The organism is Massilia alkalitolerans DSM 17462, assembly GCF_000427785.1.
Classification (GTDB): domain Bacteria; phylum Pseudomonadota; class Gammaproteobacteria; order Burkholderiales; family Burkholderiaceae_D; genus Telluria; species Telluria alkalitolerans.
The window spans coordinates 113,589-171,259 of the sequence record NZ_ATYR01000002.1 but is presented as its reverse complement, the minus strand read 5'-3'; the positions used below and the strand labels follow the sequence as shown (position 1 = coordinate 171,259).

The following is a 57,671-nucleotide window of genomic DNA, read 5'->3' as shown; positions in this document are numbered from 1 at the left end:
TAGCGGTCCAGCGCGCCGGTCAGCACTTCCAGGGCCTGGGCACAGCCGTGGTCGACCTGCATCCGGTAGGACAAGGCACAATCGAGGTCGGCGGCCAGCACGCTCTCGGCCAGTTCCCTGGCCAGCGAGCGCGGCACGTCAAGCGGTCCGGCCAGGCTCCGGTAGTCGCCGATCGAATCGGCCGCCGCGCCGATGCAGAACGGCGGCATCATGTCGTAGAAGAAGCCGTTGTAGTGGTCGGGGGAAAACACGACCACCAGTTCCGGGTCGTAGGCCAGCACGCGCTCGCGCGCCGCCGCCTGCACGCGCTCGACCTCGGCCAGCACCTCCGGCGCCGGATCGAAGTAGCCGCGCAGCGGCGTATGGGACAGACATTCAAGATGGATGGGCATGTCAAACTCCAGCCGTCAGGAGACGGATCAGTCAATATGTCGGCGGCGGTGATCCGCTTGGGAGCATCGCCGTTCAGGGGTGCTCAGGCCGGCTGGGCTTCGCCTGCCGCCTTGGCCAGCGCGCGCAGCGCCTGGTCGGGGTCCTGCAGCACTTCCGGCGCCAGCCGGGCGCGCCGGTCCACCAGTTCGCGCGCGCTGCGCATCTCGCGACCCAGGTTGACGGTGATGGCGCCGACCAGCGCGCCCTCGGCATCCAGCCCGAACAGCACGCAGGGCGGCGCGCCCAGGTCGCCACGCACGATCCAGCGCGGCGCCGCCATGTCGCCCACGCACTGGACGTTGTAGCCGCACTGGTCGGTCCAGAACCAGGGCGCGCATTCCGCTTCCAGCGGCAGGCCGAGCATGGCGCGCGCCGCCGCGATGCCCTGCTTCTGGGCGTTTTCCCAGGTCTCGCGGCGCGGCTGGCCGCGCCGCACGGCGACGTCGCCGGCCGCGTAGATGTGCGGGCTCGATGTCCGGCAGCCGGCGTCGACCACGATGCCGCCGTCGATCTCCAGTCCGGCCCCGAGCGCGAGCGCGATGTCGGGCTCAACGCCAATGCCGTAGATGACGGCGTCGGCGAGGATGCGGGTGCCGTCCTGCAGTTCCAGCACGATGTCGCCGTTCTCGCGGCGCGCACTGTCGACCCCGGCGCCGAAGCGCAGGCTCACGCCGCGGCGGCGGTGCGCATCGCACAGGAATCCGCTCAGGAGCGGCGGCGCGCAACGGCCCATGGCCGCGCGGGCCGGCTCGACCACGGTCACGCGTGCGCCCAGGTCGACCGCGCTCGAGGCCAGTTCCAGCCCGATCACGCCGGCGCCGACCAGCACGATGCGGCGCCCCGGGCGCAGCTCGGCGCCGAGCCGGCGCGCGTCGTCGAGCGTGCGCAGGGTATGCACGTTCGCGCCGAGCGCATCGAGCACCGGCAGGCGGCGCGCGCGGGCGCCGGTCGCCAGCAGCAGCTTGTCGTAGGCGATGTCCTGGCCGCCGGCCAGGCGCAGGACGCGCGCCAGGGGCTCGAGCGCGAGCGCGGACACGCCCAGTTTCAGCTCGATGCCCTGCTCCTCGTAGAAGCCCTCCGGGTGCACTGCGCAGCGGGTGTCCTGCGGACGCAGCAGCACGTCCTTCGACAGCGGCGGGCGCTCGTAGGGCGGATGGGGCTCGTCGCCCACCAGCAGCACGCGGCCGGTGAAACCCTGGCGGCGCAGTTCCGCCGCGGCATTGGCGCCGGCCTGGCCGGCACCGACGATGACATGGACGGGACGATTCATGGTGTCGTCCTCACAGATGCAGGCCGCCCGCCACGTGGCGGATGCCGCGGATGCCCAGGCCGGCATCGGCATTGATCATCACGCCGCTCAGCACGCGGTTGTTGGCGGTCGAGGCCAGCATGACGTAGGGACCGGTGAAATCGGCGGCATCGGGGAAGAACTGCAGCGGCAGGATGCCGGCGATCGCCTCGGGCGAGCGCGAATCCATGATGCGCTTGCCTTCCTGGCCGAGCGCGGCCGGGCCGCGCAGGTCGCTCGCCATGCCGCATGGCGCGACGCCGTTCACGCGTACCTTGGGCGCCAGCTCATATGCCAGCTGGCGCACCAGGCCCACGGCGGCGTGCTTGCTGGCGGTGTACAACGGACCGCCCCCGCCCGGGTAGAATGCGGCGTTGGAGAGCGTGAAGATCATGCTGCCCTCGCTCTCGACCAGGGCCGCGGCGGCGGCCTTGGCGCCGAGCAGGTAGCCCTTGACGTTGACCGGGAACAGCTCGTCGAAACCCTGGTCCAGCTGCTCCGGGGGCAGGTCCATCAGGCCCGCGCCATGATCCCAGATCGCGGCGTTGCCGACAAAGGTGTCGAGCTTGCCGAAGCGCGCGAGCGTGGCGGCCACGGCGCGCGCATTGTCGGCGAACAAGCGCACGTCGCCCTGCACGGCGACCACGTCGGCGCCGAAGCGCGCTTCCAGCGCGGCCACCTTGTCGGCGCAGCGCTCCAGTACGCCCACCCGGCAGCCCTCCACCAGGAATCGCTCGACCAGCGCCAGCCCGAGCCCGGAGCCGCCGCCGGTAATCAATGCCACCTGGCCGCGCAGCCAGCCGCCCTCCTGCGGCGCGCGCATCACGCGGCCTCCGGGAGTTCGATGTAGATGTTGCCGTTGACCACGGCGACCGGGAAGGTGCGCAGCGGCTCGGTGGCCGGCTGGCACAGGGCCGCGCCGGTCTTCAGGCAGAAGCGCGCCGCATGCAGCGGGCACTCGACCGTGCCGTCGTCCTCGACATAGCCTTCCGACATCGAGGCATTGCCGTGGCTGCAGCGGTCGGCCAGGGCGAATACTTCGCCGTTCGAACGGAACACGGCGAGCGCTTCGTTCGGGCCGTCGATCTTGATCGCCCCGCCGTCCGGCAAGGCCTTGTCTTCGCAAACGAGAATACGTGTCATGGCTGTCAGAAAAGTACGCTGAGGTTGTGGGTGGTCAGGGTGGCCTGGTCGAGCACGATCTCGCGGCGGCAGATCTGCCAGCCCGCGGCGGTCTCGGCGCGGCGTACCCGGTCCATGCGCTTGCCGGCATAGAGCGCCTGGTCGCGCTCCTTCTGGGTGCGGTACAGCAGGTAGTTCAGGCGGATCTCGAATTCGTCGGGGTTCTCCGTGGCGCGCACCACCAGGTTGGTGACCAGGTGCCGGGTCCGCGACGGCGGCTCCTCGGCCCAGGCCATGCCGGTCTCGAGGCGCGCGATGCGCCGTTCGAGTTGCGCATGGGTGTCGTTGAAGATCCAGGTGGTGGGCGGCTGCACGCCGCGCCGGCGGTCGCGCGTCTGGGCGTTGGACGTGGTGCGCATGGTGTACTCGATGTCCTGGGCCAGCAGGTCCAGCCAGTCGCGGAAGCGCCAGTCGTCCAGCAGCTCGGCCTCGTGGTACAGGAACTGCGCGATTTCGTGGTGCAGTTCCATCGGCACGCGGGGCATGCGATCGGTGTCAGCCATGCTTGAGCACCTCCTCGTCGTAGGCGCGGGTGCGCTCGTGCACCTGCTCCCAGCTGTCGCAGGCCAGCAGGTCGGCCCAGCGGCGGTACATCGCGCGCGCGGCCGTCTCCGAAAAGATGTAGTTGGTCACGCCGGGGATGCCGTCCTCGCGTTTCTTTTCATTGCCGATGCCCATCTCGACCACCAGCTTGGTGGCGCGCGCACGTTTGCCGCGCAACACCTTCTGGATCTCGACCCAGTTCTCGGAATCGTCCTGCTCGAGGAAGCCCGCGGGACCGAAGGCGCGCGTGGCGCTGCGTTCGAAGGCCTGCTTCACCTCTTCCGGGGCGTCCTTGTCGGCGATGCAGAATGCCCAGACTTCCACCTGGTTCGGGCCGCGCGGGTGCCAGACCCGCAGCGTGGCGGTGCCGTTCAGCCACGACATGGTGGGGAACATGTTGTTGTGGCCGGCCAGGCGCAGGGCCCGCACCTTGCCCAGGCGCTGTTCGGCCTCGGCATAGGTGTCGCGGTAGTATTGCGACACCATGCCGTCCACCCAGACGTTGGCGTCCGGTTTTTCGGTGAAGAAGAAGCCGCTGCCGTGTCCGGCCTGGCCGTACTGCAGCGCGTCCTTGGCGGTCTCCCAGACGGGACGCGCGGTCTGGCCGGCGCCGAGCGCCTTCTCGGCGGCATCGGGCTTGGCGCCCAGCACCTGCACCGCCGAAGCGTGCGAAAACAGCGCGTGATACTGGTCGCTGGCGAACTGTTCCGCCGGCAGCTTCCAGTTGCAGTCGATGACCCATTTCTGCACGCCGCCGACGATCTCGGTGCCGCCCGAGCGGCGGTCCAGCACGCCGTCCAGATACCAGGCGATGTCGCCCATGTATTCCCCGAGGTCCGGGGCCTCCGGATCCCAGTTGCCGAAGATCAGGCCCTTGTACTCGACCACCCGCGTCACTTCCTGCAGGCCGAGCTTTTCCTTGCACAGGCCGTGCGGATAGGCGCGCTGTTCCAGCGGCACGTCGACCAGGCTGCCGTCGGTGCCGTAGGACCAGCCGTGGTAGGGACAGGTGAAGGCACGGGTATTGCCGCAGTCGGCGTGGCTGACCCGCATCGAGCGGTGACGGCACTGGTTCAGGAAGGCCTTGACCGAACCATCCTTCTGGCGCACCACGATGATCGGGTCTTCGCCCATATAGGTATTGAAGAAGTCGCCAGCCTTGGGGATTTGGCTGACATGGGCCAGGAACAGCCAGCAGCGGCCGAAGATGCGCTCCAGTTCCAGTTCATACAGTTCGGGGTCGGTATAGATCGACGATGCAACCCGGCCAGTCCGTGCGTCGACCAGCGCATCGAAGTCGATGACTTTTTCAGACATTTTGCGTCTCCTCTACGAGGCTTCATGGTTGAAGAACTTCGCCATATCATCGTAGGAAGACCCCCATCTGTATAATATTTTGTTTGTCGCTTTTAAGACGTTTTAGCGATAACACAGCAATCGCCCCGGAGGAACCCATGGAATTGCGCCACCTGCGCTATTTCGTCGCCGTCGCCGAAGAACTCAGCTTTACGCGTGCGGCCGAACGCCTGTGCACGGCCCAGCCCTCGCTGAGCCAGCAGATCCGCGATCTCGAAGAACAAGTGGGAACACTGCTGTTGTCGCGCACCCGCCGCAAGGTGGAACTGACCGACGCCGGCCAGGTGTTCCTGACCGAGGCGCGCCTGACGCTGGAGCAGGCCGAGCGGGCCGTGATGCGGGCGCGCCATGTCGGACGCAAGGGCAATTCGACGATCAAGATCGGTTTCGTGCCGGCCGCCGAGGTCCGGATCTTCCCGGCGATCCTGCCGCGCCTGCGCATGCGCCTGCCCGAGCTGAGCGTCGAGCTGCGCAGCAACCCCACCATCGAACAGGAGAAGATGCTGCTCGATCACGAGGTCGACATCGCTTTCCTGCGCAAACCGGTCCTGTCGGCCGGCATCGCCAGCCAGGTGGTCCTGCGCGAAGCGCTGGTCGTGGTCCTGCCGGCCGCGCACCCGCTCGCACAGTTCCAGGAGATCGCCCCCGAACAACTCGACGGCGAAGCCTTCGTCCACACCGATCCGCTGTATTCAGGCGAGCTGTACCCGATCGTTGAAGCCTATTTCGCCCAGCATGGGGTGCGGCCGAAAGTGGCGCAGGTCGCCACCAATGCCCTCCTCAACCTGAACCTGATCGGCATGGGCCTGGGCATCGGCCTGCTGCCGGACTACGTCACGGCGCTGACCAACCCCTCGATCTGCATCCGGCCGCTGGCGGGAACGGCGCCGGAAATCGATCTCCTGATGGCTTGGCGCGCCGGCGACGACACGCCGGCTCTCGCGGTGCTGCGCGAACTGGTGGCGCGCCACGCCGACGTGCGTGGCGGGCCGGCACCCTAGCCGGCCACCCGCGCCGCCAGCTCCTCCGCCTCTTCCATCCGGCGCAGGACCTCGGCGAAGGACATCGGCTGCCCGAACAGCCAGCCCTGCGCGTACTGCACCCCGTGCCGGAGCAGGAAGTCCGCCTGGGCCTGGCTCTCCACCCCTTCCGCGATCATGCGCAGTCCAAGGTCGCGCGCCATGGCGATGATGTGCCCGACCACCTGGCTGGTCGGGGCGCCGGTGCCGATCGCCTCGATGAAGCTGCGGTCGATCTTCAGGTAATCGAGCTCCAGCGTTTCCAGGTAGGACAGGCTCGAATAGCCGGTGCCGAAATCGTCGATCGCGATCGCGAAGCCGTGCCCGCGCAAGGCGCCCGAGGTCTCGCGCGCGACCACCGGGTCGAGCATGCCGCGCTCGGTCACCTCGAGGATGATGCTGGACGGATGCGCGCCCATCTGCTCGAGCGTCGCCTGCAGCTTGTCGAGGAAGTCGGGCGAATGGAAGTCGGCCGGCGCGACGTTGATACCGATATGAAAGTCCGGATGGCTCTCCAGGTAGAAGCCGGTGTCGCGGCAAACAGCTCCAGCACCTGGTGGGTCAGCCTGACGATGGTCTCGTCCTGCTCGGCGATGGGAATGAACAGCTCGGGCATGACGATCTCGCCGGTGGGCCGGCGCCAGCGCACCAGCGCTTCGACGCCGATCATGCGGCCGCTGCGCAGCTCGACCACCGGCTGGTATTCCAGGAAAAATTCCTTGCGCCGCAGCGCGCTGCGCACGGCATAGGGCAAGGCCATCTGCTGGCGCGCCAGGTACAGGATCGCGCCGGCCAGCGCGATGCCGGCGAGCATGCCTACCGGCACCAGCCGGGCTGCGAAATCCTGGGAACGGTCTTCCAGGTAGTGCAGCGGCACGGCGGCGATGCCGACCGTCCCGAAGGCCGAGGAACGCACTACAGCGACGACGTGGCCATCTTCCTCGAACACCACCTCGCGCGCGCTGCCGAGGCGTTTCGACCAGCCGGGATCGATATGGCCGCGGGCGCTGATCGGCGCGTAGAAATCGAGCGGCACCACCGCCAGCGACACGTCGGGCTCGCTCTTGGCGGTGTCGATCGGCAATTGTGCGTGAAGGATGGCGGCGTAGCTGCCGTACTGCAAGACCAGGAAGGCATACTGGGGCGCGAAGGGGAAGCGGACGTCGGTGCGCACCACGGCGCCGGTGGCGCTGCGATAGGCGGGTACGCCCAGGTCGAGCACGCGCGCGCTGCCGACGATGGACGAACAGGGCATCTGGTTGCCCTCGACGTAGCCGACCGCCTGGATATAGGTCGAGCCCAGGTCGATCTCGCGCATGAGGTCGATGTTCGCCGGCGCACAGGGTGCGTCCGTGTACGGGGCCAGCCGCTTGACGGCCGCGGCCACCTGCGCGGCGGTCTCGTCGCCGCGCATCACGACGTCGCGCGCGTAGCCGAGCGCATGCGTGCTTTCCGCCTTGAAGGCTTGCCGCTGCGACTCCTCGATGGCGAGCAGGATCGGCCCGCCGATCCCGGCAATCGCCAGCAGGAGCGTCAGCAGAACGACGGCGGTCTTTTTCATGTTTCCCTGCGCACGGGCATGAAGGGGATGCTGCGGCAGTCCCATACTACAGACGCCGCGCGCGGCCCGCAATCCGCACCGGGCGCCTGACACGCCCTTGTACCGCCGCCGATACGGCATGCAGTAGCGTGAGCCCACCCTACTGCCGGGCACGCTATGCTGCATAGCAATATGAAAAGGACTTCGTGTGCGCGGCCGTTCGCCTTATCATGCTTGCCGCAAGTCACCTTACAAAGGGGAAGCGTTTATGAGTCAGAGTAAGCCTCTGTCGCTGCATGTACCGGAGCCTACCGGCCGCCCGGGCTGCAAGACCGATTTTTCGTACCTGCAATTGAGTCCCGCCGGCGCCATCCGGCGTCCGCCCGTCGATGTGGCGCCGCTCGATACGAGCGACATTGCCACCGGCCTGATTCGCGTCCTGGACGAGAACGGCGACGCCGTCGGTCCCTGGGCGCCCGAGGTCGATCCCGAACTGCTGCGTTTCGGGCTGCGCACCATGATGAAAACCCGCATCTTCGACGCCCGCATGGTCATCGCCCAGCGCCAGAAGAAGATGTCCTTCTATATGCTCTCGCTCGGCGAGGAAGCCCTCGGCACGGCCCAGGCGCTGGCCCTCGAGGACGGCGACATGCATTTTCCGACCTACCGCCAGCAAAGCCTCCTGATCGCCAAGCAGGTGCCGCTGGTGGAGATGATCTGCCAGCTGCTGTCCAACGAGCGCGACCCGCTCAAGGGCCGCCAGCTGCCGGTGATGTACTCGGTGCGCCGCGCCGGCTTCTTCTCGATTTCCGGCAACCTGGCCACCCAGTACCCGCAAGCGGTGGGCTGGGCGATGGCATCAAGCATCAAGGGCGATACCAAGATCGCCTCGGCCTGGATCGGAGACGGCGCCACCGCCGAATCCGATTTTTCCACGGCCCTGACCTTTGCCCACGTGTACCGCGCGCCGGTCATCCTCAACGTGGTCAACAACCAGTGGGCGATCTCGACCTTCCAGGCGATTGCCGGCGGCGAGAGCGTCACCTTCGCCACCCGCGGCATCGGCAGCGGCATCGCCTCGCTGCGCGTGGACGGCAACGATTTCCTGGCCGTGCTCTCCGCTTCGCGCTGGGCGGCCGAACGCGCCCGCTCGAACCTGGGCCCGACCCTGATCGAATGGGTCACCTACCGCGCCGGCCCGCACTCGACCTCGGACGATCCTTCGCGCTACCGCCCGGCCGACGACTTCCAGCACTTCCCGCTGGGCGACCCGGTCGCCCGCCTGCGCCAGTACCTGACCAAGCAGGGGTGGTGGTCGGACGAAGAGCACGAGCAGGTCCAGGCCGAGCTCGAAGCGGAAGTCCTCGCGGCCCAGAAAGAGGCCGAGTCCTACGGCATCCTGGGCGACGAGCGCGCCCCGAGCGCCGCGACGATGTTCGAGGACGTGTACAAGGAGATGCCGGAGCACCTGCGCCGGCAACGCCAGGAACTGGGAGTATGAAGATGGCGCGAGACGACATACCGAAAGAAACGGCAACCATGCCGATGACCATGATCCAGGCGCTGCGCTCGGCCATGGACGTGATGATGGAACGCGACGACAACGTCGTGGTGTACGGCCAGGACGTCGGCTTCTTCGGCGGCGTGTTCCGCGTCACCGACGGCCTGCAAGCCAAGTACGGCAAGTCGCGCGTGTTCGACGCGCCGATCTCGGAAGGCGGCATCGTCGGCACCGCGGTAGGCATGGCGGCGTATGGCCTGCGCCCCGTCATCGAGATCCAGTTCGCCGACTATTTTTATCCGGCGACCGACCAGATCGTGTCGGAAGCGGCGCGCCTGCGCTACCGCTCGGCCGGCGAGTTCACCTCGCAGATGGTGATCCGCATGCCCTGCGGCGGCGGCATCTACGGCGGCCAGACCCACAGCCAGAGCCCGGAAGCCTTCTTCACCCATGTGTGCGGCCTGCGCACCGTGATGCCGTCCAACCCCTACGACGCGAAGGGCTTGCTCATCGCCTCGATCGAGAACGACGATCCGGTGATCTTCCTGGAGCCCAAGCGCCTGTACAACGGCCCCTTCGACGGCCACCACGACCGTCCGGTGGTGCCCTGGTCCGGCCATGCGCTGGGCAACGTGCCGACCGGCTACTACAAGGTCGACCTCGACAAGGCCAACATCGTCCGTCCCGGCAACGACGTCACGGTGCTGGCCTACGGCACCATGGTCTGGGTATCGGAAGCCGCGGCGCGCGAAAGCGGCGTCGACGCCGAGGTGATCGACCTGCGCAGCATCTGGCCGCTGGATCTGGAGACCATCGTCAATTCGGTCAAGAAAACCGGCCGCTGCGTCATCGTGCACGAGGCCACCCGCACCAGCGGCTTCGGCGCCGAGCTGGCGGCCCTGGTGCAGGAACACTGCTTCTACCAGCTGGAGGCGCCGATCGAGCGCGTCACCGGCTGGGACACCCCGTATCCGCATGCGCAGGAATGGGCTTATTTCCCGGGGCCCGACCGTGTCGGCGCGGCCCTGAAACGTGCGCTGGAGGGTAAGTAACATGGGCATTCATGTCATCAAGATGCCGGACCTGGGCGAAGGCATCGCCGAGGTCGAAGTCGTCGCCTGGCACGTGCAGCCGGGCGACACGGTCAAGGAAGACCAGGTGCTGGCCGACGTCATGACGGATAAAGCCACCGTCGAGATTCCTTCGCCGGTCGCCGGCACCATTACCAGCCTGGGCGGCGCGGTCGGCCAGTCGCTGGCCGTGGGCGCGGAACTGATCCGCCTGGAGGTCGAAGGCGCCGGCAACTTCACCGGCGAGAAGGCGAAACAGGAACCTGTCAAATCCGCCGCCGCCACGGCGCCGGCAGAAGAAGTCGCGGAACCGCAGCTGGAAGCGGTGGCGCAGGCGGAGAGCCCGGCAGGCGCGCAGGCTCGAGCCTCTGCGCCGGCGGCCCCGCCGCCGAAGCCGGCCGCAGCACCGCAACGCAGCTACCAGAACGGCCCGGCGCCGATGCGCGCCGAGGGCGAAAAGCCGCTGGCTGCGCCGGCCGTGCGCCAGCGCGCATGGGACCTCGGGATCGAACTGCAGTTCGTGCACGGCAGCGGCCCGGCGGGCCGCATCCTGCATTCCGACCTCGACGCCCACGTGTCGGGCCGCCGCGCAAGCGCGCAAGGCACTGGACGCGACGAGCGCTATGCCAAGCGCGAGGGCGAACAATCGGCGCCGGTCATCGGCCTGCGCCGCAAGATCGCCGAGAAGATGCAGGAAGCCAAGCGCAACATCCCGCACTTCACCTATGTGGAAGAAGTCGACGTCACCGAACTGGAAGCGCTGCGCACCCAGCTCAACGCCAGGTATGGCGCCGAGCGCGGCAAGCTGACCTTCCTGCCGCTCCTGATGCGTGCGGTGGTGCTGGCGCTGCGCCAGTACCCGATGATGAACGCGCGCTACGACGACGCCAACAACCTCCTCACCCAGTTCGAAGGCGTGCACCTGGGCATCGCCGCCCAGACCGAGGCCGGCCTGATGGTGCCGGTGGTGCGCCACGCCGAGACGCTCGACCCGTGGGCAGCGGCCGCCGAGGTGGCGCGCCTGGCCGATGCCGCGCGCGCCGGCCGCGCAACGCGCGAGGAGCTGACCGGCTCCACGATCACCATCACCAGCCTGGGTCCGCTGGGCGGCATCGTCACCACCCCGGTGCTGAACCGTCCGGAAGTGGCGATCATCGGCCCCAACCGCATCGTCGACCGTCCAATGATCCGGGATGGCGCCATGGTGGCGCGCAAGATGATGAACCTGTCGTCCTCGTTCGACCACCGGGTCATCGACGGCCAGGTGGCGGCCAAGTTCGTGCAGACCATCCGCGGCTACCTCGAAACCCCGGCCACCATCTTCGTGGAGTGAAGACATGGAGACACTCAACACCACACTCCTGATCATCGGCGGCGGACCGGGCGGCTACGTGGCCGGCATCCGCGCCGGCCAGCTCGGCGTGCCGACCGTGCTGGTCGAAGGCGCCGCCCCCGGCGGCACCTGCCTCAACATCGGCTGCATCCCGTCCAAGGCGATGATCCACGCGGCCGAGGAGTTCTGCAAGGCGCGCAGCTATGCGGCCGAAACTTCGCCGCTCGGGATCTCCGCCGCCGCCCCGCGCATCGACCTCGAACGCACGGTGGCCTGGAAGGACGGCATCGTCAAGAAGCTCACCGGCGGCGTCGGCGCCCTCCTCAAAAAGAACGGCGTCAAGCTGGTACAGGGCTGGGCGACCATCCTGGACGGCAAGACCGTCGAGGTGCGCGCGGACGGAGAAAGCGAGGCCTCGGTGCGGATCCGTTGCGAGCACATGCTGCTGGCCAGCGGTTCCGAAGCGGTGGAGCTGCCCTTCATGCCCTTCGGCGGTCCGGTCATCTCCTCGACCGAAGCGCTCTCGCCCGACGGCATTCCGCAGCGCCTGGTGGTGGTGGGCGCAGGCTACATCGGCCTGGAACTCGGCACCGCCTACCGCAAGCTCGGCAGCCAGGTGACGGTGGTCGAAGCGGCCGACCGCATCCTGCCCGCCTATGACGCCGACCTGGTCAAGCCGGTAGCCGCAAGCCTGGGGCGCCTGGGCGTCGAGCTGCGCCTGGCGACCTCTGTGCTGGGCATGGACGGCGAGGACGGGCAGCAGCGCGTGCGCGTGCGCGACGCTTCCGGCGTCGAAGCCCTGCTGGAAGCGGATCGGGTGCTGGTGGCGGTGGGCCGCAAGCCGCGTACTACGGGCTGGGGCCTGGAAAACCTGATGCTCGACATGAACGGGCGCGCGGTCAAGGTGGACGACGGGTGCCGCACCTCGATGCGCAATGTCTGGGCGATCGGCGACCTGACCGGCGAGCCGATGCTGGCGCACCGCGCCATGGCCCAGGGCGAGATGGTGGCCGAGATCGTGTCCGGCAAGCGCCGCCACTTTGCGCCTGCCGCGATTCCCGCGGTGTGCTTCACCGATCCGGAAATCGTCGTGGTCGGGATGTCGCCGCTGGACGCCGACAAGGCGGGCATCGAGATCGTCACGGCCAACTTCCCATTCAGTGCCAACGGGCGGGCGATGACCATCGAAAGCACGGACGGTTTCGTGCGCGTGGTGGCCCGCAAGAGCGACCATCGCATCATCGGCTGGCAGGCCGTGGGCGGCGCGGTGTCCGAACTGGCGGCGGGCTTCACGCAGTCGATCGAACTGGGCGCGCAGCTCGAGGATATCGCCGGCACCATCCACGCCCACCCGACCCTGGGCGAAGCGGTGCAGGAAGCCGCGCTGCGCGCACTGGGGCACGCACTGCACATCTGAGCGCTGCTCCCCCGCCACCGAAGCCGCCCTACCGGGCGGCTTTTTTCTTGCGCAGCCTCCGACGACGATTTGATCCAATTGAGCACAAGGCAAACAAAATATGCATACACGGTTACATTTGCAAACATTATTTGCACATTTGTGCGTAGTGAAAAATTGCAGTTAACGTATCCCAGCTGCAATAATTGCGCCGTGCTCGGGAATCGCCCCAGCGCATCAACGACAGAAAGAGGCACATAATATGTTCAAGAAAATCGCAGCTGCCAGCGCCCTGCTCATCGCTTCCTCGGCCGCTTTTGCCGCCCAACCGACTACCTTCTACGCCGGCGGTGATGTCGGCAAGACCAAGGTCGACGACGTCTCCAAGCGCGACACCAGCGTCGGCGGCTTCGTCGGCTACAACTTCCACCAGAACTTCGCCGTGGAAGCCGGCTACCGCCGCCTGGCGGACTATGACATCTATGTCGGCAGCCCGAGCACTGCTTTCGTGCAAGGCAGTGCGAAGCTCGACCAGGCCCACCTGTCGCTGGTCGGCAGCCTGCCGCTGGACCAGAACTTCAGCGTCTACGGCCGCCTCGGCGTGAATCGCCTGGAAGCCAAGGTCAGCTCGGCCGGCTTCAGCGCCAAGGACTCCACCACCAAGGCCCTGTACGGCGTCGGCCTGAGCTACGCCTTCAGCCCGGCCGTCTCGGCCCGCCTCGAAGTGCAGAAGCCCGCCAGCGACGCGACCAACCTGAGCGCCGGCGTCGCCTTCCAGTTCTAAAGAAAGGCCTCCCCATGTTCAAGAAAATCGCAGTCGCAGCCGCCCTGATCGTCGCCTCCTCGGCCGGCTTCGCCGCCCAACCCGGCAGCTTCTATGCGGGCGCCGACATCGGCCGCACCAAGATCACCGATGTCGACGGTCGCGATACCAGCTTCGGCGGGTTCGTGGGCTACAACTTCCATCCGAACTTCGCCGTCGAACTGGGCCAGCGCCGCCTGTTCGAGCGCGACTATCGCTGGGGCAACGACGGTGCCAACGTGCGTGCCGACCAGACCTCGCTGTCGCTGGTGGGCAGCATGCCGATCGGGGAAAGTTTCAGCGTCTACGGCCGCCTCGGCGCGGCACGCATCCAGGAGCGTTTCAGCACCGGGGGCTTCACCAACAAGGATTCGACCACCAAGGCGCTGTACGGCATCGGCCTGAGCTATGCGATCAGCCCGGCGATCGCGGCGCGCGTGGAGGTGCAGAAGATCTCCCAGCAGGCGACCAACCTGAGCACCGGTTTGTCCTTCCAGTTCTGAGCGGCTTCGCCCTCGTCCAAAGCCCGGCACTGCCGGGCTTTTTTCTATTCGGCTGGACTACGCGGCGCTGCGGCGCGGCGCCGACAACACCGTGCCGAGCCGCAGCGCGGTATCGACCACGCTCTCGATCGCCGGCGCATAGCCGTTGTCGATCCAGCGCAGCGCGATGTGGATCACGCCACCGACCACCCCGGCCTGGAGCAGTTCGTCGTCCGGCGCGCCGGGCGCCGCCACGATGCGCGCCACCTCGCGCCCGATCGCGCGCAGCGCCGCATCGAAGGCCAGGTCGACCGCGCGGCTGACGCCGCGGATCTCCACCAGGAACACCCGTGCCGACTGCGGCTCGCGCTGCAGCGCGGCGAAATAGGCGTGCAGCATGGCGCGCGAGCGCGCGATGCGCCCGCGTCCCGCTTCCTTGGCTGCGCGCGTGATTTCTCCCAGCACCGAATAGGTCACGGCATTGAAGGAGTCGATCAGCAGCGCTTCGCTGTTGGGGAAGGATTCGTAGAAGTAGCGCTCGGTCAGGCCGGCCGCCTCGCAGACCGCCTTGACGGTGGCCTGGTGGTAGCCGCGCTCGCCATAGACGGCAATGGCCGCGGCAACGAGGCGCGCGCGGCGGTCGGCGCGCCGCTCCTCCTGGGACAGCCCGCGGTAAGACCGGGTGGTGGTGAGCTCTGCTTTCATGGCTACATTCTACACAGAAACTTGTTTCCAAACTTGTCACCGTGATTCTGACAATGTACAGTGTCTATATAAAAAAGACACCGAGACACCATGCGTCCACCCGCATCCGCTTCTCCCGCGGCGAGCGCTGCGCAGGAAGCCCCGCTGGACGTGCTCATCGTCGGCGCCGGACTGTCCGGCATCGGCGCCGCCAGCGCCCTGCAGCGAGGCTGCCCCGGCAAGCGCTACGCCATCCTCGAGGCGCGCGCGGCCATCGGCGGCACCTGGGACCTGTTCCGCTATCCCGGCATCCGCTCCGATTCCGACATGTACACCCTCGGCTATGCCTTCCGCCCCTGGCTGGATGCCAAGGCGATCGCCGACGGCCCCGCCATCCTCGACTACGTGCGCAGCACCGCGCGCGAGCACGGCATCGAGCCGCACATCCGCTACGGCCACAAGGTGGTTGGCGCAAGCTGGTGCTCGAAAGACGCGCTGTGGACCGTGCAGGCGCGTTTGCAGGACGGCACGACGCGCATCCTGCAGGCCCGTTTCCTCTACCTGTGCAGCGGCTACTACAGCTACGACGAGGCCTACCGCCCGCGCTTCGAGGGCGAGGAGGATTTCGCAGGGCGCATCGTGCAGCCGCAGTTCTGGCCCCAGGACCTGGACTACAGCGGCAAGCAGGTGGTGGTGGTCGGCAGCGGCGCCACGGCCGTCACGGTGGTGCCGGCGATGACCGACCGCGCACTGCATGTGACCATGTTGCAGCGTTCTCCGACCTACGTCGTCGCCCGGCCTTCGCGCTACCGCTTTGCCCAGCGCATGCAGGGCCTGTTCCCGCAGGGGCTGGCCTATGCGCTGACGCGCTGGCGCGTGCTCGGCGAGAGCATGTTCCTGTACTGGCTGGCGCGCAGCAAGCCGGAACTGGTCAAGCGCAAGATCGTCGAGATGGCCGGCCACCAGCTCGGTTCGCCGGAGGCCGCGGCAGAGCACTTCACCCCGAGCTACAAACCCTGGGACCAACGTGTCTGCGTGGTGCCGGACGGCGACCTGTTCAAGGCGATCCGCCTCGGGCGCGCCTCGGTGGTCACCGACCACATCGCGCGCTTCACCAGGGGCGGCATCCTGCTGCAATCCGGACGCGAGCTGGCGGCCGACCTGGTGGTGATGGCCACCGGCCTTACCCTGAAGCTGTTCGGCGGCGCCACCCTGGTGGTGGACGGGCGCGTGGTCGACCCCAGCCGCGCCATGTCCTACAAGGGCATGATGCTGAGCGGCGTCCCGAACTGCGCGCTGGCCTTCGGCTACACCAATGCCTCCTGGACCCTGAAGGCCGACCTGACGGCTGCCTGGGTGTGCCGCCTGCTGCGCCATATGGACGCGCACGGCCAGGCCGTCGCGGTGGTGCAGCGCGACCCGGAGGTGCCGGAAGTCCCCTTCCTCGACTTCAACTCGGGCTATGTCGAGCGGGCCCGCCACCTGCTGCCCAGGCAGGGCGCGCGCAAGCCCTGGCAGGTCTACCAGAACTACCTGCGCGACCTCCTGACCATCCGCTTCGGGCGCATCGACGACGGCGTGTTGCGCTTCGGTCAGCCGGGAGCCATGCCATGAAGCTCGCCAACCGGGTCGCCGTCGTCACCGGCGCCGGCGGCGGCATCGGGCGCGCCACCGCCTTCGCCCTGGCCCGGCGCGGCTGCCACCTGGCCCTGGCCGACATCGACGGCGCGGCCGCCAGCGAGGCAGCCAGGCAAGCGCGGGCGCTCGGGGTGCGCGCCTCCAGCCACCGCCTGGATGTGGCCGACCGCGCTGCCGTGCGCCTGCTGCCGGCCGAGGTGCTGGACCTGCACGCCCGGGTCGACCTGCTGGTCAACAATGCCGGTGTTGCGCTCGGCGGCAGCTTCGAGCAGGTGGCCGAAGAAGACTTCGACTGGCTCATGGAGATCAACTTTCATGGCGTGGTCCGGATGACGCGCGCCTTCCTGCCCCACCTCCACCAGAGCGACGACGCCCGCATCGTCAACCTCTCCAGCATCTACGGCATCGTTGCGCCGCCCGGCCAGAGCGCCTATGCGGCCAGCAAGTTTGCGGTGCGCGGTTTCAGCAATGCGCTGCGCCACGAGCTCGAGGGCAGTACGGTGGCGGTCAGCGTGGTGCATCCGGGCGGCGTGGCGACCGCGATCGTGAACAAGGCCCGCGTCCCGAAAGATGCACCGCCACAGGACATCGCGCGCGGCCGCGCGAGCGCGCAGCGCCTGCTGCGCATGGCGCCCGAGCGGGCCGGCGAGATCATCGTGCGCGGCATCGAGCGGCGCCGGGCCCGCATCCTGGTCGGCGGCGACGCCAGGTTCGTCGCCCTGCTCGAACGCCTGAGCCCAGTCCATTACTGGCAACTCCTGAAGAAAGCGAGCGCACGATGAAGCTGCACCTCCTGTTGGCCGCCCTTGGCGGCTTCGCGCTGCTGCTCCTCCTGCTGGCCGCGTTCAGCCGCCGGACGGCGCGCCGCATCGAGGCCTTCCTGCCGCCCGCCGGCGGCTTCCTCGAGGTGGAAGGCGTGCGCCTGCACGTGCGCGACGAAGGGCGCGGCCCGGCCGTCCTGCTGATCCACGGGCTCGGCGGCCAGATGGCGCATTTCAACTATGGCGCCGTGCGCGCGCTGTCGGGCCGCTACCGCGTGGTGGCGGTGGACCGGCCGGGGTCCGGCTATTCGACGCGCCCTGACGGGGTGCCGGCGGACCTGTCGACCCAGGCACGCGCCATCGCCGCGCTGATCGACAAGCTGGGACTGGAGCGGCCGACCGTGGTCGGGCATTCGCTGGGTGGCGCGACCGCGCTCACCCTGGCGCTCGAGCACCCTCAGCAGGTCGGCGCCCTGGCGCTGCTGGCGCCCCTCAGCCACGCGCCGCAGGCGGTGCCGGCCGTGTTCCGCTCGATGACCATCGAAACCGCCTGGTTGCGCCGCCTGTTCGCGGCGACGCTGGCGGTCCCGCTCGGCATCATCACGAGCAAGGGCATCCTGCGCGAGGTGTTCGGCCCGGAAAGCGCACCGCCCGACTTCGCGACCCGCGGCGGCGGCCTGCTCGGCCTGCGCCCGGCGGCATTCCTGGCCGGCTCGGCCGACGCGCAGGCGCTGGCCGGCCACATGCCGCGCATCGAAGGCCGCTACGGCGAACTGCGCATGCCTGTGCACGTGCTGTTCGGCCGCGGCGACCGCCTGCTCGACTGGCGCGCCAACGGCCAGGCGCTGGTGGACAAACTGCCGGATGGGCGGCTGCAACTGGTCGAGGGCGGGCACATGCTCCTGGTGACGCAGCCGGAGCTTACCGCAGGCTTTATCGAAGGCGTGGTCGCGGCGCGCCCGGTACTGGCAAGCTAAAATGCCTCGATGAACATCATCCAGACCCCACGCCTGCTGCTGCGCACCTGGGAAGCGGGCGACGCCCAGGCCTTCTGGGAACTGAACCAGGACCCGCGCGTGACCGAATTCCTGCCCGGCCCGCTCACGATGCCGCAAGTGGAAGCCTTCATCGCTTCGCAGCAGGATCTGTACGCGCGCAGCGGCGCCTGCTATTTCGCCGTCGCGCTGGCGGCAAGCGGAGAACTGGCCGGTTTCGTCGGCCTGAAGCGTCATGAAGCCGGGCTGCCATTCGCTCCCTGCACCGACATCGGCTGGCGCCTCGCGCCCCGCTACTGGGGTCAGGGTGTAGCCGGCGAGGCGGCGCGCGCCTGCCTGCGTTTCGGCTTCACGCAGCTCGGACTAAGCGAGATCGTCTCCTTCACGGTCCCGGCCAACCTGCGCTCGCGCGCGCTGATGGAAAAGCTGGGCATGCGCGAAGACAGCGGGGGCGCGTTCGCGCACCCGGCCCTGGCGGCAGGCCACCCGCTGTCGCGGCACCTGCTGTACCGCCTGCGCCGCCCGCAAGCGCAGGCCGGCGCCCCAAGCGCTGCCTAGCGCTCGCGCGGCGCGGTGCCCTGGTCGTACTGGTCGGAATCGGTCTGGCCGCTGGGCATGTTTCCCTGCTGGCCCGCCTGCTGGCCGGACTGTTGACTTCCTTCCTGACCCGACTGCCGGCTTGCGCCGCTACCCTTGCCGATTCCTTCCATCCCGGTCTGGATCTGGCCGCCCTGGCTGCCGCCGCTGAAGGCCTGGTCGGCCTCCTGGTGGGTGGTGTCGCCGGCGAGCAGGTCGTCGGAGCGACTGGCCGACTGCTGGCTGCCGTGCTTCGGGACCGGTCCCGCGCCCGGCCCCCCCATCTGGCCGATATCCCCGGTGCCGCCGGTGCCCATGCTGCCGGCGCTGCTGCTGCCGTCGCGGGTTACCTGGTCGTAATTGCGTCCTTTGGCGTCCTTGCCTTCGCTCTGCATCGACATGCTGGCCTCCTTGTCATGGAATATGCGTTCCATGATAGTCCGGCCGGCGCCGCGCACGAATAGTCCGTGGCCGGAAGCGGCTGTAGGACCAGGCCGGCTGCTCAGGCGGTGACGCCCTCTCAGGCGGTGACGCCCTGCTGGCCCAGGACCTGCACCAGGCTCTGCAGATCGTAAGGCTTGCGCAGCACCACCGCATCCGGCCAGTTCGCCACCTCCCCGTGCCCGGTGGCGAACACGATGCGCACGCCCGGCGCGTTGCTGCGCGCCTGGGCCGCGAGTGCATCGCCCCACATGCCGGGCAGTTGCACGTCGGTGATCAGGACGTCGGTGTCGGCCGCGATCAAGGGCAGCGCCGTCTCGGCGTCGGGCGCCGACTGCACCCGGTGGCCCAGGTGTTCGAGCAGGGCCGCGGTATTGGCCCGGATGCTCTCCTCGTCCTCGACCAGGACGATCGACAGGCTGCTGCTCGTCGCCTGCCGGGCCGGCGGCGCCTCGGGCCGGCGCTTCTGGGCGGCCAGCACCTGGCGGATGCGCCGCGCCAGGCGTTCGCGGGTGTAGGGCTTGCCCAGCAGCTCGACACCCGGATCCAGGCGCCCGCCGTGCACGATGGAATTCTCGGTATAGCCCGAGGTGAACAATACCGCCAGGTTCGGCAGCCGTTCGCGCGCCATGCGCGCCAGCTCGGGGCTGCGCAGGCGTCCCGGCATCACCACGTCGGTAAACAGCAGGTCGATCGGCACGCCGCTGTCGATCACCGCCAGCGCACTGCTGGCGTCGGGCGCCTTCAGCACCCGGTAGCCCAGGCCGGACAGTATCTCGACCACGGTGGCGCGCACCGCCTCGTCGTCCTCGGCCACCAGGATGGTCTCGGTGCCGCCCACCGCCTGCTGCGACTCGACCGGGCCGAGCGGCTCCTCGGCGGCCGTCGAGCGCGGCAGGTAGAGCTTGACGGTCGTGCCCTGCCCCACCTCGCTGTAGATCTTCACGTGGCCACCGGACTGTTTCACGAAGCCGTACACCATCGACAGGCCCAGCCCGGTGCCCTTGCCTTCTTCCTTGGTGGAATAGAAGGGCTCGAAGGCGCGGCTGGCCACTTCCGGCGGCATGCCGCAGCCGGTGTCGGTCACCGCCAGCATCACGTACTGGCCGGGAATCACGTCGCCGTGGGCGCCGCAGTACAGGTCGTCGAGGATCGCATTGGTGGCTTCGATCGTCATGCGCCCGCTGCCCTCCATCGCGTCGCGCGCATTGATCGCCAGGTTCAGCAGCGCGTTCTCGACCTGGGCCACGTCCACCGCCGTGTTCCACAGGCCGCCCGAGATCACCATCTCGATTTCGATCTCTTCGCCCAGCGAACGGCGCAGCAGGTCTTCCATGTTCGCCACCAGGCGGCTGATCCTGATGACCTTGGGCTCGAGCGGCTGGCGGCGACCGAAAGCCAGCAGGTAGCTGGCCAGCTTGGCGCCCTTGTCCACCGCCGAGCGCGCGTTCTCGATCCAGCGCGCGCAGTCGGCTTTGGCCGCGCTGCGCGCTTGCTCCGCCATCTGCAGCAGCTGCAGGTTGCCGGAGATGATCTGCAGCAGGTTGTTGAAGTCGTGCGCCACGCCGCCGGTCAGCTTGCCGATGGTTTCCATCTTCTGCGCCTGCTGCAGCGCCAGCTCGGTGCGGCGGATGGTCTCGAGCTGCTCGCGGTCGGCCGTGATGTCGCGTCCGATCGCATGGACGTAACGCTCGTCGGGGGCCGCGGTCCAGGACAGCAGGCACCAGCTGCCGTCCTTGCGCCGGTAGCGGTTCTCGAACTTGTTCACGTAGTTGCCCTGTCCCAGCGCCGCCATCTGGGCAACGGTGGCGGAGCGGTCCTCCGGATGCACCATCTCGAGGAAGTTCTTGCCGAGGATGTCGGTCTCCTGCCAGCCCAGCAGCGCGCCGAAGGCCGGACTGACGGCTTCGACCCGGCCGTCGAAGGCGCACACCAGCAGGATGTCCTTGGACAGCCGCCACATGCGGTCGCGCTCGGCCGTGCGCAGGGCCACCTGGCCCTGCAGGTCGTCGTTCAGGGCGGCGTAGCGCTGCGCCGTATTCTTCTGTTCCTCGATGTCGGTGTTGGTGCCGACCCATCCGGTCACCTGGCCGTCCGCGCCGCGCAGCGGCAGCGCGCGGTTCAGGTGCCAGCGGTAGCCGCCGTCGGCGCGGCGCAGCCGCACCTCGGCCTCGAACACGGTGCCGGTGGCCACCGCCTCGGTCCAGCGGCTGCGCAGCGCATGCAGGTCGCCCGGGTGCACCATGCGTCCCCAGCCATCGGCCAGCAGTTCCTCGTGGCGGTAGCCGCTGTAGGCGAAGATCTTTTCGTTGAACCAGTCCAGGCGACCGGACGCATCGGCGGCCCAGACCTGGGCCGGCATGGCCTGGGCGAAGGTACGGAAACGCTCCTCGCTCTCGCGCATCGCCTGCTCGGCGCGCACGCGCTCGGTGACGTCGTTGCCCTGCACGAAGATCCCGATGACCGAACCCTGCTCGTCGCGCACCGGCTGGAAGACGAAGTCCAGGTAGTGCTGGCGACTGTCGCCGTCGGCGGCGGTCAGCCAGATCCCGGTGGCGGCGCCGGTATGCGGGCTGCCGGTGGCATAGACCTGGTCGAGTAGCGCGATGAAGCCCTGCGAGGCCACTTCCGGCAAGACCTCGCGCACGCTGCGCCCGATGATGTCGGCGCGCTCCACTAGGCCGAGGTAGGCCTGGTTGACCAGCTCAAAGCGGTGTTCCGGACCGGTGAGCATGGCCATGAAACCGGGCGCCTGGGCGAACATGGCGCGCAGCCGGTCCTGCTCGCCGGCCAGGCGGCGCTGGGCGCGCACCTTGTCGGTGGATTCCACCACCAGCGCCAGCACGCCGGCGACGCCGCCGTCGTCGGCCACGATCGGCGAATAGTCGAGGCTGAGCCAGACCTGCTCCGGTTCGCCGTGGCGGCGCAGGCACAGTTCGGCGTCCTGGTAGGACAGCGTGCCGCCAGCCATGCAGACCCGCATCACGTTGTCGTTGAAGTCGGCTTCGTCGGGCCAGCTCTCGCGCACGGGCACCCCCAGCTGCTGCGGGTGGCGCTCGGCGGCGATGAGGGCGTAGCCGTCGTTGTAGATCATGACGCCGTCGGAGCCCCACATGGTGACCATCGGCATCGGCGAACGCAGGATCAGGTCGACCGTACTGCGCAGCACCGGCGGCCAGCCGGCGATGGGTCCGAGACTGGTGGCGCTCCAGTCGAATGCGTCGATGAGCTTGCCAAGTTCGCCTCCGCCCTGGGCGAAGGGTCTGGGTATTGCCACTTCCGGGTGCGCCATGCTGGTTCGTTTCGGTTTGTAGAAGGGCAATTGTAATATCCCGGCACACACAATGAAACACGAATGTGTCATGTCATTACGCGCGCAAGACACAACCGATCCGCTGACGGTATGTACAATCCTGCCACCGCCCCACCCGGCACCCGCAGAAAGCATGCATGACACCCGATCTTCGCGCCCTGGTCGTCTTCGCCGACGCGTCGCTGCACCGCTCGCGCATCAGCCGCCGGATCGCCGATGCCCTTGCCGGCCTGCCCGGGGTCCAGGTGCAGGACCTGTACCAGCTGTATCCGGATTTCTACATCGACGCGCGCCGCGAACGCGAGCTGCTGAAGGCGGCGCCGCTGGTCGTGTTCGTGTTCCACCTCGGCTGGTATGCGATGCCGGCCCTGCTCAAGGAATGGTTCGACAGCGTGTTCAAGCCCGCCTGGGCGGCCGCCAGGCCGGGCCGCCTGGCGGGCAAGCGCGCCTTCGCGGCGGTGGCCTGCGCCGGCAGCGCCCTCGATTACCGGCCCGGCGGCCTGCACGGGCGGCCTTTGGCCGACTACCTGGCGCCGCTCGCGCAGAGCGCCAGCGCCTGCGGCATGGCCTGGCTGGCGCCGCACGTGTTCTACGAGACCGATGCGGTCGACGGCGGCGCGGCCGGCAGGCATGCGGACGCGCTGCTGGCGCGCCTTGCCGGCCTCGCCGACGAAGCCAGGGGAGGCGCCGATGGAACATGACATGCTGCTCAATGCGCTGGTCTACCTGGCCGCGGCAGTGGTCGCGGTGCCCATCGCCAGGCGCCTGGGCCTGGGCGCGGTGCTCGGCTACCTGCTGGCCGGGATCGCCATCGGCCCCTGGGGCCTGGGCCTGATCCGCGAAGTCGAGGACATCCTGCATTTCGCCGAGTTCGGCGTGGTGCTGCTGCTGTTCGTGATCGGCCTCGAGCTCGAGCCGCGCCGGCTGTGGGCGCTGCGCCGCTCGATCTTCGGCTGGGGCACGCTCCAGGTGCTGGGGGTGACCGCGGCGCTGCTGCCGGCAGCAATCGCGGCCGGCTTCGGCTGGAAGGCCGCCCTCATTGCCGCCCTCGGCCTGTCGCTGTCCTCGACCGCGATCGCGCTCACCACCATGCAGGAACGGAACCTGATTCCGACCCCGGCTGGCCAGGCCGGTTTCTCGATCCTGCTGTTCCAGGACATCGCCGCGATCCCGATGATCGCCCTGCTGCCGCTGCTGGGCGTGCCCGATTCGCATCCCGGCGGCTGGAGCGGCCTCCTGCTGCCGGCCGCCGTGATCGGCGGCCTGGTGCTGGCCGGCCGCTTCCTGGTCCGCCCGCTGCTGCGCTTCATCGCGCGCACCGGCCTGCGCGAGATCTTCACCGCGTTTGCCCTGCTGCTGGTCATCGCGATCTCGCTCCTGATGGCCTGGAGCGGCATGTCGATGGCCCTGGGCGCCTTCATGGCCGGCGTGCTGCTGGCCGACTCCGAATACCGCCACGCGCTCGAGGCCGACCTGGAGCCCTCCAAGGGCCTGCTGCTCGGGCTGTTCTTCATCGCGGTCGGCATGTCGGTCGACTTCGGCGTGCTGCTGGCCCAGCCCTGGCGCATCGTCCTGATGGCGGCCGCTTTCCTCTCGATCAAGCTGGCGGTCCTGTGGCTGCTGGCGCGCTTGTTCGGCACGCGGCCGGCGCCGACCACGCGCGCGCCCTGGTCCTGTCGGTCGACGGCGTCGAGGACAGCCTGAAGCTGGCCGCCGCCGTGCGGGCCGAGTTTCCCGAGCTGCCAATCCTGGCGCGCGCCCGCAACGTCACCCATTACTACGAGCTGATGGACCTGGGCGTGACCGTGATCGAGCGCGAGACCTTCGAGTCCGCGCTGATGCTGGGCCGGCGCGTGATGGAGGAACTCGGCTTCGGCGCCTATTTCGCGCGCCAGGCCGCCATGCGCTTTCGCGAGCACAACCTCAAGAGCGTGCTCGACGTCTACCCCTATTACAAGGACCGCGAGCAGTACGCCTCGATGGCGCGCCGTGCGCGCGAGGAGCTGCATGCGATGTTCGTGCGCGACTTCGTGGCCATCCGCGCCGAGCGCGAAGCGCAAGGCGACGAGGACTGCGACGGGGAAGATGGGCGCGGCGGCGGCCGCGGTAGTGATTGAACAAGGCCCGGGCGCTTACACGCGTAAAGTTGTCTATACGAGTGTCGTAATTTCGTTCTGCCGGAGCAGTTTCCGCACGGAAATGGATATACTCCGCCCGTGGCCAGCAGGCCCGCATCCCACCAGCAGCGGCTACGCCGCGACATTCTTGACTACCTTGGATAATTCCACCTCCTCTGCGGACGGGCTGGCCGCGCTCGCCGAAGAGAACTCGGCCCTGATCGATAACGCGCTCGACCTGATGGTCGTGTTCGACCCGGACGGCCGCGTGCTGCGCGTGAACGCCGCGGCGCGCGCCCTGCTCGGCTACGAGCCGTGCGAGCTCGTCGGCCTGCATTTCAATGACCTGATCCATCCGGAGCAGCACGCGCAAGCCCTGCATATCGAGGATGGCCTGCGGACCAGGGATCCGGCGCGCCCCGACATCGTGGTGCGCCTGCGGCGCAGGGACGGCCGCGAGATCCAGCTGTCGGTTGCCGCCCGCTGGTCGGAAGCGCACCAGCGCACCTTCGTGATCGCGCGCGACGTCACCGGCCAGCAGGAGGCGCGCGCCGCGCTGGAGCGTTCCGAAGCGGCGCTCAACAGCATGCTGGAGAGCATCGGCGATGCCTTTTTCGCCATCGACAGCGGCTGGCGCCTCACCTATGCCAACCAGAAGGCGGGCGACTTCGTCGGCGTCGACGCGGCCGGCGCGATCGGCCATCCCCTGCTGGAGATCGCCCCGGACCTGCTGCTTTCCGCTTCCCTGCCACGCTACCAGCGCGCCATGGAGACCCGCCAGCCCGATACCTTCGAAACCTTCTGGGAACCGCGCCAGGTCTGGATCGAAGTGCGCGTCTATCCGCACGCGGACGGCATCTCCGTCTACTTCCACGAGATCACCGCCAGGCGCGAGGCCGACCACCGGCTGCGCAAGAGCGAGCAGCGTTTCCGCAAGCTGTTCAACCAGGCCGGCGACAGCATCATGATCGTCGACGGCGGCCTGCGCATCGTCGCGGTCAACGACCAGGCCTGCGCGCGCTTCGGTTACCGCCGCGACGAGTTCCAGGGCATGCACGCCACCGACGTCAACTTCGGCTTCGCGGAAGGGCGCGCGCTCCTGGCCGGCTTGCGTGCCGGCCAGGCCCAGTTGCTGCGCACCGACAAGCGCTGCAAGGACGGCAGCGTGTTCCCCGCGGAAGTGCAGATCTCGCGCTTCGACGACGAAGGCGAGGAATTCTTCCTGGCCGTGATCCGCGACCTGAGCGACCGCGCCGAGGCCGAGCGCCAGCTGCGCGAGAGCGAACAGCGCTTCCGCGAGGTCATCGAGATGACGCCCGCAGGCTACCTGCTGGCCGGCCGCGACGGTCTGCTCCTGGACGCCAACCCGGCCCTGTGCGCGCTGTCGGGCTATCCGCGCGAGATGCTGCTCGGGCTGCGCCTGGCCGAGCTGTTCGTGTCCTTCCCGCTGGCCTCGCTGGAAACCGGGGAGCCGCGGCCCGCCACGGTGCAGGGCGTGGAAGCCGTGCTGCGGCACCGCCACGGCGCCGACATCCACGTGCTGTTCAACGGCAGCATCAAGCGCGACCATGACGGCCACGCGCTCTCGCTCACCGGCTTGATGACCGACATCACCGGACGCAAGGCGGCCGAGAGCCGCCTGCAGGAACTGGCCACCCACGACACCCTGACCGGCCTGCCCAACCGCGCCCTGCTCGGCGAGCGGGTCCAGCAGATGCTCGACGCCTGCCCCTACGGGTCGTCGGTGGCCGTGATGTTCCTCGACCTCGACCGCTTCAAGGAAGTCAACGACTCCTTCGGCCATGAGATGGGCGACGTGCTGCTGTGCGAAGTCGCCGCCCGCCTGCGCCGGGTGATCCGCCCCACCGACATCATTGCCCGCCTCGGCGGCGACGAGTTCGTGGTGGCCGCGCATTGCGCCAGCGGCCAGAAGGCCGCGGCCAGTATCGCCGACAAGCTGCTCGACCTGCTTACCGCGCCCGTCAAGATCGGCGGCATCGACGTGATCGTCGGCGCCTCGATCGGCATCAGCATGTACCCGCAGGATGCCCAGACCCGCGAAATCCTGTTCCAGACCGCCGATACCGCGATGTACCGCGCCAAGAACGCCGGCCGCAACCGCTACCGCTTCTTCGAGCCGGAAATGACGGTGGCCACCCAGGCGCGCATGGCGCTCGAGGTCTCGCTGCGCCCGGCGCTGGCGCGCGGCGAGTTCGAGCTGCACTACCAGCCGCGCTACTCGCTATGCGCGGCCAGCCCGGGCGGGGTCGCCCTGCACGGCATGGAAGCGCTGATCCGCTGGAACCACCCCGAGCGCGGCCAGGTCCCGCCGCAGCAGTTCATCGGGATCGCCGAGGAGACCGGGCTGATCGTGGGCATCGGCCGCTGGGTGCTGGAAGAAGCCTGTATCCGCACGCGCGAGCTAATGAAGGAATGCGGGCGCAAGGTGGTGGTGTCGGTCAACGTGTCGGCGCGCCAGCTGGCCCAGGCGGCATTTGCCGCCGAGGTGCGCGAGATCCTGGTGAGAACCGGCCTGGCGCCGGACTGCCTCGAGCTCGAGCTGACCGAAAGCGCCCTGATCGAGGACATCGAGCACACCGCCGCGGTGCTGCGCGAACTCAAGCGCCTCGGCGTCAAGCTCGCGGTCGACGATTTCGGCACCGGCTATTCGAGCCTGGCCTACCTGCGCCGCTTCCCGATCGACGTGCTCAAGCTCGACCGCTCCTTCCTGATGCAGCAGGACGAGAACGTGGCCACGGTCGACTTCGTGAAGGCTTTCGTCGACATGGCGCACGCGCTCGGCATGGCCGTGGTGGCCGAAGGCGTGGAGACCGCCGAGGTACTGGCCTTCCTGCGCGCGGCGCATTGCGACCAGGCCCAGGGCTACTACCTGGCGCGCCCGATGCCGCTGGCGCGGCTGCGGGCCCTGGTCGGCGGGCACGCCGCCGCATGAACGCACCGGGGCAGTTTTCCGGCCAACAAGACGGACAAGGTATGATGGCAATTCCCCACCACTGCTGCTGCGCGGCTCCGGAATCGACGACATGAACAGGACCGCCGGCAGTACCCGGATCTCCACCCAACTGATGCTCGTGTTCGCGGGGCTGGCCCTGGCGATCGTGCTGGTGCTGGCCCTGGTCCTGAACCGGCTCGCGACCGAACGCTCGGAAGACGAGCTCGGACACCAGTTCGCGGAAATCGCCCTCCAGACCACCGACAAGCTCGACCGCACCCTGTTCGAGCGCTACCGCGAAGTACGCCTGCTGTCGATCCAGGCCGGGCTCGCAGGCGGGGGCCTCGACGTGGCAGCCAAGCGCCGCTTCCTCGAGGAGATGCAGAAGACCTATCCCTACTATGCCTGGCTCGGCATCACCGACCCCGACGGCCGGGTGCTGGTCTCCGCCAACGGCCTCCTGGAAGGCGCGGACGTGTCGGCGCGGCCCTGGTATGCCAACGCCTTCAAGGGCAAGCACCTGACCGACGTGCACGAGGCTGTGCTGCTCAGCAAACTTCTCCAGCCCGCCGGNGGCGAGCCGATGCGCTTCATCGACATCGCCTTTCCCTACCGCGACGCGGCGGGCCGGGTGGCGGGCGTCCTGGGCGCCCACCTCAGCATCGACTGGGCGCGCGACATCGAGCAGTCGGTCATGCGCCCGCTCCTGACCCGGCGCCGGCTCGAGGCGCTGGTGGTGGGGCCGGACATGAAGGTCATCATCGGTCCCGCGCAGATGGTCGGCACGCGCCTGGTCCCGGGCGGCAAGGGCCTGGCGGGAATCGGCCAGAACGGCTACGCGGTCGAGAGCTTCGGCGACGGCAAGACTTACCTGGTGGGCTACAGCCGCAGCCAGGGCCACAGTTTCGCGCCCGGACTCGACTGGACCGTGCTGGTGCGCCAGGAAACCAGCGAGGCCTATGCGCCGATCGCCGAGTTCCGGCGCCAGGTGATCGGCATCGGCCTGGTGATCGCGCTGCTGGCGGCGCTGCTCGCCGCGCTGCTGGCGCGGCGCATCTCGCAGCCGCTGGGCGTGCTGGCCGAGACGGCGCGCCGCATCGAAGCCGGCGAGATCCAGGACATCGAGGACGTACGCGGCGGCTACCGCGAGATCGGCATGCTGCGCATCGCGCTGCGCTCCCTGATCGGCAAGCTGCAGGCCAACGAAGGCGCCATGCGCCAGGCCGCGCGCCGCAAGGACGAATTCCTGGCAACCCTCGCCCACGAACTGCGCAACCCGCTGGCGCCGATCTCGGTCGCCGCCGAACTGCTGTCGCTGGCGCCGCCCGACGCCGCCCAGCAAAAGCGCTACGGCGCCATGATCGGGCGCCAGGTACGCCACATGACCGACATGATCGACGACCTGCTCGACGTCTCGCGCGTCACGCGCGGCGAGATCAAGCTGGACCGGCGCCCCACCAGCCTGCAGGAAGTGGTGGCGGAAGCGGTCGAACAGGTGATGCCGCTGGTGAGCTCCAAGAAGCACCTGCTGGCGCAGGCGATCGCGCCGACGCCGGTCCTGGTGCCGGGCGACCGCACCCGGCTGGTGCAGGTGGTCGCCAACCTGCTGAACAATGCGGCCAAGTACACGCCCGAGGGCGGGCGCATCGACCTGGTCCTGTCGATCGACGGCGGCCGCGCCCGCCTCAGGGTGCGCGACAACGGCATCGGCATGTCGGCCGACCTGATCGAGCACGCCTTCGAACTGTTTACCCAGGAAACCCGCAAGACCGACCTGAGCCTGGGCGGCCTGGGCGTCGGCCTGGCGCTGTCGAAGCAGCTCGTGACCCTGCACGAAGGCGAACTGACGGTCAGGAGCGCCGGCCAGGGCATGGGCAGCGAATTCACCGTGTCGCTGCCCTTGTTGGACGAATTTGCGCCTCCCTCCACGCCCGCGCAAGCGCGGCCGGCGCCTGCCGAGGCCCCGCCAGGCGGCCTGGTGCTGATCGTGGACGACAATACCGACGCGGCCGACACCCTCGGCCTGCTGGCTTGCTCGCTCGGCCACGAGGTTCTGGTCGAATACGGCCCGCTGGCGGCGCTGGAACGCGCGCGCCTCCGCCCACCCCGGATCTGCCTGCTGGACATCGGGATGCCGGTCATGGACGGCTACGAACTCGCCAGCCGCCTGCGCGCCCTGCCCGGAATGCGCGATGCACTGCTGGTTGCCGTCACCGGCTACAGCCAGGAGGACGACCGCAGGCGTGCGCTGGCGGCGGGCTTCGACGAGCATCTCGCCAAGCCGGTCGACATCGAGCGCCTGAGCGCCCTGCTGGCGGCACGGTCGCGGCCGGCGGCGGAAACGGTGTAGGATGCGCCAGGTGCACATTTGGACAGGAAGGCGATGAAACCGGAAATCGCGGTGCTTGGAAACGTATGGCCCGACGCAGCCTTGTCTGCGCTGGCGCTTGAATTCACTTGCCATGTGATCGGACGCATGTCGCCCGCCGAACAGGCGCGCTTCTTCGACGGCGCAGCGAGCCGCGTGCGTGCGGTGCTCACCAGCGGCACCGTCGGCATCGATGCCGCCACCGCGGCGCGCTTCCCCGGTCTCGAGATCGTGGCCGTGCACGGGGTCGGGCTGGATGCCGTCGACCTGCCGGCGATGGCGGCGCGCGGCGTCGTCGTCACCAATACGCCGGACGTGCTGACCGAGGACGTGGCCGACCTCGCAGTGACCCTGCTGCTCACGGCGTCGCGGCGCCTGCTCCAGCTCGACCGCTACGTGCGCGCCGGCCACTGGCCGGAGAAACGCCCCTTGCTGCCCTCACGCAGCCTGCGCGGCAAGACTGCCGGCATCTACGGCTACGGCCGTATCGGCCAGGCCGTCGCCAGCCGCCTGCGCGGCTTCGGCATCGATATCCGCTATTTCCAGCGCGGCGAAGGGCCGGAGCCGCGGCTGCGCAGCGCGTCGCTGCGGGAACTGGCCGCCGCCAGCGATTACCTGTTGGTGTGCACGCCGGGCGGGCTTGACACCCGGCATGCCGTCGACGCGGCGGTGCTCGATGCGCTCGGACCCGAAGGCATCCTGGTCAATATCGCACGCGGCAGCGTGGTCGACGAAGCGGCGCTGGTCCAGGCGCTGTCCTCGGGGCGCCTGGGCGCGGCCGCGCTCGACGTCTTCGAGGACGAGCCGGAGGTACCGGCGGCGCTGCGCGCCCTCGACAACACGGTGCTGAGCCCGCACGTCGGCAGCCTCACGGTCGAGGCGCGCCTGGCGATGCGCACGCTGTGCTTCGACAACCTGCGCGCGCACTTCGCCGGCAGGCCGGTCTTGACCCCGGTCCTGCCCTGAGCTTCCCGCCTACAGCACCAGTCCCGCCGGCGCCGGCTGGCGCGTGAAGGTCGGGCCCGCCGTCGTGGGGCGGCCGCCATCCCACACCAGGCGGTCGATGCACATGCGGCGCCCCGTCATGGCCGTGTCCCAGGCGTGGTACACGATCCAGTCCTGGCTGCCATCCGGCGAGGTGGTGAACGAATTGTGGCCCGGGCCGATCACGTTCCCGGGGCGCGAGCGCATCAGGAGGGCCTCGTCACTGCCCTCGGGCCGGGTGAACGGCCCCAGCGGATGGTCGGCCACCACGTAGCTGAGCCCATAGTTTTCCCGCTCCCAGGCCCCGCCGCTGTAGAAGCAGTAGTACTTGCCGCCGTGATTCAGCACCGAGGCGCCCTCCACCGTGTGCCAGTCGTAGACCGCGTCGTACATCGCGCGCCCCTTCTTGAACAGGTGCCAGTCGGCATGCGGGCGCACCACCGTGCGCGGGTCCCCGGCCAGGCGATCCATGCTCACCAGGCGGTCGACCACGATACCGGTGCCGATGCGGTGGTCGTCCTCCAGGTCGAGGAAGTCGACGCAGTAGTAGAGGTACCACTGACCGTCCTTGTCGCAAAAAGGGTGGGCGTCGATCGAGAACTGCAGGTTCGGCACCAGCAGCACACCCTGGTCGACGAAAGGACCGACCGGATTGTCGGCCACCGCCACGCGCAGCTTCTGGTGCTTGCCCTCGACGTCGCCGCGCGAGTAATACATCCAGAACTTGCCCTCGCTAGAAGCGACTTCCGGCGCCCAGAAGTGGTCGTTGCCCGGATCGGCGGGCGCCGAGATCGCGAAACCCGCGCGGTGCCAGTCGACCAGGTCGTTCGACACCAGCACCGGGAAGCGCCCGCCCCCGGGGCCGTCGGGGGCGGTGCCGTAGGCGTAGTAGCGGCCTTCGTGCTTGAGGACGAAGGGGTCCGCCATGATCTCCGGATAGACCGGGTTGCAGTAAGTCTTCAGCATCGGGGCCCCTTACATTTGATAGCGCAGGCTCAGGCCATAGGTGGTCGGGTTGTAGCGGATGTCGCGCGGGCGGATCGGGTCGCCCAGGTAGCTCTCGTAACGCTCTTTAGTCAGGTTGATCGCGTCGAAGTTCAGCGTCAGGTTCGGCGTGATGGCGTAGCCGACGCTCAGGTCGACGTAGGTCGAGGCCTTGACGATGCGGTCCTGGCCGAAGCGCGGCTCGGCGATCTGCTCGACGTACTTGCCGCGGCGGGTCGCCGCCAGGCGGCCGGTCCAGCCGCCGTATTCGTAGAGCAGCGCAAAGTTGTAGCTGCTCTTCGCCACGTCGATCAGCGGCGTGGTGCGGTACTCCCCGGCCGCGTTGCGGGTCTGGTTTTCGCCGTCGGTCCAGGTGTAGTTGAACTGCGCACCCAGGCCGCTCCAGGCCCCCGGCAGGAAGTCGAAGAACTTCTGGATCCCGAACTCGGCGCCCTTGAGCTTGCCCTTGCCCGAATTCTGCGGACGCGTCACCCGGTAGTTGACGCCGTTGATGGTTTCGTTCCCCTCCATGCGCTGCAGGTAGCCGTCGATGTCGCGGTGGAACAGGGCGATCTGGGCGAAGCCGTTGTCCTTGAAGTAGTACTCGAGCGTGGCATCGCTGTTGATCGATTCGGTCGGCGAGAGCTGTGGATTGCCCGCCGAGCCCGTGCCCGGCGCATTCACGGTCGGCGGAATCAGCGACAGCGCAGGGTTCAGGTCGGTGAATGCCGGCCGGGTGATGGTCTTGCCGATGCTGAGGTGCGATTGCAGGCGATCGGTCCAGTTCAGCACGGCCGACACGTTCGGCAGGAAGTTGGTTTCGTCGCTGTCCTCGTTGATCGGGGTGATCGTGTCGCCCACGCGCAGGTTGCCTTCCAGCTTGCGGTCGACCTTGACCAGGCGCCCGCCGACGTTGCCGGTCACGTCGACCGTGCCCAGTTGCGCCTTCCAGCGCGCGCCCAGATGCAAGGTGGCGGTACGCTCGCGCTGCTCGAACAGGCGCATCGGGTCGTCCGCCACGCGGCCGGCCGGCTGGCCATAGAAGGCGCGCACCTGGTCGGCCTGGTCGATCAGGAAGTCGCGCGAAGGGGTGTACCAGGGGCCGCCGAGGCGGTCCAGGCCCGGCACCAGGCTCTGGAAGGACGGGCCGAGGGCCGCCACCGGCGACGGGCGTACGCCGCCCGGCAGGTCGTTGGCGCGTTCTCCGCCATGGAAACTCACGTCGCGGCTGGACAAGCGGATGCCGCCGGTCAGTGCGGTGATGAAACCGTCGCCGAGGCGGTACACGGCGTCGCTGCGGAACTGGGTCTGCTTGCCGCGCGACTCGCCCCAGTTCTGCACCATGCCGCGCAGGACGAACTGGTTGGGGTCGCGCAGCGCGGCGCTAGAGCCAGGGGTGGTGATCGCGTTGTAGCCGCCGTGGCCGTCGCGCCCGTAGGTGTAGACCGAGGAGCTGGCGCCCGGGATCTGCTGGTCCACGATCACGGTGTCGTTGACGTAGTCGGAGCGGCTGAAGGCCAGGTTGCTGTCCAGCGACAGCGCGCCTTCCCGGTACTTGGCGGCGAAGTTCAGGTAGTGGGTGGCGGTGTGCTCCTTCACGCCCCAGGTGCTGGTGGCGGTGTACGGGTCCCAGTCGTAGGGGCCGCCAAAGCGGGCGGCGGGCGCGCTGGCGGCCTGGATCGGGCAGATCACGCCGGCCGGCGTATTGCAGTAGTCGCCTTGCGGCGCGAGGACCACGTTGGTCAGGCGCGGCGTCCAGGTCGCGATGTTGAGGATGTAGTCGACTTCGTTCCTGGTGCCATAGCCGGTGCCCAGGTACTGGGCGGACAGCTCCGTCTGCGGATTGACTTTCCACTGGAGCGCGGCATGGACGCTGCCGCGCTCGCGGTCGCCCGCGTTGTAGATGCCGCCGATGTTGGGCAGTTCGCCGAGCCGGTCGCCCGGGCGCAGCGGCGCGATCGGCTGGTCGTCGTTGAGGCGGGTGGCGGTCCCGTCCTGGCTGACGGAGAAGATGCGGTCGGGCCGGTCCACCCACTGCACCGGCATCGCCCAGTTTTCCTTGTTGTAGGCGACGTCGACCAGCACGCCGATCTCGCCGACGCCGGTCTGCCAGCGGTTGCTCATCAGGATGCCGCCGCCCGGATTGGTCTTTTCCTTGCGTGCTTCGCTGCCCTCGACATACTGGCGCCGCCCCTCGAGGAAGCCGCTGACGGTATAGCCCTTGAAGTCGAAGGGCGCACGCAGCCGGACGTTGACGGCGCCGGCGATGCCGCCCTCGAACTGGTTAGCGGTGGCCGACTTGTACACATCCAGCCCGGCGATCGACTGCACCGGCAGGTCCTGGTAGGACAGGCGTCGGCCGGTGCCGGTGAAGATCTCGTTCCCCTCGAAGGTGGTGGCCACGTCCGGCAGGCCGCGGATGATCACGCTGCTGGTCTCGCCGCGGTCGCGGCCCACCTGCACGCCGGCGATACGCTGCAGGGCGTCGCCGGCGGCGCGGTCGGGGAACTTGCCGATGTCGTCGGCGTTGATCGAGTCCACCACCTGCTCGCTGTCGCGCTTGATCTGCTCGGCGGAGCGGATGCTGCTGCGGATGCCGGCCACCGTCACCGTGGCGATGCCGCCGCCTGCCGGGGCGGGCGCCGCCGTGGCGCTTCCGGCGGCCGGCTGGCTGGCCTGGTCCGACTGGGACTGGTCAGTGCTCCGGGTCGTTTCCTGGGCGGCGGCGAAGCCGACGTGGGCGCACAACAGCATGACGGCCGCGCAGACTGGCCGGACTTTCAAGGTGCTCATCGAGGTCTCCTGGGTCGATGGCCGTGCCTGCGTCCTGGGGCGGACGGGCCGGCCGATATTCGCGTCGTTATTAGTCATAATTTATGACCAATATGACAAAAGCTATCCGAATTCGCACCGCGATGGCGCACTCGAGACCGCTTCAGAACAGGCCGCGGGACGCCACCGAATCACGCGCCACCAGAGGGCAATCCATCTTCATGGCGGTATGTCGGGAGATGCCTCCGTGCACTTGCGCAATCAAATTTTCTGCTGCCCAGCGGCCCATTTCGTAGTTTGGTAACAACACTGTGGTGAGTGGAGGCTGGGTATAGCGCGCGATATCCTGATCGTCGTAGCCGACCACCGACACCTGAGCCGGCACGTCCATGCCCAGTTCGCGTACCGCCTCGATGGCGCCGACGGCCATCAGATCGTTGGCGCAGAACAGCGCGCTCGGCGGGTCGGGCAAGGCCAGCAGCGCCTGGGCGTGCGCGTGACCGCTGCTCACCTGCCAGTCCCCTTCCCGTACCAGTTGCGCCTCGAACGGGATGTCGTGGCTCGAGAGGGCCTGGCGGTAGCCCTTCAGGCGCTCCGCGGCGGCTTCGATCCAGCCTTCGCCGTTGATGAAGCCGATGCGCCGGTGGCCGGCCTCGATCAGGTGCATGGTGGCGGCATAACCACCCAGGACCTCGCTCGGCACCACCGAGGAGAACTGGCGCTCGCGCCGTTCCTTCTGGTGGCAGTTCAGGAGCACGGTCGGTACCTGCGCCAGCAGCGCGGGCACCGTCACCGCGCGCGTGAAGATGGTGGCGTAGACCACGCCCAGCAGCGCAGGATCGGCCAGCACGCGCGCCAGGATCGCCCCTTCGTACTCCGGATCGTTGCGGGTGGCGTACACCGAGAGCAGGCAGTCGTGCTCCCAGGCGCCGTCGCGGGCGCCGTCGATGGTGGTCATCGCATGCGGGCTGGTGGACAGTTCGTCGGTGAGGTAGACCACCAGGTTGCGGGCCTGGGCCGGCGCCGGATGGCCGAGGCGCTCCACCGGGTAACCCAGCTCGCGTGCGATGCGCAGCACCTTGTTGCGCGTCGCGCTGGACACCTTGGCGCCGCTCATGTGGTTGATCACCAGCGACACGGTGGACTGCGAGACCCCGGCCAGCTTGGCGATGTCGGTCATGGTGGGCCGCCGCGTGCGGCCCGGATCGCTCATGCCGGCAGGGGCGCGCGCGGCAGCGCGGCGCCGTCGGCATCGAACAGGTGGCCGTGGACCGGCTCGAAAGCGAGCGTGACGCGCTCGCCGCGCTCCGGGCACGCGCTGTCGGGGCGGCACTTGAGCGAGACCATCTCCGCCAGGCCCTCGACCTGGGCGTAGACGATGGTGGAGTCGCCCAGGTATTCGACCAGGGCCACCGTGGCGGGAATGCCGCGCCCATCGGTTCCTTCCACGCGCAGGTGTTCGGGCCGCACCCCCAGCGTCACGGCGGCGCCGGGCGAAGCGCGCGCGGCATCCGCGGCCACGTCGACGAGCGTGCCGCCGGCCAGGCGCACATGCACCGCCGGCCCCTCCTCGCCCGCCAGCATGCCGGGGAGAAAGTTCATGCGCGGCGAACCGAGGAAGCCGGCCACGAAGCGGTTGGCCGGACGCTCGTACAGCTCCAGCGGGGTGCCGGCCTGCTCGATACGGCCGCCATTGAAGACGACGATCTTCTGGCCCAGGGTCATGGCCTCGACCTGGTCGTGGGTCACGTAGATCATGGTGGCGCCCAGTTCCCGGTGCAGGCGCGCCAGTTCGACCCGGGTCTGGCCGCGCAGCGCCGCATCCAGGTTGGACAGCGGCTCGTCGAACAGGAAGACCTCGGGTTTGCGCACGATGGCGCGCCCGATCGCGACGCGCTGGCGCTGGCCGCCCGACAGCGCCTTGGGCCGGCGCTCGAGCAGGTGGCCGATCTGCAGGATCTCGGCCGCGCGCCCCACCCGCTCCGCGATCTCGGCACGCGGCGCCCCGGCCAGCTTGAGCGCGAAGCCCATGTTCTCGGCCACCGTCATGTGCGGGTACAGCGCATAGCTCTGGAACACCATGGCGATGCCGCGCCTGGACGGCTCGACGTCGTTGCAGACCCGCCCGCCGATTTCCACCGTGCCGGAACTGACGTCTTCCAGGCCGGCGACGATGCGCAGCAGGGTCGACTTGCCGCAGCCCGAGGGACCGACCAGCACCACGAACTCGCCGTCGGCAATGTCCAGGTCGATGCCTTTGATGACCAGGTTGTCCTCATACTGTTTGGTGATGCCCTGCAGGCGCACTGATGACATGGATTCTCCGCTTATTTACCGAACCTATCCTTTTAATCCCGTGGCCGCCAGGAAGCCGTGGGTGACGCGGCGCTGGAACAGCACGTAAGCCAGAGCCACCGGCAGCGCTCCGATCAGCGCCGCCGCCATCAGCTGGGCGTAGCGCACCCCGAAGGCGTCGTAGGTCTGGGTCAGGCCCAGCGGGATCGTCATCATGTCGTTCGAGGTGACGATGATGAAGGGCCACAGGAAGTTGTTCCAGGCGCCGATGAAGGTGACGATCGCCATCGCCCACACAATGTTGCCGGATACCGGCAGGTAGACGCTCCACAGGATGCGCAGCGGGCCGGCGCCGTCCATCACGGCCGCTTCGCGAAAGTCGGCGGGAATCGCGTCGAAGAACTGCTTGAACACGTAGATCACTACCGGCGCCACCACCTGGGGCAGCACGATGCCGGCGTAGCTGTTGATCAGGCCGAGCTGGTTCATCATCCGGAACAGCGGCACCAGCAGCGCCTCGAAAGGCACCAGGAAGGCCAGCATGGTAATCGCGAACACCAGGCCGCGGCCCCTGAAGCGCAGCTGGGAAAAAGCATAGGCCGACGTCAAGGACAGCGCCATGGTCACGATCGTCACCAGGAGCGCCACCAGGGCACTGTTGAACAGCCAGCGCCCGACGTTGCCGGCGGCGAGCACCTTGGCGAAGGCTTCCAGGGTCCAGTCCTGCGGCAGCCAGTGGAACACCGCGGACACGGTTTCGTGCTCGGGCCGCAACGCCGTGCTCATGGCCCACAATAGCGGCGCCACCCACATCGCCGCCAGCAGCAGCGCCGCAAGCGCGCCGATGACGGTCCAGCCGAGGTTCGAACGGGACTTCATGCATCCCTCCGCGCCAGCCAGCGCACGAAGCCGGCCTGTGCCAGCGACAGCGCGATCACGATCGCCACAAAAGCCACCGCGATCGCGGCCGCGTACCCGGCGTCGCTCTGGGTGAAAGCGGTCTCGTACATGTAGTGCAGGGTGACCCGGGTAGTGTTGAACGGTCCGCCGGTGGTCATGATGTAGGTCTGGCCGAAGATCTTCATCGAGGCGATCAGCTGCAGCACCAGCGCCATCCCGACCACCGGGCGCAGCGCCGGCCAGGTGATGGTGCGAAACAGCGTGAAGCCGCGCGCGCCGTCCAGGCTGGCGGCCTCGTACAGCTCGGCCGGTATGTTGCGCAGGCCGGCCAGGAACATCAGCATGTTGAAGCCCACCGTCCACCAGATGGTGCCGATGGCGACCATCGGCATGGCCCAGGTCAGGTCGGCCAGCCAGGCATGCTGCATGCCGAGCACGTAGTTGACCACGCCAGACGACGGCTGCAGCATCCAGTCGGCGATCAGGGTCATGACCGAGATCGGCAGCACATAGGGCAGGAAGAAGGCGCCCTGCAGCCAGCCGCCCGCCCGGGTGAAGCGGTTGACCAGCAGCGCCATGAGCAGGCCGAGGGCGGTCAGCGGAATCACCGTCAGCAGCGCGAAGTAGAAAGTGTTTCCTACCGCGGCCCAGAACGAGGGGTCCTGCACCAGCGTGACGTAGTTGTCGATGCCGATGAAGGCATTGGTGCGCGTCAGGCTGCTCTCCGTCAGGCTCATGTAGAAGGTATCGAGCGCCGGCAGGAAGAAGAACAGCAGGAAGGCGATCGCGAAGGGCGCCAGCAGCATCGCCGCCGGCAATCCATCGCCGCGCCTGGCCTGGGTCGAACGGGCAGATGCCATGCTGGCTCCTAGTAGCGCGGCGGGCGCTTCTTGATCATGCGCGCCGCCTCGGTTTCGAACATGCGCAGGGCCTGCGCAGGCGTGAGCTGCGACGACAGCGCCGCCGGCAGGTATTTCGAGGCCATCGCCTCGAGCGGCCCGGCCGCCCCCATGTACCAGGCGTCCGGGTCATAGATCACGTGGCGCGGCACGTCGGCGTACAGCCGGTTCGGCATCAGGGCCCGGGCGGCAGGCGACTCCGCCACCGGACGGTAGGCCAGCACGTGCCCGCCCTCGGCCCAGCCGAACGAGTTCTTGCTCACGAACGCAATGAAGCGCATCACGGCGCGCGCTTTGTCGGGCGACATCGGCCGCCCCTCGTTGGCGGGAATGGCGAAGGCGTGCGAATCGGCCCAGACGCTGTCGTTGCCGTACATGCGCGGCAGCGGGACGATGCCGTATTCGAAGCCGAGGGTGCCGCTCTTGGTCGCGCGCACCATCTCGGGCACCTCCCACACGCCGTTGATCATGAAGCCGGCGTTGCCGCCCATGAACTGGCTGGTGGATGCCGCGTAGTCCAGGCCCGGCTGGGCGTATCCCTGCTGGAACCAAGTGGCCACGCGCGCCAGCGAATCCACGCCCACCGGGCCGTAGGCGAAGCGCCCGTTCTGGATCAGGGGCGCGTTGCGCTGCGCCAGCATCGAGATCCACAGGCGCCAGATCGCGTAGGAACTCTGGCTGCTTTCCATCGTCATGCCGGGCCGGCCGGTGGCCTGGCGCACCGCGCGGAAAGCGTCGCCCAGCGCGTCGATGCCCTGGATCGGCTTGAGCGCGCCGGACGCGTCGAGCAGGCCGGCCTTTCCGACCAGCGTCTTGTTGTAGTACAGGACCAGCGGATGCAGGTCGAGCGGGATCGCATAGGTGCGACCCAGGTGCTGGGATTTCTGCCACTGGCGCGGATAGAAGTCGCCCGGGTGCAAGCCGCTTGCCTCGAGCTCCTGCGGGGCGATCGGGCGCAGCACGCCGCCGCCGGCGAGGTTGGTCATGCGCGACAGGTGCACGGTGGCGATGTCCGGCCCGGCCCCGACCACCGACGAGGTGATCAGCTTGGTGTAGAAGGGTTCGCCCCACTTGAGCGTGGTGCTGGTCACGCGCACCTCGCGCTGGCTGGCATTGAAACGCTCGACCAGCGCCGACATGCGCGCGCCGTCGCCGCCGCTCAGCAGCGTCCACATGCGCACCTCGATCTGCGCTTTGGCGGACATGGGCGCGCACAGAGCGCATGCGATCGCCGCGCCGGCGAGGCGCACCGTGAATGGGGTCAAGCCTGTCTCCTGGGTCGTTCTCGTGGGGTGCCACTGTTTTATCATTAATACTAGCAAATAATTATTAGTAAGGGCTGTCCTGTAGGCATCAGACCCCAGGGTGTAGAATCGCTCCTTTGCTTGTGGGTCGGGTATGTGGATCGGAGTGTTGTGCGGCCTGCTGGCCGGGGCGATGTGGGGCCTGGTGTTCATCGTGCCGGAGATGCTGGCCGCGTTCTCGCCGCTGGAGCTGGCGGTCGGCCGCTACCTCGCCTATGGCGCGATGGCCTTCGCCCTGCTGCTGCCGCGCCTGAAATCCCTCGTCGGCACCCTCGTCCCCGCCGACTATGCGGCGCTGGTGCGGCATGCACTGGCCGGGAACATCGTGTACTACATGCTGCTCGCGGCAGGCGTGAAGTACGCCGGCCTTGCCCCGACCTCGCTGATCATCGGCATGGTGCCGGTGGTGGTGACGCTGCTGGGCCGCAAGGACCACGGCGCCGTGCCGCTTCAGCGCCTCGCGCTGCCGCTGCTGCTGGTGGCCGCGGGCATCGCCTGCATCAATGTCGACAGCTTCCTGCATGCCGGCCCGGCGGCGTCCGCGGGCGAGATCGCGCTGGGCGTGGCCTGCGCCGCCGGCGCCCTCCTGTGCTGGAGCTGGTACGCCCTCGACAACGCGCGCTACCTGAAGCGCAATCCGCACTTCTCCAGCGCCCAGTGGTCGGCGCTGTACGGACTGTCCACCGGCGTGATCGCCCTCCTCATCGGCACGGCAAGCTGGCTGTTTGCCGACCCGGTTCCGGCCACGCCCGCACGCGACTGGACGCTGTTCTGGACCTGCAATGCCCTGCTGGCGCTGGGCGCCTCGGTGATCGGCAACCAGCTGTGGAACGTGGCGAGCCGGCGCGTGCCGGTCACCCTGTCCGGCCAGCTGATCCTGTTCGAGACCCTGTTCGCGCTGCTCTACGGCTTCCTGTACCGCGCCCAGGGCCCGCGCCCGCTTGAGCTGGCGGCGATCATGCTGCTAGTGGCAGGCGTGACCTGGTCGGTGCACGCCCATGCCGGCAAGCGGAACGCGTCAGGGCGGGAGGCGCTCGACCCGGACTTCGCCGAAGGTGACGGCATGGCCGGCGCCGCCCATCGCCACCAGGCCTAGCCGCGCCTTGCTGCCCAGGCGGTGGGTCCAGGTGCTGCCGCCCACCCAGTTCCCGCCTTCCGCCATCGACCAGGCGGTGTAGCGCTCTTCCGCGCCACTGCGCCGGACCTCGATGCGCAGCCAGGTCCATTCGCCCGGCGTGCCCGCCACCGTATTGCCGTAGCGCGGATAGCCGCGCTCCACCGGCGCCAGTTCCTTGCCGAATTCCACCTGGCGCAGTCCGTCGTGAGCCAGCTCCACCAGCTTGACGTAGTTGTCGTCGTCGCGCATCACGACCAGGCCGGCCTGCACCGGCTTGGCGCAGCAGTCGAGCGGCGCATCGAGCCGGATGCGCGCCACGATGCGCAGGTCGCCCTCGGGCAGCCCCGTGGCCAGCACCGCGGCGGTATTGGTGTCCACGTGCAGGTCGGTCTGCCGGGTGGCCATGCGCAGGCCCGGGTGGCCGGTGGACCAGCTGCCGGCGGCTTGCGGGCGGATCCAGCTCCAGCGCGCGTCGAGCCGCGCCTGATCGAAGCGTTCGGTCCACAGCGGCGTCGCCGCCTGCGTGGGCGCTGCGGCCGGCGCCGCTGGCGCCGCCCCGGCCTGTCCTGCCGCGATGCTTGGCGCGCGCTGCGGCGTATCCGACGGGCCCTCGCCGCGGTTGATCACCGGCCAGCCGTCCACCCAGTCGATCCGGTCGAGCAGCAGCGGACGGCGGGTCAGCTTGTCCTCGACGCTGAAATAGCCCTGGTTGCGGTCGACCGCATGGTAGAAGGTCCACCACTGGCCGGCCGCGTCCTGGAACACCGTATTGTGGCCGGCGCCCACCCAGCGGTTGCCGTTCTGGGCCAGCACCGGCGTGCCGCCCACGCGCGCGGCTGCCATGTCGTTTCCTTCGCGGTCGAGGAAAGGCCCTTCGGGACTGGTGGCGCGGCCGACGAAAAGCGCATAGCCGGTCAAGGGTCCGCGGCAGCAGTCGGTGCTCGAGGCGAACAGATACCAGTACTTGCCGGCCCTGACCACCTCGGCGCCCTCGTAGCGGTTGGCGGCGCCGATCCGCACCGGGTCGCCCTCGACCCGCAGGCCGTCCTTCGAGAGACGCTGCACGAACAGACCGCCGCCGTAGCTGCCGTAGTACAGGAAGCGGTCGCCCTGGCCGTCCTCGACCACGTCGGGGTCGAAGGTCCAGTGGAAGTTGCAGCCTGCGCCTGCGCGGCGCGGGGGCACCACCAGGCCTTCGGCCGGCTTCCAGGGCCCGGCCGGCGAAGCGCTGGTGGCGACCGCGATCCCGCTGTCCGACTCGCAGTCCTTTTCGGGACTATGGCGGTCGGCCACGTCGGTGACGGTGAAGTACAGGTAATAGCTGCCGTTCTGGTAGACCGGCTCGGGCGCCCACAGGCCGGACTTCGGCCCGGCCAGGCCAGGCGGGCGCCGGTCGAAGGAATCGCGCACGAAATACCAGTTGACCAGGTCCACCGAGCGGTAGACCGGCATCATCCGGAACTTCCAGCCGCTGCCCTCGCGCTCCTTGCGGCTGACCGGGTCCATGGTGCAGTACATGTACCAGACCGTCGGGGAGGAGGTGCGGTCGCGCAGCAGGGACGGGTCGGCGCAGCTTTCGGCCAGGCTGCCGTCGGCCAGGCGCAGCGGCAAGGGATTGGTATAGGTGCCCGGTTGCGTGGCCGGCTGGGGGGCTGCGCCGGTTGCGGCCAGCAGAAGCGCCCCTGCCCATCCTCGAAGGAAGCGTGTCATGCAGTCTCCTGGTCATACGCCGCGCGAACGGCGCCTTTGTTGTTGACCGAAAATTAAGCCAAAACAAGCGTCCTGTGGCGCACGCGTGAAGCCGGGACCTGGCCCGAAGTTGCCGACATTGCCACACACGAACCCCAAATGTTGTAGCAGCCTGCTATTTTCGTTCAATGTCGTTTTGTAGGACTATTGCCCGTCATCACTACCTGATAGACTTCCGAGCTGCATCCCTGAGTGCAACTAAATTGCCATAATAGAACAATTGGGATGCAAGGCGGCATGATCCGCCAACAAGAAAAAACCGGGGGAAGTCCTTCATGAGAGTAAAGCAGGTCCGTCCGGCACAGAAGCTGCTGGCCGTTGCAGTATCGGGTATCGCCTGGGGCCTGGCTTGTGCCCACGCCGTCCAGGCGCAGGAAGCGCCAGCCGTCCAGGAACAGAACAATGCCGTGCCGGAAGTCGTGGTCACGGCCCAGCGCACCGTCTCCACCGCCTCGCGCACCCCGGTCGCCATGAGCGTGCTCCAGGGTGAGCAGCTGCGCGAGCTCGGCGCCGACAATCCGGCATCGCTGGGCGCGCGTCTGCCCAATGTGCACCTCGACCAGGCTTTCTCGGGCCTGCGCGTGACCATCCGCGGCATCAGCAACAACGACACCACCGACAAGGGCGACCCGTCGGCCGCCTTCATGCAGGACGGCGTGTACATCGCGCGCCCTGCCGGCCAGGCCGCCAACTTCCTCGACATCGACCGCATCGAAGTGCTGCGCGGACCGCAGGGGACCCTGTATGGCCGCAACACCACGGCCGGCCTGGTGAACGTGATTTCGAACGCCCCGACCGCGCTGCTGGAAGGCCGGGTCGCTTTTGAGGCGGGCAGCTACGGCAACCGCAAGCTCGAAGGCGTGGTCAACGTTTCGGTAAACGATGCCCTGGCCCTGCGCGCCGCCCTCAGCACCCGCAAGCAGGACCCGTTCCTGCGCAACGGCCAGGGCACGCGCTTCAAGCCCGGCATGGACCGCGACGACCGCGATGCGCGCCTGAGCGCCAGGCTGGCGCTCGGCCGCGACGCCGCGCTGCTGCTGCGTTACGACCACAGCGAAGCCACCAACAACAACGACCGCTTCGTCCCGGACACCAATTTCTACACCGGCGTCGCGGCCGGCGCCCCAAGCTGGCGCGACACCTCCACCGACGAACGCCTGAGCATGGGCTTTCGCCCGGTAAACATCGCCCCGGTGCAGGGCATGCAGGACCGCCGCGCGCGCGGCCTGCTGGCCGACCTGAGCTGGAACCTGGGCCCGGCCACCCTCTACTATCTCGGTTCGCGCCGCGAACTCGACCAGCAGATGGTGAACAATTACTATTACCGGATCTCCCCTGCCATCGCGCTCGGCGTGATCAACAGCTACGATGGGGCCAACACCCAGGATTCGCACGAGCTGCGCCTGGCCACCAAGGGCGGCGGTCCGCTCAGCGCCCAGGCCGGCCTGTATTACTTCAGCGAGGAATCCGACACCCGCTACGCCTTCCAGGGCCTGCGCCCGGTCGGCCTGCCGCCGTATTACGCCTTCCCGCTGGTGACCGAGGCCGCCAGCCGCGCCGTGTTCGGACAGCTCACCTGGCGTGCCGGCGAGAGCCTGCGCCTTACTGCCGGCGCGCGCCGCACGCTCGACCACAAGTGGCGCGTCGGTTCGACCGACTTCCAGCAGGGCCCAGGCTTCAATCCGGCCACCGACCGCCGCCTGCCGAACGCCGCCGACCTGTCGACCGCGCGCACCACGTGGCGCCTGGGCGCCGAATTCGACCTCGCCCCTGCTACCCTGGCCTACCTGAGCCTGGCGACCGGCTACAAGGCCGGGGCCTTCAACGACGGCTGCGTGGCCGGCACCTCCACCCTCGGCGTTCCCTGCCCGGCAGCCGCCGCGGTCACGCCCGAGTTCCTGTACTACCAGCCGGAAGAACTGCGCGCGTGGGAAGCGGGCCTGAAGTCGCGCCTGCTCGGTGGCCGCCTGACGGTCAATGTTAGCGCCTTCCACTACGACTACACCAACCTGCAGCTGACCGGCAATGCGGTCGTCGCCGGCGCCCCGCGCCTGCTGACACGCAACGCCGGCGCCGCGCGCAGCCGCGGCATCGAGCTCGATGGCGAGCTGCGCGTCGGCAGCGGCGGCCGCCTCCACTACGGCCTGACCCTGCTCGACGCCCGCTACGTCACCTACATGGCGACGCCGGCCGTCTCCTGGGCCGGACGCAAGCTGGACCGGGCGCCGAGCCATGTGTTCACGCTCGGCTACCAGCAGCGCTTCCCCCTGGCCGGCGGCCAGCTCACCGGCGGCCTGTTCGCACGCGCCAGCGGCGAGTACGTGCTGGCGGTCCCGAGCCAGCTGCTGACCTACCGCGTACCTTCGCATACCAGCACCGACGCCACCCTGGCGTGGGCGCCGGCGGGCAGCAACTGGAGCGTCCTGGCGCGCGTGCGCAATATCGAGAACAAGGTGCGGCCGTCGGTCATCGACAGCTTTGGCATGACCACGCCGACCGCGCCGCGCACCGCCGATCTGCGCCTCGACCTGCGTTTCTGAGGAAAGGCCGGACCCGCGTCCGGCTTTTCTTTTTCGTGAACCACTCGCTGGAGCCTGAATGAAGCGCAACGCTGTGCACCCGACGTCCTCCCCGCTGCGCGCCGGCATGGCCTGGCGCAGGCTCATGCTGCTCGTCTTGCCGGCGCTGGCGGCCCTGGCGCTGGTGCTGTTCGCCCAGGGCGCCCGCGCAGCGGGCAGCGATGCACTCGTGCTCGGGCCGCACACGCGCAGCATCGATACCTGGTCCGCCACCACGGTGCTGGTCGACGAGGGCGGCAAGTTGGACGCCGCCGCGGCGCTGGCCGCCACCGACCGTTACGCCCGGCCGGACACCGCTCGCGGCGTCCTCAAGCTGATCCAGGATCCGCACTGGGTGCGCATCCCCTTGCGGGTGGCAGCTGGCGCGCCGCAAGACTGGGTGGTGCAGATCGACTTCGGCATCCTCGACCAGGTCGAGTTCTACCTGGAAGACGGTGGCCGCCTGCGCAAGCTCGCCAGCAGCGGACGCCGCCTGGTCGAGGACGGCGCGCTCAAGGGCCGGGTGCCTGCCGTCGCCCTCAGGCTCGAGCCGGGCGCCGACTACACGCTGCTGGTGCGGGTGTTCGCCAGGGGCCCGCGCATTGCCCCGATCAGCATCATGCAGCCCGACGCCTACCAGCGCGCCGCGCTGGGCGAGCAGATGCTGCAGGGCCTGCTGCTCGGCATCGCCCTCTGCCTGGTCGCCTACAGCCTCGGTCAATGGTTCACCCTGCGCGAACCGCTGTATGGCAAATACGCGATGTACGTGGGCGGCCTGACCTTGTATGGCCTGGTCTGGTTCGGCCTCGGCGAGCAGTTCCTGTGGCGCGGCTACGAGTGGTTCAGCAAGCACGTGATGGGGCTGTCCTCGCAGATCGCTTCCGCCGGCGCCTACCTGTTCGTCGAACAGATCCTGGCGCGCCCCGGCATGGACCGCCGCTTCAGCCGCATCATGAAGGGCGGCGCCGCGTTGTGCATCCTGGCCGGCCTGCTGTGGTGCCTGGGCCTGCTCGACCACCGCATCCTGATCGTGTTCACCATGACGGTCGGCGCCGCGCCGATGTTCCTCGGCCTGCCCGGCGCCTGGCGCCGCATGCGCGCCGGCGACGAGATCGGTGTCTACTTCCTGCTCAGCTGGTTCTTCAGCGCCGGCGGCGCCGTGGTGCAGGCCCAGCTGGCGGCGGGCATCCTGCCGGCCAACTTCTGGACCCTGCACTCGCTGCAGCTGGGTGTCACCATCGACATGCTGATGTTCATGCGCATGATCAGCCTGCGCAGCAAGGCGACCCAACAGGCGATGCTGCGCGCCGAGGCGGAAGCGCGCATGAAATCGGAGTTCCTGGCCAACATGAGCCATGAGATCCGCACCCCGATGAACGCCATCATCGGCATGAGCCGCCTGGCCCTGATGGGCGAGGCGCCGCCCAGGCTGCGCAACTACCTGTCCAGGATCCTGGGCGCCGGCGAGCACCTGCTGGGCCTGATCAACGACATCCTCGACCACGCCAGGATGGAAGCTGGCAAACTGGCGATCGAGAAGCTGCCCTTCGACCTGAACGAGATGCTCGAGCACCTGTCGAGCGTCATCAGCGTCAAGAGCGACGCCAAGGGCGTGGAACTGATTTTCCGGGTCGGCGCCGGGGTGCCCCAGCAGCTGGTGGGCGACCCGCTGCGCCTGGGACAGGTGCTGGTCAACCTGGCCGGCAACGCCGTCAAGTTCACCGAGCGCGGCGAGATCGTCGTGGCGGTCGAGCTGCTGGAGCGGCACGACGGCAGCGTGACGCTCGAATTCTCGGTGACCGACACTGGCATCGGCATGAGCCCGGAGCAGATCGGGCGCCTGTTCCAGTCCTTTACCCAGGCCGACAGCTCGACCACCCGCAAGTACGGCGGCAGCGGCCTGGGCCTGTCGATCTCGCGCCAGCTGGTCGAGCTGATGGGCGGACGCATCGCCGCCGCCAGCACGCCGGGCGCCGGCAGCCGCTTCGCCTTCACGGTGCCGCTCGGCGTTGCCGACGGCCAGGGCGCCGTGGCCGCGCGCCTTACCACCCTGCCGGGTGTGCGTGCGCTGGTGGTGGACGACAGCGCCACCGCGCGCGCCGCGCTGGCCGAAATGCTGGGCAGCCTGGGCGTGCGCGCCGACACCGTGGCCTCCGGGGAAGAATGCCTGGCCGCGCTGGCGCAGGCCGAGGAGGCCGGCCTGCCGTATGGTGTGGTCCTGATGGACTACCTGATGCCAGGCCTGGACGGCGCCGAGACGATCCGCCGCATCCGCCAGGGCGGGCGCGGCGCCGGCGACACCCCGCCCCCGGCCATTCTGATGGTCTCGGTGTGCACCCGCGACACCGTGCTGGAACAGGAAGGCGAGCTGCCGGCCGACGCCTTCCTGCACAAGCCGGTCGGCCCCGCCCTGCTGCACCACAGCCTGCTGCAGGTGCTGCACCCGCAGCGCGGCCTGCCGGATGCGGGCGCCGTGGCCGCACCAGGCATCCCTTCGCTGGCCGAGCTCCCGCGCCTGGACGGCGCCCGCATCCTGCTGGCCGAGGACAATGCCAATAACCGCGAGTTGGCCCTGGACTTCATGGCCGCGGCGCGCATGCAGGTGGACGTTGCCTTCAATGGCGTGGATGCGGTGCGCATGGCCCTGGCGGGCGACTACGACCTGGTGCTGATGGACATCCAGATGCCGGGGCTCGACGGCCTGGACGCGACCCGCGCAATCCGCAAGGACCCGCGCAGGCGCGACCTGCCGATCGTGGCGATGACCGCACACGCCCTGCCCGGCGACCGCGTAAAGAGCCTGGAAGCCGGCATGAACGAGCACGTCACCAAGCCGATCGATCCCGACCTGCTGTTCTGTACCCTGCTCAAATGGATCGATCCGGCGCGCCTGGCCGGCCGGCCGCTGCCCGCCCAGGCAGCCGTACAGGCCGGACGGGAAACCGCCGAGGACGCGGCGGCGCTGGCGGCGCTGCCCGCCGTGCCCGGCCTGGACTGGCGCCAGGCGCTCGACAAGGTCGATGGCCAGCGCAGCCGGCTGGAAAAGCGCGCCAGCAGCTTCGTGCGCGAATACGCCGATGCCCCGCGCATGCTGCGCGAAGCGCTGGGCGCCAGCGATCACCACGGCCTGCAGTCGCTCGCCCACAACCTGAAGTCGAGCGCCGCCTATGTCGGCGCCTTCGAGCTGGCATCGGCCGCGCATCGTCTCGAGCAGGACCTGCGCAGCGGCCAGGCCGGGCGCCTCGCGGTCCAGGTCCCGGGCCTGGTGAGCGCGGCGGAGACCGTGCTGGCGGCCCTGGCCCGGCTGGCCGAGGCGGCGCAGCCGAGGGCAGCCGATCCGGCTGATCCGGCCAGGCCGCCGGCCACGCCGGCGCTGGCCGCCCTGGTGCTGCGCCTGCGCCTGCTGCTGGAAGCCGACGACGCCCGCGCCGAGGACGCGCTGGGCGAACTCGAGCTGCTCCTCGCCGGCGGCGCCCACGGCGACCTCCTGGCCAAGCTGTGGCGGGCGGTGGAGGAGCTGGAGTACGAGGCGGCCCTGGCGCCCCTGGCGCAACTGCTTGCCGGCCTCGAACTGAACATGGAGGACGTGGTATGAACGGCGTGGAGATGCAGAAGGTGCTGGTCGCCGACGACGACGCGGTCAACCGCGACGTGCTCGGCGAGCTCCTCAAGCCCGAGTACACCGTGCTGCTCGCGAAAAACGGCGCCCAGACCCTGGAGCGGGCGATGCGCCACCTGCCCGACCTGATCCTGCTCGACGTCCTGATGCCTGACATGGACGGCTACGAGGTGCTGCGCCGGCTGCGCGCCGACCCGCTGACCGAGCACATCGCCGTGATCTTCATCTCCGGCCTGGACCGGCCGGAAGACGAAGCCAACGGCCTGAAGATGGGCGCCTCGGACTACATCACCAAGCCTTTCAACCAGACCGTGGTCATGGCGCGCGTGGCCCTGCACCTGCAGGTGGTGCGCCAGCGCAGGATGCTTGAGCGGCTCGCGAACATCGACGGCCTGACCGAACTGGCCAACCGACGCCGTTTCGACGAGGTCTTTGCGCTCGAATGGCAGCGTGCGCGCAGGTCGGGACGCCCGCTTTCCCTGGCCCTGCTCGACGTCGACGCCTTCAAGCAGTACAACGACCGCTACGGCCACCCGGCCGGCGACCGTGCGCTGCGCGCCGTGGCGCGCCTGGCTGCCGCCGCGATGCGCCGGCCGGCCGACCTGGCGGCACGTTACGGCGGCGAGGAGCTGGTCCTGCTGCTGCCCGAAACCGGCGCGGCCGAGGCATGCCAGCTTGTGTCCCGGATGCTGCTTGCCGTGGCCGACCTGTCGATCGCACACGAAACATCCGGCGTGGCGCCGGTGCTGACCGCCAGCGCCGGCGGTGCCACCCTCGAGCCCGGCGGCACCGAGACCGCATCGGGACTGTTCGACGCCGCCGACGCCGAGCTGTACCGCGCCAAGCAGGCCGGCCGCAACCGTGTTGCCTGGCGCGAGGCCGGACACGGCGGCGCGCACCACGCGGCCCATCGCCACCCGCTGTAGGCAAACTGCCGACAATCTCCGCTTGACCCTTCGTACGTTTATTTTTATGCAAGCCGCATACGGCACAATCATCTTCCTGCTGGCGATATTCTTTTCCGCATTGGCGGCGCTCCCGGCGAACGCGGCCACGGTGCTGCTCACGCGCGACCTCGATCGCGTCGAGGCCTGGCCCGCGCTCACCATCCTGCGCGACCCCGGCGGCAAGCTGAGCGCTGCCGGCGCGCTGGCGCGCAGCAAGGAGTTCGAAGCGCCGCGCACCGCCTACGGCACCCTCGGCATGCAGACAGGCAGCACCTGGGTGCGCATCCCGGTATCGGTCGCACCGGATGCCGTCGATGGCTGGGTCATGCAGGTCGACTTCGCCCTGCTGGACGAGGTCGACGTCCACCTGGCGGGGCCGCAAGGATTGCGCCGGGTGGCGAGCATGGGCCGGATGCAGCAGGCCGCCGGCGAAAGCCTGAATGGCCGGGTCCCGAGCGCGGTGCTGCGCCTGGCCCCCGGAAACGATTACACCGTGCTGCTGCGGGTCGCCTCGCAAGGCCCGACGATCCTGCCGATCAGCTTCATGCGGCCGCATGCCCTCCTGTCCGACGCGCTCGGCGAGCAGATCCTGCAGGGCTTGCTGCATGGCCTGCGCATCACCCTGTTCCTGTATGCCATCGCCCAGTGGCTGTCGCTGCGCGAACCCCTGTTCGGCAAATACGCCTTGCAGGCGGGCGGCGTGACCGTCTATTCGGCCTGCTGGTTCGGCACCGCCGGCCAGTACCTCTGGCCCGGGAATGCCTGGATGCTGGAGCACGGCGCCGGCATCGCGTCCATCCTCGCGTCCTGCGGCGCCTACCTGTTCGTCGAGCAGTCATTGGCCCGTCCCGGACAGGACCGCATCTTCAGCCGGCTAATGAAGCTCCTCGCCGGCCTGTGCCTGGTCACGGCCGCCGGCTTCGCGCTGGGCCTGATCGACCATGAGCGCCTGGTGCTGATCGTCGGCACCCTCGGCATCCTGCCGATGCTGTGCGGCCTGCCCGGCGCCCTGCGCCGCGCGCGCGCCGGGGACCCGGTCGGCAGCTACTTCCTGGTCGGCTGGGGCGTCGCCTTCGTGGCCGCCTTCGTCACCGCACAGCTCATCAACGGCAAGCTGCCGGCCAACTTCTGGACCATGCACGCCCTGGTGTTCGGCAGCACCTTCGACATGCTGGTGTTCATGCGCATCCTCGGCCTGCGCACCAAGGCCATGCAGACCGCGATGCTGCGCGCCGAGGAAAGCACCCGCATGAAATCGGAATTCCTGGCCAACATGAGCCACGAGATCCGCACGCCGATGAACGCCATCATCGGCATGAGCCGCCTGGCCCTGATACGCGATCCTTCCCCGGCCGTGCGCAACTACCTGGACAAGATCCTGGGCGCGAGCGAGCACCTGATGGCCATCATCAACGACATCCTCGACTTCTCGCGCATCGAGGCCGGCAAGCTGGCGATCGAAAAGGTGCCCTTCGCGCTCGACGACATGCTCGACCAGCTGGCCAGCCTGACCGATGTGAAACTGGAGTCCAAGGGCATCGAGCTGGTGTTCCGGATCGGCCCCGGGGTGCCGCAGCAGCTGGTGGGCGACCCGCTGCGCCTGGGCCAGGTCTTGATCAACCTGGCCGGCAACGCGGTGAAGTTCACCGAACGCGGCGAGATCGTGGTGGCGGTCGAGGTCTTGAAAAGCGACGCGCAGGGCGTGAGCCTGGCATTTTCCGTGACCGATACCGGCATCGGCATGACGCCGGAACAGGCCACGCGCCTGTTCCAGTCCTTCAGCCAGGCCGACAGCTCGACCACCCGCAAGTATGGCGGCACCGGCCTGGGCCTGTCGATCTCGCGCCGGCTGGTCGAGCTGATGGGCGGCGAGATCACGGTCAGCAGCACGCCGCAGGTCGGCAGCTGCTTCCGCTTCACGCTGCCCCTGGGCCTGCCCGCGGACCCGGCAGGAACGAATGCGCCGCGCCCGGGCCTGCTGCCGGACATGCGCGCCCTGGTGGTGGACGACAGCGCCGGCGCACGCTGCGCCCTGGCCGAGATGCTCGGCGCCCTCGGCGTGCGCGCCGACACCGCGGCCTCGGGCGAGGAAGCACTGGCCCTGCTGGCGCGCGCGGCACAGTACGAGCAGGCCTACCGTGTCGTGCTGATGGACTACCGGATGCCGGGCCTGGACGGGATCGAGACCATCCGCCGCATGCGCCACGACGCGCCGTCCGCGCAACTGCCGGCGATCCTGATGATCTCGGCCACGACCCGCGGGGCCGTGATGGAGGAACAGGGTGCCCTGCCGGTCGACGCCTTCCTCCACAAGCCGGTCGGGCCGGCGCTGCTGTACCACAGCCTGTTGCAGGTGCTGGATCCGCACCCTGGCGTGGGCCCGGTCCAGAACCGGACGCAGGTCATGACCGAGCTGCCGCGCCTGGACGGCGCACGCATCCTGCTGGCCGAGGACAATGCCAACAACCGCGAGGTCGCGCTCGACTTCATGGCCGCCGCGCGCATGCAGGTGGATGTCGCCTTCAATGGCGTCGACGCCGTGCGCATGGCGCTGGCGGGCGACTATGACCTGGTGCTGATGGATATCCAGATGCCCGAGATGGACGGCCTGGGCGCCGCACGCGAGATCCGTAGCCACGCCCGCCTGCACGAGCTGCCGATCGTGGCCATGACCGCGCATGCGCTGCCGAGCGACCGCGCGCTGAGCCGCGCGGCCGGCATGAACGACCACGTCACCAAGCCGATCGACCCGGACCTGCTGTTCTGCACCCTGTTGAAGTGGATCGATCCGGGCCGGCTGCAGGGCCGGCTGCTGCCCCTTCCGGCCGCCGTTGCGCCCTTGCCGCCCCACATGCCGCTGACGGAACCGGCCTTGCCGGCCCTTCCCGGCGTCGACTGGCGCCTGGCGCTGGAAAGCGTCGGTGGCAGCCGCAGCCGCCTGCAGAAGCGGGCCGGCAGCTTCGTGCGGGAATATGGCATGGCGCCCGCCATCCTGCGCGAATCGCTGGAACTGGGCGACTACCCGCGCCTGCAGTCGCTGGCGCACAACCTCAAGTCGGGTGCGGCCTATGTGGGCGCGCTCGACCTGGCGGATAGCGCCAGCCGCCTGGAACAGGACCTGCGCAGCGGCCAGCTCGAGCGCCTCGGGGTGCAGGTGCCGGCACTGGTGGCCGCGACCGAAGCGGTGCTGGCCGGCCTGGCCCGGGTGGCCTCCGCCGCCCTGCCCGGTCCCGTCGATCCGGCCGCCCTTGGCGCCGTGCTGGGCCGCCTGGAAGGCTACCTGCGCAGCGACGATGCGCGCGCCGAGGATGCGCTGGCCGAGCTCGAACCGCTGCTGGCGGCGAGTGGGCAAGCAGCGCAGCTTGGCGAGGCGCTGGCCGCGCTGCGGCGCGCGGTGTCCGACATCGAGTATGCCGCAGCACTGGCGCCACTGGCGGCCCTGTCCCAATACGTGACGCCCCACGTGGAAGCCCGGACGTCGGCGACGGAATGATTCGATACACCTCGGGAACCCGACCGTGGTGAGAATGCCGTCGTGATTCAGCCAGGCTCCATGCCGGCAGATCGGGAGTTGCCGTGACAGCTATCTCCTGTCACCATCCACTACCGCTTGCTCAAGCATCACTTGGAGTTCACCTTGACTGCAGTCATACCTGCTTTGATCGGTCAGCTGTTGATCGACTGGGACGAGATCACCTCAACCAGCACCGCTGGCGGCACGTGGAAGCGGCGGTTTCCCGGCTATGTTGTCGGCACGATACCAGCCGCCGACCACGTCGATAAGCGGACGGTGGCCGAAACCGGACGATTCGGCCAGGCCGCGCCGGGGACGGGAATATGAACCCGGTCGATCGCAGGCGCTTTCTCCATGTGGCCGGCTTAGCGGGCTCCGCTTCCATTACCGGCACCGGCTTCGCCCAAACGGCATCGGAAAGCATCCGGCACCAAGTGCTCGAAGCCGATCCACACCCGCCGGCACCCGTCCACACCATCCGTTTCGCCGTCATCGGCCTGGATCACGCTCACATCATGAGCATGACCGCGGCGATCCTGCGAGGCGGCGGGCAACTTGTCTCCGTCCTGTCGACGAATCAGGATGGTCTGAAGAACAAGCAGCTCGCCGAGTTCCGCGCGCGCTTCGGCGACGTACCCGAAGCAGCCAGCGAGGATGCTGTCCTGCAGGACCGTTCCGTCCAGCTTGTGCTTGGGGCACCGGTTCCCGACCAGCGCGCCCCCTTGGGCATCCGCGTGATGAAGGCCGAGAAGGATTTTTTGAGCGACAAGCCCGCCGTTACCAGCCTTGCCCAACTTGCGGCAGTGCGCAGGACACTCCGTGAGACCAGGCGCAAGTTCGCGATCATGTATTCCGAACGGCTGGAAGTACCTGCAGCCGTCAAAGCAGGGGAACTCGTGCAGGCCGGCGCCATCGGCAAGGTCATTCAAACCGTGAATCTGGCGCCGCACCGCTTGAGGGCATCTTCGCGGCCAGCATGGTTTTTTGATGGGAAGCGCTACGGCGGCATCCTGACCGACATCGGCTCGCACCAGGCCGACCAGTTCCTGTTCTATACCGGCTCGACCAAGGCAACAGTGGTCGCTTCCCAGACCGCCAACCTCGCCCATCCGACATACCCGTATTTCGAAGACTTCGGCGACATGTTACTGACCGGCAATGGCGGCACTGGCTATGTGCGGGTGGACTGGTTTACGCCCGACGGCTTGGCGAGCTGGGGTGACGGTCGCCTGTTCATCCTCGGCACCGAAGGTTATATTGAACTGCGAAAATACATCGATCCGCTTGGGCGACAGGGCACCAACCATTTGCTGATGGTCGATCGGAAGGAAGCGCGCTACATGGATTGCAGCAAGCTCGACCTGCCGTTCGGGCGAGAGTTCGTAGCGGACATCGTCAACCGTACCGAGACGGCACAAAATCAGGAACAGGCCTTGCTCGCCGCCGAACTGGTCTTGAAGGCGCAGAAGAATGCGACACGGCCGCTCGCGACCTGAGAATTGCGATCGGCCATACCGGCCCGAGAACGGACACTCGGCCGACAGGCGCAGCGGACCCGGTTCGCCGAGCTGCGCTTCTCAACCCCGGCAGACCAGGCCGAAACGGGTCGCCTCGCAGCCCCGCTTGAGGCAGGCGGTGGCGTGGTAACCAGCCGCGCGGCATAAACGCAGGGTTTCGGCCAGCGGGCTTTCCGGATCGGGCTGTTCGGCAGACACGGTACGCGTGGGCGGGGGCGGTGCCGGCGCCGCTACCCGTTCGCGCGCCGGCTTGGGCGGCTGCTTTTTCGGTTCCGGACGTGTCGGTTTTGCAGACGCCGCAGTCGCAACGCGGCGCTCCTGTACGCGCTTGGCCGCGGGCTTTGCCGCAGGCGGTTTGGCGACGGCTTTCGGGGTCGCGGCGGGCGGTGCGACCACTGCCGGCTCTGAAGGTTCAATCTCTGCGCTGCCTGACGTCGCGGCCGCGGGCGCATTGCCGACCTGGTCGGCAAGAGCCGGCGCCGCTTCGATCGGCGCCGTGGCCAGCGGCGCCGGCGCCAGCAATCTCAGCGGCGGACGTGCGTCGGCTTCCGGTTCGGCGGCGGGAGCGCCAGCCGGCACCGCCGGTGGCGCCGGTGTCTCCTGGGCCGGCGTGTGGTCGGCCACCACCGCCAGCGTCGATTCCACACGGGTCTCCTGCACCATCCACGCCGCCGTCCCGGCCACCGCCACGACCGCTGCCAGGCCGATGGTCCAGCCCAGGGCTTTGCGACCCCAGCGCTCGGTCCAGGGCGGCGGTTCCGGCTGCAGCGGTATCGACCAATCCGGCTCGCGGCTGGAGAAAGAGGCGAACTCGGGCGAAACGCGCGGGGCGGCGCGCGGCTCCGGCGTGGCCGATGGCGCCATGACGGGTTCGACGCGGGGCGGCACGAAGGTCTGCGCCGGCGCCGCATGGGACGGCGGTGGCGCAGGTGTTTCGGCCGGCGCACGGCTGCGCCAGACGCCGGCGCGCTGGCGAATGGGCGGCTCCGGCGCGCTGGGCGGCGCTGGGACATGGGGTAGCGCGACCTCGGCCTCTGGCTGCGGCGCCGGCGCAGCCTGGACGCGGCGCATCGGGCGTACCGGCACAGCGGACTGGCTGTCGCCGAAGTCTTCCAACAATCGGTTCTTCATGAGCGGGACCTGCTTGCGAACAGGTCGAGTGTAGCCGAATCACCGGAAACCTGCGTGCTGCGGTGCGGCATGCGCACCACAGCCGTCCTGCATGCCGCTCAGGCCTTGGCCGGGCGGTGGGTGACGACGCGGTAGATGTACCAGGCCAGCAGGATGCCGAAGATGCCCTTCGACACCGGATCGACGTACTTGCCTACCTGTTCGTAATTGCTTTCAAGCAGGAAACCGGCCCCGGTCAGGATCCCGGTCCAGGCCAGCGAGCCGATCGTCGAATACAGCAGAAACTGGCCCCACGACATGCATGCCAGCCCGGCCGGCACCGAGATCAGGGTGCGGATCGCCGGGATCAGGCGCCCGAACAGCACCACCGAGCGGCCGTGGCGGTCAAAAGCGGCAATCGCCTTGTCGATGTCTTCGCTGCCGACCGTCATCCAGCGCGCGTGCCGGTCGGCGAAGGCCTTCAGGCGTTCCTTGCCGTACTTGCGTGCGCCCCAGTACCAGGGCAAGGCGCCGGCAATCGAGCCCGCCGTGCCCGCGACCAGCACGCCGACCAGGTTCAGGTCGCCACGTGCGACGACGAAGCCGGCAAAGGGCATGATCAGCTCGGATGGAATCGGTGGAAAGATGTTTTCGAGGGCCATCAGCAGGAACACGCCGATGTAGCCGCTCTTCTCCAGGAAATTGGTGATGAACTCGAACATGGTGGATCGCCGGTTGAGGAGACGGATTCCACCCTACCATGTTGTCAAGAACACTAGCGCTCGCCTGTGGCGGCCGATGATCGATGGCGCTCGACGCCCTACTCCGCTACCATGCGAAAATTCCCTCTTGGAATTCCGACAACAGGACAAAGGAACCGCAATTGCTGAAGCTCAGCCTTGATGCACTCGAAATCGTCGAAACCATTGCCCGCAAGGGCTCCTTCGCCGGCGCCGCGAAAGAACTGTTCCGCGTCCCCTCCACCATTTCCTACACGGTCTCGAAACTCGAAGAAGACCTGGGCGTGCGCCTGTTCGACCGCTTCGGCCCGAAAGTGGCGTTGACGGCCGCCGGCAGGGAGTTGCTCAAGGAAGGCCGCTACCTGCTGCGCGCCGCGGGCGACCTGGAGTCGCGCGTGCGCCGGGTCGCCTCTGGCTGGGAAACCGAGCTGACGATCGGCATGGATTCGATGCTGGCGCCTAGCGGCCTGCAGCCCGACATCGAAGCCTTCTACGAAGTGGCCGACCAGACCCGGCTGCGCCTGGTGAGCGAAGTGCTGTCCGGTACCTGGGACGCGCTGCTCGACCGCCGGGTCGACCTGCTGGTGGGCGCGGCCGGCGAAGGTCCATCGGGCGGCGGCTACACCGCCGAGCCCCTGGGCGCCAGCCGCTTCGTGTTCGCGGTGGCGCCCGGCCACCCGCTGGCCGCCATCGATCGCCCGCTGGAAAAGGCCGACCTGCTGGACTACCGCGCGGTCGCCGTATCGGATTCGGCGCGCCAGCTCGGTCCGCGCACCGTCGGCCTGCTGTTCGGCCAGGACATGCTGGCGGTGCCGGACATGGAGACCAAGTTCGCCTTCCAGCTGCGCGGTATCGGCTTCGGTTTCCTGCCC

General features: G+C 68.6%; 44 protein-coding genes and 1 pseudogene (2 of these 45 cut by a window edge). 24 read left to right on the top strand and 21 right to left on the bottom strand.

All coding sequences use genetic code 11. The features are described 5' to 3' along the window. The 6 genes from YWC_RS0102735 to hcaE all read right to left on the bottom strand — a co-directional run. Positions 1 to 392: the 5' end (the start) of a 3-carboxyethylcatechol 2,3-dioxygenase gene (locus YWC_RS0102735; RefSeq protein ID WP_027864001.1), read on the bottom strand. It extends 553 nt beyond the left edge of the window; the window shows 392 of its 945 coding nt (coding positions 1–392); its start codon is at positions 390 to 392; its stop codon lies off the left edge, out of view. Positions 393 to 475: 83 nt separating this feature from the next. Further along, entirely contained in the window at positions 476 to 1,702 is a 1,227-nt protein-coding gene (hcaD, locus tag YWC_RS0102730; protein WP_027864000.1) for a 3-phenylpropionate/cinnamic acid dioxygenase ferredoxin--NAD(+) reductase subunit, read from the bottom strand. Between the two features lie 10 nt (positions 1,703 to 1,712). After that, complete coding sequence (gene hcaB / locus YWC_RS0102725) at positions 1,713 to 2,543, bottom strand: 3-phenylpropionate-dihydrodiol/cinnamic acid-dihydrodiol dehydrogenase (protein WP_036212772.1); 831 nt, start codon at positions 2,541 to 2,543, stop codon at positions 1,713 to 1,715. Continuing rightward, a complete protein-coding gene (gene hcaC, locus YWC_RS0102720) occupies positions 2,543 to 2,863 on the bottom strand; it encodes a 3-phenylpropionate/cinnamic acid dioxygenase ferredoxin subunit (protein WP_027863998.1) in 321 nt (106 codons plus the stop codon). Before hcaC ends, hcaB begins: the two co-directional genes overlap by 1 nt. A 5-nt stretch (positions 2,864 to 2,868) precedes the next feature. Next, positions 2,869 to 3,405 (bottom strand): 3-phenylpropionate/cinnamic acid dioxygenase subunit beta, encoded by a 537-nt coding sequence (hcaF, locus tag YWC_RS0102715; RefSeq protein WP_036212770.1) that lies wholly within the window; start codon positions 3,403 to 3,405, stop codon positions 2,869 to 2,871. Then, positions 3,398 to 4,762: a 3-phenylpropionate/cinnamic acid dioxygenase subunit alpha gene (gene hcaE, locus YWC_RS0102710; protein WP_036212768.1), complete on the bottom strand. Its 1,365-nt coding sequence runs from the start codon at positions 4,760 to 4,762 to the stop codon at positions 3,398 to 3,400. The genes hcaF and hcaE overlap by 8 nt, the downstream gene beginning before the upstream one ends. 137 nt (positions 4,763 to 4,899) lie before the next feature. On the opposite strand from hcaE, the gene hcaR reads away from it, so the two are divergent. Next, the gene (gene hcaR / locus YWC_RS0102705) at positions 4,900 to 5,802 is read left to right on the top strand and encodes a DNA-binding transcriptional regulator HcaR (RefSeq protein WP_027863995.1); all 903 of its coding nucleotides are present in this window, start codon (positions 4,900 to 4,902) and stop codon (positions 5,800 to 5,802) included. On the opposite strand, the gene YWC_RS34030 is transcribed toward hcaR, so the two are convergent. Both YWC_RS34030 and YWC_RS34025 read right to left on the bottom strand, forming a co-directional pair. After that, positions 5,799 to 6,308, bottom strand: coding sequence for an EAL domain-containing protein (locus YWC_RS34030; RefSeq protein ID WP_267872154.1), 510 nt, complete (start codon positions 6,306 to 6,308; stop codon positions 5,799 to 5,801). The two genes, hcaR and YWC_RS34030, sit on opposite strands and share 4 nt — an antisense overlap. Continuing rightward, on the bottom strand, positions 6,203 to 7,381 hold the full coding sequence (locus YWC_RS34025; RefSeq protein WP_027863993.1) for a CSS-motif domain-containing protein: 1,179 nt from the start codon (positions 7,379 to 7,381) through the stop codon (positions 6,203 to 6,205). Before YWC_RS34025 ends, YWC_RS34030 begins: the two co-directional genes overlap by 106 nt. 247 nt (positions 7,382 to 7,628) lie before the next feature. On the opposite strand from YWC_RS34025, the gene YWC_RS0102690 reads away from it, so the two are divergent. The 6 genes from YWC_RS0102690 to YWC_RS0102665 all read left to right on the top strand — a co-directional run bounded on the left by YWC_RS0102690 (position 7,629) and on the right by YWC_RS0102665 (position 13,965). After that, positions 7,629 to 8,861: a 3-methyl-2-oxobutanoate dehydrogenase (2-methylpropanoyl-transferring) subunit alpha gene (locus tag YWC_RS0102690; RefSeq protein ID WP_027863992.1), complete on the top strand. Its 1,233-nt coding sequence runs from the start codon at positions 7,629 to 7,631 to the stop codon at positions 8,859 to 8,861. A gap of 38 nt (positions 8,862 to 8,899) precedes the next feature. Continuing rightward, positions 8,900 to 9,913: an alpha-ketoacid dehydrogenase subunit beta gene (locus YWC_RS0102685; RefSeq protein WP_211238935.1), complete on the top strand. Its 1,014-nt coding sequence runs from the start codon at positions 8,900 to 8,902 to the stop codon at positions 9,911 to 9,913. Position 9,914: 1 nt separating this feature from the next. Beyond that, positions 9,915 to 11,264: a dihydrolipoamide acetyltransferase family protein gene (locus YWC_RS0102680; protein ID WP_027863990.1), complete on the top strand. Its 1,350-nt coding sequence runs from the start codon at positions 9,915 to 9,917 to the stop codon at positions 11,262 to 11,264. Between the two features lie 4 nt (positions 11,265 to 11,268). Then, positions 11,269 to 12,681 (top strand): dihydrolipoyl dehydrogenase, encoded by a 1,413-nt coding sequence (gene lpdA / locus YWC_RS0102675; RefSeq protein ID WP_027863989.1) that lies wholly within the window; start codon positions 11,269 to 11,271, stop codon positions 12,679 to 12,681. Between the two features lie 241 nt (positions 12,682 to 12,922). Continuing rightward, entirely contained in the window at positions 12,923 to 13,444 is a 522-nt protein-coding gene (locus YWC_RS0102670; protein WP_027863988.1) for an outer membrane beta-barrel protein, read from the top strand. 14 nt (positions 13,445 to 13,458) lie between these two features. Then, positions 13,459 to 13,965: an outer membrane beta-barrel protein gene (locus tag YWC_RS0102665; RefSeq protein ID WP_027863987.1), complete on the top strand. Its 507-nt coding sequence runs from the start codon at positions 13,459 to 13,461 to the stop codon at positions 13,963 to 13,965. Positions 13,966 to 14,022: 57 nt separating this feature from the next. Here YWC_RS0102665 and YWC_RS0102660 read toward each other — a convergent pair whose 3' ends face one another. Next, on the bottom strand, positions 14,023 to 14,649 hold the full coding sequence (locus tag YWC_RS0102660) for a TetR/AcrR family transcriptional regulator (RefSeq protein WP_027863986.1): 627 nt from the start codon (positions 14,647 to 14,649) through the stop codon (positions 14,023 to 14,025). A 90-nt stretch (positions 14,650 to 14,739) separates the two neighbouring features. On the opposite strand from YWC_RS0102660, the gene YWC_RS0102655 reads away from it, so the two are divergent. The 4 genes from YWC_RS0102655 to YWC_RS0102640 are packed head-to-tail and all read left to right on the top strand — an operon-like array spanning position 14,740 to position 18,580. Next, positions 14,740 to 16,242, top strand: a complete 1,503-nt coding sequence (locus YWC_RS0102655) for a flavin-containing monooxygenase (RefSeq protein WP_051306165.1) — start codon at positions 14,740 to 14,742, stop codon at positions 16,240 to 16,242. After that, positions 16,239 to 17,048, top strand: coding sequence for an SDR family NAD(P)-dependent oxidoreductase (locus tag YWC_RS0102650; RefSeq protein ID WP_027863984.1), 810 nt, complete (start codon positions 16,239 to 16,241; stop codon positions 17,046 to 17,048). The genes YWC_RS0102655 and YWC_RS0102650 overlap by 4 nt, the downstream gene beginning before the upstream one ends. Next, complete coding sequence (locus tag YWC_RS28000; RefSeq protein ID WP_051306164.1) at positions 17,045 to 18,004, top strand: alpha/beta fold hydrolase; 960 nt, start codon at positions 17,045 to 17,047, stop codon at positions 18,002 to 18,004. The genes YWC_RS0102650 and YWC_RS28000 overlap by 4 nt, the downstream gene beginning before the upstream one ends. 9 nt (positions 18,005 to 18,013) lie before the next feature. Continuing rightward, positions 18,014 to 18,580 carry a GNAT family N-acetyltransferase gene (locus YWC_RS0102640; RefSeq protein ID WP_036212766.1) on the top strand — a complete coding sequence of 189 codons (567 nt, stop codon included), beginning with the start codon at positions 18,014 to 18,016 and terminating at the stop codon, positions 18,578 to 18,580. Here the strand turns inward: YWC_RS0102640 and YWC_RS0102635 are convergent. Both YWC_RS0102635 and YWC_RS0102630 read right to left on the bottom strand, forming a co-directional pair. Beyond that, positions 18,577 to 19,032: a hypothetical protein gene (locus tag YWC_RS0102635; RefSeq protein ID WP_027863982.1), complete on the bottom strand. Its 456-nt coding sequence runs from the start codon at positions 19,030 to 19,032 to the stop codon at positions 18,577 to 18,579. The genes YWC_RS0102640 and YWC_RS0102635 overlap by 4 nt on opposite strands. 86 nt (positions 19,033 to 19,118) lie before the next feature. Next, positions 19,119 to 22,331 carry a hybrid sensor histidine kinase/response regulator gene (locus YWC_RS0102630; RefSeq protein ID WP_036212765.1) on the bottom strand — a complete coding sequence of 1,071 codons (3,213 nt, stop codon included), beginning with the start codon at positions 22,329 to 22,331 and terminating at the stop codon, positions 19,119 to 19,121. 158 nt (positions 22,332 to 22,489) lie between these two features. Here YWC_RS0102630 and YWC_RS27995 point away from each other — a divergent pair, with 158 nt between their 5' ends. The 5 genes and pseudogenes from YWC_RS27995 (at position 22,490) to YWC_RS0102605 (ending at position 30,756) form a co-directional block, all read left to right on the top strand. Continuing rightward, on the top strand, positions 22,490 to 23,053 hold the full coding sequence (locus YWC_RS27995; protein ID WP_051306163.1) for an NAD(P)H-dependent oxidoreductase: 564 nt from the start codon (positions 22,490 to 22,492) through the stop codon (positions 23,051 to 23,053). After that, positions 23,043 to 24,469 (top strand): annotated as a pseudogene (locus tag YWC_RS27990) (monovalent cation:proton antiporter-2 (CPA2) family protein). The gene YWC_RS27995 and the pseudogene YWC_RS27990 overlap by 11 nt, the downstream one beginning before the upstream one ends. Positions 24,470 to 24,626: 157 nt before the next feature. Beyond that, on the top strand, positions 24,627 to 27,422 hold the full coding sequence (locus YWC_RS27985; protein WP_036212762.1) for a sensor domain-containing protein: 2,796 nt from the start codon (positions 24,627 to 24,629) through the stop codon (positions 27,420 to 27,422). 91 nt (positions 27,423 to 27,513) lie between these two features. Then, entirely contained in the window at positions 27,514 to 29,772 is a 2,259-nt protein-coding gene (locus tag YWC_RS31385; RefSeq protein ID WP_051306162.1) for a hybrid sensor histidine kinase/response regulator, read from the top strand. Between the two features lie 33 nt (positions 29,773 to 29,805). Further along, on the top strand, positions 29,806 to 30,756 hold the full coding sequence (locus YWC_RS0102605) for a 2-hydroxyacid dehydrogenase (protein WP_027863980.1): 951 nt from the start codon (positions 29,806 to 29,808) through the stop codon (positions 30,754 to 30,756). Between the two features lie 9 nt (positions 30,757 to 30,765). Here YWC_RS0102605 and YWC_RS27975 read toward each other — a convergent pair whose 3' ends face one another. From YWC_RS27975 to YWC_RS0102570, 7 genes are all read right to left on the bottom strand, one after another. Continuing rightward, positions 30,766 to 31,740 (bottom strand): glycoside hydrolase family 43 protein, encoded by a 975-nt coding sequence (locus tag YWC_RS27975; RefSeq protein ID WP_036212759.1) that lies wholly within the window; start codon positions 31,738 to 31,740, stop codon positions 30,766 to 30,768. Between the two features lie 9 nt (positions 31,741 to 31,749). After that, positions 31,750 to 34,551, bottom strand: coding sequence for a TonB-dependent receptor (locus tag YWC_RS0102595; protein ID WP_169728077.1), 2,802 nt, complete (start codon positions 34,549 to 34,551; stop codon positions 31,750 to 31,752). Positions 34,552 to 34,693: 142 nt separating this feature from the next. Continuing rightward, positions 34,694 to 35,710 carry a LacI family DNA-binding transcriptional regulator gene (locus YWC_RS0102590; protein ID WP_027863978.1) on the bottom strand — a complete coding sequence of 339 codons (1,017 nt, stop codon included), beginning with the start codon at positions 35,708 to 35,710 and terminating at the stop codon, positions 34,694 to 34,696. Between the two features lie 29 nt (positions 35,711 to 35,739). Then, a complete protein-coding gene (locus YWC_RS0102585; protein ID WP_027863977.1) occupies positions 35,740 to 36,846 on the bottom strand; it encodes an ABC transporter ATP-binding protein in 1,107 nt (368 codons plus the stop codon). 24 nt (positions 36,847 to 36,870) lie between these two features. After that, positions 36,871 to 37,704: a carbohydrate ABC transporter permease gene (locus tag YWC_RS0102580; protein ID WP_036212756.1), complete on the bottom strand. Its 834-nt coding sequence runs from the start codon at positions 37,702 to 37,704 to the stop codon at positions 36,871 to 36,873. Next, the gene (locus tag YWC_RS0102575; RefSeq protein ID WP_027863975.1) at positions 37,701 to 38,585 is read right to left on the bottom strand and encodes a carbohydrate ABC transporter permease; all 885 of its coding nucleotides are present in this window, start codon (positions 38,583 to 38,585) and stop codon (positions 37,701 to 37,703) included. The genes YWC_RS0102580 and YWC_RS0102575 overlap by 4 nt, the downstream gene beginning before the upstream one ends. Positions 38,586 to 38,593: 8 nt before the next feature. Next, positions 38,594 to 39,889 (bottom strand): extracellular solute-binding protein, encoded by a 1,296-nt coding sequence (locus tag YWC_RS0102570; protein ID WP_229412993.1) that lies wholly within the window; start codon positions 39,887 to 39,889, stop codon positions 38,594 to 38,596. Between the two features lie 133 nt (positions 39,890 to 40,022). Here YWC_RS0102570 and YWC_RS27970 point away from each other — a divergent pair, with 133 nt between their 5' ends. Continuing rightward, complete coding sequence (locus YWC_RS27970) at positions 40,023 to 41,024, top strand: DMT family transporter (RefSeq protein WP_036212753.1); 1,002 nt, start codon at positions 40,023 to 40,025, stop codon at positions 41,022 to 41,024. Here the strand turns inward: YWC_RS27970 and YWC_RS0102560 are convergent. Further along, positions 40,947 to 42,755 (bottom strand): family 43 glycosylhydrolase, encoded by a 1,809-nt coding sequence (locus tag YWC_RS0102560; protein ID WP_027863973.1) that lies wholly within the window; start codon positions 42,753 to 42,755, stop codon positions 40,947 to 40,949. The two genes, YWC_RS27970 and YWC_RS0102560, sit on opposite strands and share 78 nt — an antisense overlap. Before the next feature lie 314 nt (positions 42,756 to 43,069). Between YWC_RS0102560 and YWC_RS0102555 the strand changes: the two genes are divergently transcribed. From YWC_RS0102555 to YWC_RS0102530, 6 genes are all read left to right on the top strand, one after another. Next, a complete protein-coding gene (locus YWC_RS0102555) occupies positions 43,070 to 45,334 on the top strand; it encodes a TonB-dependent receptor (RefSeq protein ID WP_027863972.1) in 2,265 nt (754 codons plus the stop codon). Positions 45,335 to 45,392: 58 nt separating this feature from the next. Beyond that, complete coding sequence (locus tag YWC_RS0102550) at positions 45,393 to 48,947, top strand: hybrid sensor histidine kinase/response regulator family protein (protein ID WP_229412992.1); 3,555 nt, start codon at positions 45,393 to 45,395, stop codon at positions 48,945 to 48,947. Further along, positions 48,944 to 49,897: a diguanylate cyclase domain-containing protein gene (locus tag YWC_RS0102545; RefSeq protein WP_027863970.1), complete on the top strand. Its 954-nt coding sequence runs from the start codon at positions 48,944 to 48,946 to the stop codon at positions 49,895 to 49,897. The genes YWC_RS0102550 and YWC_RS0102545 overlap by 4 nt, the downstream gene beginning before the upstream one ends. A 46-nt stretch (positions 49,898 to 49,943) precedes the next feature. After that, positions 49,944 to 53,411 (top strand): hybrid sensor histidine kinase/response regulator family protein, encoded by a 3,468-nt coding sequence (locus YWC_RS27965; protein WP_036212750.1) that lies wholly within the window; start codon positions 49,944 to 49,946, stop codon positions 53,409 to 53,411. A gap of 144 nt (positions 53,412 to 53,555) precedes the next feature. Beyond that, positions 53,556 to 53,759, top strand: a complete 204-nt coding sequence (locus tag YWC_RS0102535) for a hypothetical protein (protein ID WP_156923447.1) — start codon at positions 53,556 to 53,558, stop codon at positions 53,757 to 53,759. After that, the gene (locus YWC_RS0102530) at positions 53,756 to 54,928 is read left to right on the top strand and encodes a Gfo/Idh/MocA family protein (protein WP_027863968.1); all 1,173 of its coding nucleotides are present in this window, start codon (positions 53,756 to 53,758) and stop codon (positions 54,926 to 54,928) included. The genes YWC_RS0102535 and YWC_RS0102530 overlap by 4 nt, the downstream gene beginning before the upstream one ends. 81 nt (positions 54,929 to 55,009) lie before the next feature. Here the strand turns inward: YWC_RS0102530 and YWC_RS34020 are convergent, their stop codons facing one another. Then, entirely contained in the window at positions 55,010 to 56,080 is a 1,071-nt protein-coding gene (locus YWC_RS34020; RefSeq protein ID WP_156923446.1) for a hypothetical protein, read from the bottom strand. A gap of 98 nt (positions 56,081 to 56,178) precedes the next feature. Continuing rightward, positions 56,179 to 56,781, bottom strand: coding sequence for a DedA family protein (locus YWC_RS0102520; protein ID WP_027863966.1), 603 nt, complete (start codon positions 56,779 to 56,781; stop codon positions 56,179 to 56,181). A 161-nt stretch (positions 56,782 to 56,942) separates the two neighbouring features. Here YWC_RS0102520 and YWC_RS27960 point away from each other — a divergent pair, with 161 nt between their 5' ends. Continuing rightward, positions 56,943 to 57,671, top strand: partial view of a LysR substrate-binding domain-containing protein gene (locus tag YWC_RS27960; protein ID WP_051306160.1) — the 5' portion only. The gene runs 237 nt beyond the window's last position; 729 of the gene's 966 nt are visible here — the first part of the coding sequence; its start codon is at positions 56,943 to 56,945; the stop codon falls past the right edge of the window.

Excerpts from the sequence above, each read along its gene's own strand:
- hcaD (WP_027864000.1), bottom strand. The coding sequence starts at position 1,702 with ATGAATCGTCCCGTCCATGTCATCGTCGGTGCCGGCCAGGCCGGCGCC.
- hcaB (WP_036212772.1), bottom strand. The coding sequence starts at position 2,543 with ATGCGCGCGCCGCAGGAGGGCGGCTGGCTGCGCGGCCAGGTGGCATTG.
- hcaC (WP_027863998.1), bottom strand. The coding sequence starts at position 2,863 with ATGACACGTATTCTCGTTTGCGAAGACAAGGCCTTGCCGGACGGCGGG.
- hcaF (WP_036212770.1), bottom strand. The coding sequence starts at position 3,405 with ATGGCTGACACCGATCGCATGCCCCGCGTGCCGATGGAACTGCACCAC.
- hcaE (WP_036212768.1), bottom strand. The coding sequence starts at position 4,762 with ATGTCTGAAAAAGTCATCGACTTCGATGCGCTGGTCGACGCACGGACT.
- hcaR (WP_027863995.1), top strand. The coding sequence starts at position 4,900 with ATGGAATTGCGCCACCTGCGCTATTTCGTCGCCGTCGCCGAAGAACTC.
- YWC_RS34025 (WP_027863993.1), bottom strand. The coding sequence starts at position 7,381 with ATGAAAAAGACCGCCGTCGTTCTGCTGACGCTCCTGCTGGCGATTGCC.
- YWC_RS0102690 (WP_027863992.1), top strand. The coding sequence starts at position 7,629 with ATGAGTCAGAGTAAGCCTCTGTCGCTGCATGTACCGGAGCCTACCGGC.
- YWC_RS0102685 (WP_211238935.1), top strand. The coding sequence starts at position 8,900 with ATGCCGATGACCATGATCCAGGCGCTGCGCTCGGCCATGGACGTGATG.
- YWC_RS0102680 (WP_027863990.1), top strand. The coding sequence starts at position 9,915 with ATGGGCATTCATGTCATCAAGATGCCGGACCTGGGCGAAGGCATCGCC.
- lpdA (WP_027863989.1), top strand. The coding sequence starts at position 11,269 with ATGGAGACACTCAACACCACACTCCTGATCATCGGCGGCGGACCGGGC.
- YWC_RS0102670 (WP_027863988.1), top strand. The coding sequence starts at position 12,923 with ATGTTCAAGAAAATCGCAGCTGCCAGCGCCCTGCTCATCGCTTCCTCG.
- YWC_RS0102665 (WP_027863987.1), top strand. The coding sequence starts at position 13,459 with ATGTTCAAGAAAATCGCAGTCGCAGCCGCCCTGATCGTCGCCTCCTCG.
- YWC_RS0102660 (WP_027863986.1), bottom strand. The coding sequence starts at position 14,649 with ATGAAAGCAGAGCTCACCACCACCCGGTCTTACCGCGGGCTGTCCCAG.
- YWC_RS0102655 (WP_051306165.1), top strand. The coding sequence starts at position 14,740 with ATGCGTCCACCCGCATCCGCTTCTCCCGCGGCGAGCGCTGCGCAGGAA.
- YWC_RS0102650 (WP_027863984.1), top strand. The coding sequence starts at position 16,239 with ATGAAGCTCGCCAACCGGGTCGCCGTCGTCACCGGCGCCGGCGGCGGC.
- YWC_RS28000 (WP_051306164.1), top strand. The coding sequence starts at position 17,045 with ATGAAGCTGCACCTCCTGTTGGCCGCCCTTGGCGGCTTCGCGCTGCTG.
- YWC_RS0102640 (WP_036212766.1), top strand. The coding sequence starts at position 18,014 with ATGAACATCATCCAGACCCCACGCCTGCTGCTGCGCACCTGGGAAGCG.
- YWC_RS0102635 (WP_027863982.1), bottom strand. The coding sequence starts at position 19,032 with ATGGAACGCATATTCCATGACAAGGAGGCCAGCATGTCGATGCAGAGC.
- YWC_RS0102630 (WP_036212765.1), bottom strand. The coding sequence starts at position 22,331 with ATGGCGCACCCGGAAGTGGCAATACCCAGACCCTTCGCCCAGGGCGGA.
- YWC_RS27995 (WP_051306163.1), top strand. The coding sequence starts at position 22,490 with ATGACACCCGATCTTCGCGCCCTGGTCGTCTTCGCCGACGCGTCGCTG.
- YWC_RS0102605 (WP_027863980.1), top strand. The coding sequence starts at position 29,806 with ATGAAACCGGAAATCGCGGTGCTTGGAAACGTATGGCCCGACGCAGCC.
- YWC_RS27975 (WP_036212759.1), bottom strand. The coding sequence starts at position 31,740 with ATGCTGAAGACTTACTGCAACCCGGTCTATCCGGAGATCATGGCGGAC.
- YWC_RS0102595 (WP_169728077.1), bottom strand. The coding sequence starts at position 34,551 with ATGAGCACCTTGAAAGTCCGGCCAGTCTGCGCGGCCGTCATGCTGTTG.
- YWC_RS0102590 (WP_027863978.1), bottom strand. The coding sequence starts at position 35,710 with ATGACCGACATCGCCAAGCTGGCCGGGGTCTCGCAGTCCACCGTGTCG.
- YWC_RS0102585 (WP_027863977.1), bottom strand. The coding sequence starts at position 36,846 with ATGTCATCAGTGCGCCTGCAGGGCATCACCAAACAGTATGAGGACAAC.
- YWC_RS0102580 (WP_036212756.1), bottom strand. The coding sequence starts at position 37,704 with ATGAAGTCCCGTTCGAACCTCGGCTGGACCGTCATCGGCGCGCTTGCG.
- YWC_RS0102575 (WP_027863975.1), bottom strand. The coding sequence starts at position 38,585 with ATGGCATCTGCCCGTTCGACCCAGGCCAGGCGCGGCGATGGATTGCCG.
- YWC_RS27970 (WP_036212753.1), top strand. The coding sequence starts at position 40,023 with ATGTGGATCGGAGTGTTGTGCGGCCTGCTGGCCGGGGCGATGTGGGGC.
- YWC_RS0102560 (WP_027863973.1), bottom strand. The coding sequence starts at position 42,755 with ATGACACGCTTCCTTCGAGGATGGGCAGGGGCGCTTCTGCTGGCCGCA.
- YWC_RS0102555 (WP_027863972.1), top strand. The coding sequence starts at position 43,070 with ATGAGAGTAAAGCAGGTCCGTCCGGCACAGAAGCTGCTGGCCGTTGCA.
- YWC_RS0102550 (WP_229412992.1), top strand. The coding sequence starts at position 45,393 with ATGAAGCGCAACGCTGTGCACCCGACGTCCTCCCCGCTGCGCGCCGGC.
- YWC_RS0102545 (WP_027863970.1), top strand. The coding sequence starts at position 48,944 with ATGAACGGCGTGGAGATGCAGAAGGTGCTGGTCGCCGACGACGACGCG.
- YWC_RS27965 (WP_036212750.1), top strand. The coding sequence starts at position 49,944 with ATGCAAGCCGCATACGGCACAATCATCTTCCTGCTGGCGATATTCTTT.
- YWC_RS0102530 (WP_027863968.1), top strand. The coding sequence starts at position 53,756 with ATGAACCCGGTCGATCGCAGGCGCTTTCTCCATGTGGCCGGCTTAGCG.
- YWC_RS34020 (WP_156923446.1), bottom strand. The coding sequence starts at position 56,080 with ATGAAGAACCGATTGTTGGAAGACTTCGGCGACAGCCAGTCCGCTGTG.
- YWC_RS0102520 (WP_027863966.1), bottom strand. The coding sequence starts at position 56,781 with ATGTTCGAGTTCATCACCAATTTCCTGGAGAAGAGCGGCTACATCGGC.